A 57,671-nucleotide genomic window follows, 5' to 3' on the forward strand; every position below is an offset into this window, starting at 1 on the left:
CAATAAGTAACATTCAATAGTACAAATAGTTTAGGCTCCATGGGAACTAAACTATTTGTTTTATAAATAAGGACCTAAAGTTCGTAAGTTTAGGATAAGCCGAAACAAATTCATATATTTAGGTCATCATTATATCATAAAACATGCGTTCTATCATTGTTTTATTATATTTTTTTTATATAACCAAACTTTAGTAAATAGATCTTTGCTATTTATATTAGATCGTGTATCTAGCCTTTTTTGACTAGAATTTTCACCACATTCTTAATGGATGACACAGAAAAAGAAAAAGATGAATCATACACTTATAGATCACGATATTGTAAAAAGAAATATCGATAAATTACAACTAAAAAACCTAAGTGAAGCTTCGATTAGAGAGATTGTTCTTTTAGCAAATAACATTCAAAAAGAGAGTGGTATTCCATTTATTAGAATGGAGATGGGAATACCAGGGATACCCGCTCTTGATGAAGGGGTAAAAGCACAAATCGATGCCTTAAAAGAGGGAGTTGCATCACAATATCCTGCTATAGATGGAGTAGAACCATTCAAACAGGAAAGTCAACGTTTCATTAAGAACTTTCTAAATATAGAACTTAGTTCAGAAAATTGTATCCCTACTGTGGGAGCAATGCAGGGTACTTATGCCGCTTTTTTGACTTGCAATCAACTAGACAAAACAAAAGATACTACGCTTTTCATTGATCCGGGTTTTCCAGTTCAAAAACAGCAACATATGGTCATGGGACATAAATATGAATCTTTTGATGTATATGAACACCGAGGAGAAAAACTATACAAAAAACTAGAATCTTACCTTTCTAAAGGAAATATACACTCTATCATATACTCCAATCCCAACAATCCATCTTGGATCTGTATGACAGAGGAAGAACTAAAGATTATCGGAACTTTAGCAAATAAGTACGATGTAGTTGTTTTAGAAGATTTGGCATACTTTGGGATGGATTTTCGCCATGCTTATGGCAGTCCAAAAGAGAAACCATTTCAACCAACAGTAGCAAACTACACTGATAACTATATCCTGTTTATATCAAGTTCTAAAATATTCTCCTATGCTGGTGAACGTATTGGAATGATTGCTATTTCTGATAAATTAGCAGAAAGAAATTATCCTGAACTACAAAACAGATGGAATATTCCATCATTTGGGGCAGCACTTGTATACCGAGCCCTATATTCCTTATCCTCAGGAACTTCACATTCAGCACAAAGAGCAATGGCTGCAATGCTAAAGAGTGCGAATGACAAAAAAATAAACTTTTTAGATAATTTAGATGAGTATCGTCATCGTGCAAGTGTTATGAAAAGTATATTTTTGAATAATGGTTTTGAACTAGTGTACGATAAAGATATTGACCAAGAGATCGGAGATGGTTTCTACTTTACAATATGCTATCCTAAAATGGATGGTGCGACTCTATTAGAGGCGCTTTTACACTTTGGTATCAGTGCCATTACACTTGACAATACTGGTAGCAACCAACAAGGATTACGAGCATGTGTTTCACATGTAAATAGAGACCAATTGGAAACGCTACAACAAAGAATAGAAAAATTTCAATCACAATATCAACAGTGGATGTGAACCTACTGTTACTAATTTAAATAAAACCTGTAAGTTATGGCTAAAATAAAAGGAGCTGTAGTGGTGGATACAGAAGAGTGCAAAGGATGCAACCTTTGTGTGGTAGCTTGTCCGACACAAACACTAAGCCTAAACCGCAACGTCAATGGCAAAGGCTACAATTTCTCCTATATGGAGAACCCAGATAGTTGCATAGGATGTTCTAATTGTTCGTTGGTGTGTCCGGATAGTTGTATTACAGTGTACAGAGTAAAAACTGCTTAAAAAACATCAGATAATGGGAGAATTAAAGTTAATGAAGGGAAATGAAGTTATTGCAGAAGCAGCTATTCGTTGTGGATGTGATGGATACTTCGGTTACCCTATTACTCCTCAATCGGAGGTAATGGAAACCTTAATGAACAATCGTCCATGGGAAACTACAGGTATGGTTGTTCTTCAAGCAGAGAGTGAGACTGCATCTGTAAATATGTTATATGGTGGTGCTGCTACTGGAAAAAAAGTAATGACATCCTCTTCTAGTCCAGGGATTAGTTTGATGACAGAAGGTTTATCGTATTTGGCAGGAGCTGAATTACCATGTCTAATACTAAATGTACAACGTGGTGGACCAGGATTGGGAACAATCCAACCGTCACAAGCTGACTACTTCCAATGTGTAAAAGGAGGTGGACACGGAGATTATAAATTGATCGTTTTGGCTCCTTCTTCAGTGCAAGAGATGCATGATTTTGTAGAGCTGGGTTTCGACCTTGCATTTAAATACCGTAACCCTGCATTGATTCTCTCTGATGGAGCTATTGGGCAGATGATGGAAAAGGTGGAGTTGGCACCTCAAAAACCAAGATGGACAGACCAAGAGATTCAAGAGATCTCTGGTTCATGGGCTACTACAGGGAAGACGAAAGACCGCAAACAAAATGTGGTAACTTCTCTAGAACTGGACTCAGAGCAAATGGAACAAAATAACTTAAAATTCCAAGCAAAATATGCTGAGATCCAAGAGAATGAAGTTCGTTATGAAGAGATAGACTGTGAAGACGCAGACTATATTTTTGTAGCATTTGGCTCTTCTGCACGTATTTGTCAAAAGTCAATGCAGATTGCTAAAGAGAAAGGTTACAAAGTAGGTCTTCTTCGTCCTATCACTCTTTTCCCATTCCCTACCAAGCAAATTGCTGCTTTGGCAGAGAAGGTAAAAGGATTCTTAACTGTTGAGTTGAATGCTGGACAGATGGTTGAAGATGTACGTCTTGCTGTTAATGGTAAAAAACCTGTGGAACACTTTGGAAGAATGGGAGGTATCATTCCTTCTCCAAGTGAAGTAGTCACTGCGCTTGAGCAAAAAGTTATCGGAGGATAAAAAATGGCAGAAATTTCAGATGCACTAAAGAATATAATGAGACCTGAGAACATTGTTTCACAAAAAAGTTCGGTACTAACCAACGAAACAATGCACTATTGTCCAGGTTGTAGTCACGGGGTAATTCATAAAATTATTGCCGAAGTGATTCATGAGATGGATATTCAAGAGGAAACTATCGGGGTGGCTCCAGTGGGTTGTTCTGTGTTTGCCTACAACTATATTGACATCGATTGGCAAGAAGCAGCGCACGGACGTGCACCTGCACTTGGCACAGCAATCAACAGATTAAATCCTGATAAATTTGTATTTACGTATCAAGGAGATGGTGATTTGGCTGCGATAGGTACAGCAGAGACTCTTCATGCTGTAAACCGTGGTGAAAACATGGTTATGGTCTTCGTAAATAACGGAATCTATGGAATGACTGGAGGTCAGATGGCTCCAACCACCATGCAAGGACAGGTGACTGCAACCACTCCTTATGGTAGAAATATCGACCTACACGGATATCCATTGAAAATTACGGAAATGCTTGCGCAACTTCCAGGAGCATGTTATGTAACTCGTCAGAGTGTAGAGACTCCTGCTGCAGTTAGAAAGACAAAAAAAGCGATCCGTAAGGCTTTCGAAAACACCAAGTTGAAAAAAGGAACTTCTTTTGTAGAGGTGGTTTCTACTTGTAACTCAGGATGGAAGATGACACCAGTGGGTGCAAACGATTGGATGCGAGACAACATGTTCCCATTCTATCCTCTAGGAGATCTTAAGGATGGAGAGAAGATGAGTGCAGAGGAACTTCCAAATGTAGGCAAGTAATATATCTCGTTTAAAAACATTTCTAACTCTTGAAATTATGACAGAAGAAATAATCATCGCAGGCTTTGGAGGTCAAGGAGTTTTGTCGATGGGAAAAATTCTTGCTTACTCAGGTGTAATGCAAGATAAAGAAGTAACTTGGATGCCTTCATACGGCCCTGAGATGCGTGGTGGTACAGCAAATGTAACTGTGATTTTAAGTGACGATCGTATTAGCTCTCCTATTCTTCATGAATATGATACAGCAATCATTCTGAACCAACAATCAATGGATAAGTTTGAAAAAACAGTAAAACCAGGTGGTACTCTAATCTTTGATCCAAATGGAATTATGCACCCACCTACTAGAGAAGATATTAATATCTACAAGATAGAGGGAGCGAAAAAAGCTGCTGAGATGGGAAATCCTAAGACGTTCAATATGATTATCCTTGGAGGATACTTAAAGGTTAAACCTGTAGTACTTCCAGAGAATGTAAAGAAAGGTCTTGAAAAATCTCTTCCAGAAAGACACCACAAACTAATCCCTATAAACCTAGAGGCTATCGAACTAGGAAAAGAGAGCCTAGAAACTATACATTCGGTCTAAACAAAACCCAAATAATAGATATATTTAAGGAGAGGATTCACGTTAGAATCTTCTCCTTTTTTAGTTTTTAATGATGCTTATTAAAAGAGTAGGTTATTTATTATGAGACAAAAGTTTGTGAGCAAACCTGTAATTGAATGTGAATTGCAAATTTCGATATCCATTACCTGCTCCATAATCTACACGAAACCACATTCGTTTGCTGTATAAATACTGTACTCCAACTAAGAAAGCCCAATCTCCTACCCGCTCTTTATTGAAAGTATAATAAAGCGTAGAAGGATAATTTTCTGGATCAGGTATTTTATCTTGCAATCCTTCGATAAAACGATCCACTATCACTTGTTGTGGCTTGCTTAGGTTATTATAAAACTCCGCAGCTCCAGTTTTAATTTGATCAACGACCTCATGAACTTCTGGTGTATCAATAAAACCAAGCGCTTTACTCATATCGATACTTCCCTTTGAGTAAGAGTTAAAATTTTGATATTGGCACCCAATATTAAGTCCGATCTTATGTAGTCCTGTAATATTAAAATTTCGTCCCAAACGAAAAGATGCAATATTACCTTTAATAGTACTAGTTAAAGCACTAGAATAGGTATAACTTCTATTAAAGTTCAGTGCCATATAATAATGTTTAAACCCATAAGCCAAGACTCCTCCAAAACCAACAGTATTCGCTGTGGGTTCGGTATGAATTGGAATATCAACAGGGAATGTTACCTGTGTATTTGCGTCAGTCCATGAATGAGCATAGATACCATAAATATTTAAAAAAGGGAATAACCAAGCATCTAAACGAATATTCATCACATTCGTAGTATTACGAGCTTTATCAAACTCTACCCATGAGAAATCTTGGTATGTACCAAACTCCTCAAAAGAGAGCATTAGATCCGTGGTATTTACTTCCGTCTTTTGATGCACATAATTAAACATTAATCCAACAGGAAGGGGTAAATCATTACCCAACTTCACTATTTTCTGAGCACCAATTGGGAGTAAGTAAGGATACTTTTCTGTTGCATCTTTACCAACATAAGATGGAGTATATTGAGCAAATAAGCAGAAAGGAATAAACGAAAGCAATAAATTTAAAAACAAATTTCTATATAACATCCTTATATCCATTAGTTAAACAAACACAATAATATTAACCCAGATGAATATCAATTTGTTTAATTGGTCAAGAAATTTATCACCAACTACATATTTGAGAAGTGCCCAAAAGATTTAAAAAATGAAAATAAAAGGAGGATAGTCTTAAAATTATCAAATCATTTAAAGATTGGCACAAAGATTGAATTAGCTCTCAATATAGAAATTTAAAAACATGATATATACAATGAAACAATTTAAAAAGACATGGATAGTCGCATTGAGTATGGTGCTACTACCCTTCCTGTTCTCTTGTGAAGAGCAGGGCCCAGAATATGTAGAAGATTATGATCTAGTGATGACAACACATGATGCTGATTTTGAATTTTCAACCCCTACTTACTACCAAATTCCTGATACAATTGTACATATCGTACCAGAAGAATCGTTTCAAGACCCTATTTCTCATCAATATGATGAAAGAACAATTGAGATAATCAAAGAAGAGATGAACAGCCTAGGGTATGTGGAAGCAGATGAAAGTAATGGAGCAACACCCGAACTTATGCTAACCGTTTCGGCCATGTCTACGACCTATGTTGGAGTGGTGAATTATAACTGGTATGATTACTGGGGATGGTATGGATGGGGAAGTTACTACCCTTGGTTTGGTCCAGGATACACACCTTGGTATTCATACTACAACAATTACTATGCTTACAAAATGGGAAGTGTCATCATTCAAATGCTAGACATGACCAATGCTGACACAGAAAATAAAAAACTACCAATTGTTTGGGAAGCTAATATCAGTGGACTTCTACAAGGGTCGGATGCTTATATTCAGTCTCGTATAGAAAAAAATATACCTCAAGCATTTGAACAATCTGATTATCTAGGAAAAAAATAAAGTATCATGAGAATAAAATTATATATAACACTTTTAGTGATAGCCTTTACAACAGGGGGACTAAAAGCACAAACAATCTACGCAAATACAATCCCAACCAAAAGGCAAGAGACAAAGTCTTTGAATAGTCTATTTTTGATTAACTATAATATGGGATTTGCAAATGGAGAAATTCAAGATTTCACCCAAACCAATAGTTTTCGTGGAACCTCAATGGAATATAGAGCATTCTTGAGCAATCAAGTATCTATTGGACTCGCAGCAGATTATCAAAACTTTTATGACGCAAAAGGGAAAGAGACCATGAATTACCAAGATGCAGAGTTGACAGGAAATGCTTTTAATTGGGTCTACTCAACTACTGTAATGGCAACAATGCACTACTACCTTAAAAATCCTGCAATCTCTAAGATCACCCCATTCGTGGGTTTAGGCGCTGGAGGGGTATACACCAATTATGAAAAGACATTGGGTGGCGTACGCTTTCAAGGAGATGAATGGCAGTTTGGATTGGCACCAGAGGCAGGGTTTCTTGTTCGATTAAATAATCATCTATTTTTTAATGCGAGTGCAAGATATAACTACACCTTCGAAAGTTCAGATATGAACTCACAAAAATATTGGACTATCAAAACAGGTTTTGCTTTTGCTTTTTAATAGAGAAAGGAAACCACTTATTTATAATTATAGCAAAGGGCATTAGGGCAACTCAATGCCCTTTCTTTTTAGTTTGATTCTAAAGAGAATCAACACTCTTTTTTGACAATAACCTATTATTCAACTAGATCATCAAAACATATTAAGAAAACAGCATAGACAGCAGTCACTAAAGCTACAAAATATTCTATAGGAGTCCTATTTTTTTCCTATATTTGGGCTTTAAAATTTAATGCATACTTTTATATCAATCTAGTTACAATGAACAACAAGGTAGTAGATAAAGCAGCGGATAATATTCGAATCCTCTCAGCTTCTATGGTTGAGAAGGCAAAATCAGGTCATCCAGGTGGTGCGATGGGTGGAGCAGATTTCATCAACATTCTGTATAGTGAATTCATGAAATATGATCCAGATAATAAGCTATACCCACACCGCGATCGTTTCTTCTTGGACCCAGGACATATGTCTCCAATGCTCTATTCAACTCTCGCTTTAGCTGGGAATTATAGTATGGAGGAGCTTGCAAACTTCCGCCAGTGGGGAACAGCAACACCTGGTCACCCAGAGGTAGATTTTGCACGAGGAGTAGAGAACACATCAGGTCCTCTAGGACAGGGGCACACGATGGCTGTTGGAGCTGCTATTGCCGAAAGATTCCTTGTGGCTCGATTTGGAGAGTGGATGTCACACAAAACATACACGTTTATCTCAGATGGAGGTATCCAAGAAGAGATTTCTCAAGGTTCAGGACGTATTGCAGGAACATTAGGTTTAAGTAATCTAATCATGTTCTACGACTCTAACGATATTCAACTTTCTACCACTACTGATGCTGTATCTTCTGAAGATACTGCAATGAAGTATGAGGCATGGGGCTGGAAAACAATTACAATAGACGGGAATGATGCAGATGCGATTCGTGCTGCATTGAAAGAAGCAAACAAAGAGACAGAAAGACCAACTCTTATCATTGGTAAAACAGTGATGGGTAAAGGTGCTTTAGGTACTGAGGGAGAATCTTACGAGCGTAAAGTTTCTACTCACGGACAACCTCTTTCTGCTGCTGGGGCATCTATAGAAGAGACTATCAAAAACTTAGGTGGAAACCCAGAGGAGCCATTCCAAATCTTTGATGACGTAAAAGCACTTTACGCAGAGAGAGCGGAAGCACTTCGTCTATGGATTGCTGAACAGAATAAGATAGAAGAAGCATGGGCTAAAGAGAACTCTGATCTAGCAGTAAAACTTGCGAGTTTTTTTAATGGAGAAACTCCTGAGTTTGATTTCGACAAGATCGAACAAAAAGCCAATATTGCCACTCGTAATGCTTCAGCAACAGTGCTACAACACTTTGCTTCGGATGTAGACAACATGATTGTTGCTTCTGCCGACCTTTCTAATTCAGATAAGACTGACGGATTCCTAAAAGGTGGAAGTTATCCATTCACTAAAGGTGATTTCTCTGGAAGTTTCTTTAATGCAGGGGTATGTGAGCTTACAATGGCATGTATTATGAATGGTATGGCTCTTCATGGTGGAGTAATTCCAGTATGTGGTACTTTCTTTGTATTTAGTGACTACATGAAGCCAGCAATTCGTATGGCTGCACTTATGGAACTTCCTGTGAAGTTTGTCTGGAGCCACGATGCCTTCCGCGTTGGAGAAGATGGTCCTACACACCAACCAGTAGAGCAAGAAGCACAGGTTCGTTTGATGGAGCATTTGAAAAATCATAAGGGAGAAAACTCAATGCTTGTTCTTCGTCCTGCAGATGCACAAGAGACAACTATAGCATGGAAATTAGCATTAGAGAATACTTCTACGCCTACAGGAATGATCTTCTCTCGTCAGAATGTTCAAGATCTTCCTTCTGAAGGTTCTCGTTATGAAGATGCGAAACAAGCAGACAAAGGAGCTTATATTGTGGAAGATGATCAAAATGCAGAGATCATTCTTTTGGCTTCAGGTTCTGAAGTATCTACATTAGTAGAGGGAGCAACGAAACTTCGTAAAGAAGGTATTTCAGTACGTATTGTATCTGTTCCTTCTGAAGGTCTTTTCCGTAGTCAATCGGCAGAGTATCAAGAAGAGGTATTGCCATCAGCACTTCCTAAATTTGGTTTAACAGCAGGTCTTCCATTGACATTACAAGGACTAGTTGGGCATAACGGATGTGTATGGGGATTGAGTTCATTCGGATTCTCTGCACCTTACACTATACTTGACCAAGAGCTTGGATTCAACGGAGAGAATGTTTATAATCAAGTAAAAACATTTCTTGGAAAATAATTCTTTTTAAGAATGAAAATATACAAGGGGATGGTTTTGCCGTCCCCTTTGTTTATATATATATAGACTTTTTGCCAACAAATACCTGCCCTACAAAAACCTTTTATATCTTTACCTTACACATAGACAAAACTTATTTCAAAGATTCAAAATTAACCCTATGAATACTATTGGAAACATATTACGTTTAACAACTTATGGAGAGTCTCATGGAGCAGCTGTTGGAGGGATACTAGATGGATGCCCAGCAGGAGTTCAGATATCACAAGAGGCTATTCAAAAAGATCTAGATCGTCGTAAACCTGGACAATCTCACATTACAACACAACGTAAAGAATCGGATACTGTAGAGATACTCTCGGGTGTTTACGAAGGAGTGTCGACAGGTACACCCATCAGTTTTATTGTACGAAACAAAGACCACCACTCTTCTGATTACAACAATCTTAAAAATATATTTCGTCCTTCTCATGCTGACTACACCTATATTGCTAAATATGGACGTAGAGATCACAGAGGAGGAGGAAGATCCTCAGCAAGAGAAACCGTAGCACGAGTTGCTGGAGGTGCCATTGCAAAAGCAATATTACAACACTACCAGATTGATGTGGCAGCATACGTATCTCAAGTAGGTAAGATCACTTTGAATAAAAGCTATCATGAACTCGATATTTCAAATACCGAAAACAATATCGTTCGTTGTCCTGACGAAGAGAAAGCCAAAGAGATGATCACTGCAATTGAAGAGGCAAAAAAAGATCAAGACTCTCTAGGTGGAGTAATCTCTGCTGTTATCAAAGGAGTACCTGCAGGATTAGGCGAACCCGTTTTTAATAAACTTCATGCAGAACTAGGAGCAGCAATGCTAGGAATCAATGCAGTCAAAGGTTTTGACTATGGTTCCGGTTTTGAAGGTACAAGCCTACCTGGTTCAGCACACAACGATCCATTCATTAATGACAATGGAGAGATTAAAACTACTACAAACCACTCCGGAGGAATACAAGGGGGAATCTCAAACGGTATGGACATTCACTTCCGTGTCGCATTTAAGCCTATAGCCACCTTGGTGAAACAACAAAACACAATTAATAAAGAGAAAGAAGAGGTGCAAATACAACTTAAAGGTCGACATGATCCATGTGTTCTTCCAAGAGCAGTACCCATAGTAGAAGCGATGGCAGCCCTAGTCATAGCAGACCACCTTCTTCTACAAAGAACAAGACAGATATAGTTTCCCTTTTAGATTGATCAAGTAGGATCTCGTCATAGGGATTTGCTTTAATCAGCTGTTATAATAAAAAAAGAGTGTCGCGCGACACTCTTTTTTTATTATAACAATTAGTTCTGAGGCCAAGAAGTTGGCTCTTTACCAAACTCAACATTAGGAGTCTTCGACATAAAGAACTCAAGCTTAGCTCCAGATAAAATATCTTTTGTAGTGATATACAACTTATCGTAAGGTTTTCCATTCAATAGCACATGATCCACATAAATAGACTCATTAGATTGGTTATGTGCAATCACTTCAAAATGTTTTCCATTAGGAAGATTCCACTTCACTCTATCAAATATCGGAGAACCCAAAATATAACGATTAGAACCAGGAGTCACAGGATAGAATCCCATCGAGCTGAAAATATACCAAGCAGACATCTGACCACAATCTTCATTGTTAATCATTCCATCAGGCGTATCCTTATACATCTCATCCATTATTTGGCGTACATACTTCTGTGTTTTATAAGAAGCTCCTACATAATTATATAGATATGCATTGGCATGACCAGGCTCATCTCCATGAGCATATCCACCAATAAAGCCAGAAATATCCACATGTTGATCCCCTTCCATGTTTAATGGTGTATTAAACAGGTGATCTAGATCCTCTTCAAAAGCTTTCGAACCACCTTTCAGATTAATTAAACCTTTCATATCGTGAGGAACAAAATAGTCGTATGCCCAAATATTACCTGAGATATAGTGTGGTTTTAGTTTGGCCCAACTATTTAATTTAAACTCAGGGAACCAAGAGCCATCACTATTTTTAGGCCAAAAGTGGTTTAACTCTTTATTATAATTGTTACGATAGTTCTGTGCTCTTTTGTAGTAAGTGGAAGCAATATCTTCTTTTCCTAGTTCATCTGCAAGTTTTGCAATACACCAATCAGCATAAGCATACTCTAATGTTTTAGAAACATTGGCAGGAATATTTGAAGGGACATACCCCTTCTTGATATACAGATCAATTCCTCCAACACCATCTGAACTACTTATTTTGTCATGGGTTGCAAGATCCACCATTGCCTCCAAAGCTTGTTCCTTATCAATATTAGGAACCCCTTGCTGTATCGCATCAAAGATAAATATAACTGCAGGATTGCCAATCATACATGTATTGTCATAACCTAACAGCTCCCAAAGTGGCATATGGTCTTTCGCATCTCTGTATCTAGATATAAGAGAATTCGCCATATTAGAGACATCTTTTGGACGGATTAAAGATAGAAGTGGAAATGTTGCTCTAAAAGTATCCCAAGTAGAGAAGGTACTATAGTTTACAAAACCATTTGCTTGTAATGTTTTTCCAACAGCAACATACGATCCATCGACATCCATCCATAGATTCGGAGCTATAAAATTATGATAGATTGCAGTATAGAATATTCTTTTCTGATTTAAAGAACAACCTTCTACTTCGATAACACGACTAATATCATGCCACTCCTTAACGGTTTTTGACTTTGCTTCATCAAAAGATAGTTGTCCTCCACCGACAAGTAAGTTATTGGATGCCCCTGCTTGACTAACACCTGACAGTGCGACCTTCACCTCAAGAGGCTTTCGAAGCGTTTCATCGAAAAATACAATCGCTCTAGCATTTGGATCATCAAAATGATCCCCCTCTTTGATCTCTCTCTTTCCATCCGTAAAAATCACTTTCTTTATTGATTCAGAAAACCAAGCTTCAAAATAGACATTACGATCTCCACCCCATCCAGTAGAGTGACATAATCCCTGCATCGTATTCTTATCTACTTTTTTAAGGGATGTCGAAAATACCTTTCCAAAGATTTTATTCGTAGGGTCAATTACAACCCACTTCTTTCCCTTCGTTTTAGGGAAGGTATACTTATGAAATCCGACACGTTGGTTTGCCGTTAATGCAACTTTTACATGCGAATCTAAAAGATCAACCTCATAATATCCAGGAGAAGCACTCTCTTTTTCATGAGAGAAACGAGATCGCCATCCTTTATCTGGATCCGTTTTAGGTCCAGCTGACAAATAATAATCATTAGTTCCTGGCATCAGTAGGATATCTCCAAGATCTGACCATCCAGTTCCACTAAGGTGATTGTGACTAAATCCTTTAATGTTTGTATCAGAATAGTGGTATCCAGCACACCAATCCCATCCTTTTGTATCCGCATCAGGGCTCAGTTGAATCATACCAAAAGGAAACGTAGCACCAGGGAAGGTATGAACATGACCGCCTGTACCAATAAATGGATCCATGTATTTATAGTTGCTCATAGATTCTACCACTTCATCCGAATTGGTAGTTTTGGTTGAATCACAAGAGACGAACATAGATACCATCACAAAAGTCGCAAAAAACGATCTTACTCTACTTATGTTCTTTTGCATTATTATTTGTTTAATATGGTTAATTAATTACATTACTAAAATTGTCGTTAGAAAAATAAAACGATATACAATCTAGAATATTTAAGTCTTATTTTTAACTATCCCCAAAGTTAAAAAGAGATGAACAATAATCCACTATCTTAATCTTAACAATATCTTACACTATACCCAACAATGTATACTTTTTACAGGTTGAATGGGGTAAAATACATTATAGAGGCAAATAAATGAAGCAATGACTCTCCATTTAAAGACAACTTTTTTTACATTTGTATGAAGCCATAAACAACGAGAGTACTTTGTGATTTTTTATGGCCAAACATTTTTATTATAAATCAGATCCTATCATATTTAACTTTTGATGAAGCTAAGAAGATTTTTATTTATTATAATTCTAATTCAAACAACCTTTTTTACTGGGGTTGTTTATGCACAATCACAAAACGACACAAAGGTTGTCATTGGTAAAAAAGTATATATACTTCATCGAGTAGAGAAAAAGGAGACAGTCTACTCAATCCAAAAGAAGTATAACATTGAAGCATCAAAACTATATGGTGCAAACCCAAATTTATCTTCTCAAGGCTTAAAAGCAGAAAGCTATATAAAAATCCCAATAAGCAGACGAGAGCAAAAAAAACAGCGGTCTGTTCTTGACAAACTAAGCCAAGATAATGACTCAATCAGATTCCATAAAGTTCATAAAAAAGAGACTCTCTTCTCTATTGCTAGAAGTTATGGAGTAACAGTAGAAGAGATTGAGAGAGCCAATGGAATCAATCAGGATGCAGTAATTAAAAAAGGAGACCTGCTTCGGATTCCTATTAAAGAAGATACGAAAGAAAACCCTATCAATCCACAAGCAAAAATTTCGACGGTCAATCCTAATTTCAAGCAACACATTGTTACAGATGGAGAAACACTATTCTCTATATCAAGAGAGCACAATATTCCCTTCTCAGAATTAAAGAAATCAAACCCTTCTTTAGGGACTTCCATATCGGTAAATGACACCATTCTAATCCCTTTGGTTATAGGGAAAAGAATAGATCAAGCAACCCAAAAGGTAATTGAAAACAAGTACTTCTATTATCGTATATCGACCAAAGACACATATTGGAAATTAGATCAAAAATATGGAGTTACAAAGAGTGAGATCCTTCAATATAATCCAATACTCAATGATGCTTTAATTCCCGGCATTGTGATTCGTCTACCATATAGAAGAACAACCAACGAGGTGGTACGTATTTTGGATAACGACAACTTCTATCAATACCATGTAGAAGCGCAAGAGACTCTATATACCATTGCAAAAAAACATGGAGTAACTGTAAGAATGCTAAAAGAGATCAACCCTAAACTAAAAGTTCAAGGGTTGATGAAAGGGGATGTGATTATCATTCCTAAGCCACAGATTGCAAGCAGTTTTGAAGCAGGAATTAATGATTCTATACTACAAAGTTCTTACCTTATTGATAAGATAAGCTTTCTATCAACCAAAGAGTTTATTATTAATCCAAACTCAGAAACATTCAATATAGGTGTAATGGTTCCCATTTATTCTGAAGTAAACAAACAATTAAATAACAGAATATTTGAGCCAAATAGCCCTGAGTCACTAAAAGATACGACAAAAGTGACTCCTCACCTCTATTCACGTTCGAAGAACTTCCTGTCTTTCTATGAGGGGATGATGATGGGGATTGATTCTTTAAATAGGAAAGGACTTAATGTTAAGGTATATCTGTTTGATACAGAGAAGAAGACACAAAGTATTGATTCTCTATATGCAACAGGAATATTCAGCAATTTAGATCTTATTGTTGGACCAATCTTTCCAAATACACAACAAGCGGTGATGAAATATATCAAGGACAAAAATGTCCCTGTAATATCACCTCTCTCTTCGAATGATAAAAACACCAAGAAGTATGAGAACTTATATCAAGTAAATCCATCATCGGCGTATAAAGCAAAAATGACTTCTGAATATGTGATTGACACCTACTTAGATCAAAATATAATCGCTTTTAAAACCAATGACGAAGTTCTAACAAAAGAGTTGGTTACACCTGTTAAAGATGCCATGTTTAAAGAACATGTGAATCGCGAAAATGATGTAAACTTCACTGAATTTAAGTTAGATCTTTATGGAATTGAGGGCCTACGCTTTATCCTTAAAAGAGAAAGGCCTAATGTAATTCTCCTGCCATCAAAGAATGAGGCAGTAGTGAGTCAAACACTAGGGCAACTAAATGCATTGGCTCTTGATTTCAATATTACGGTAATTGGATTTAATGAATGGACTAAATATCGAAGTGTAAAAGAAGAAGTTTTCCATAATCTAAACTTAAAATACCTTACACCTTACCACATTAATTATCAGGCAACTCAAACTATTTCATTCATAAAAAATTATAAGAAATATTATTATGCAGAGCCTAATAACTTTGCCTTCCAAGGTTTTGATATCTCAATCTATTTTGGCGAAGCAATGTTAAAGTATGGAAACAATTTCCCTCAAATGATGATAGACAACAATGTAACACTGAATCAGATGAACCCAAATTTCGTAAAAATATCTAAGTTTGGTGGATTTATGAATCACACATTATTTATAATGAACTACAACAAGGAGTTTGAGGTAAAATGTCTTGGAACAACAAATCTTTATAGATCCATTCCGATAAGGAAGAAACAGAATCTGTAATTAATAGCTTTCACTATTAAAATTCCTATCAGATATTGTTTACACGACATCTAGACAATTATATAAATAGAATAGGATACATGAATAGGGTTCAGTACTTGTTATACTGAACCCTTTCTTTTATCTTCAAAGGAAACTAGTTGAAATTATTGCGATTAATTAGATGGCATCAAGGGTCCTATAACTTTTTAAAACAAGAGATAATATAAATAAAAGCGAAAAAGACATTTTGTAAGAAATAACATAATCACAAAGCATATAGATCACATTAACTTCAACTTGCAGTTTGCTATTAGAAAATAAAACGAAGAAGTATCTTAGTATCATTAATGGGGCTGTTCATAAATAATATATTACCGTACATTTCGTAAAACTTTCAATAACACGTATGACAGAATATCTTAATCGAATAATAAGGGAATCATATAATACTGAATATCAAGCCTGAATAGAAACAAATTAAATATGATTATTCAACAATATTTTCGACCGTTAAGTCGTGAACTCAAACATTTTATTGTCAACTTCTCTTATTATGAGTCGAATCTAAAATCGACATCAGACATATGGATGGGGCTAATTCCTAATGCTACAACGAATATTATTATATCATTAGAGGACGAGGTCTCGATAAATGACAAGAACAACAGATCAGAAACATTTATTTCCATTTCTTGTTCTAGTCCAATTGGGATAAAAGATAAAAAACATTTTAAGGCAATTATGGTACAACTTAATCCATTCGCTTTATATTATATATTGGGTATTCCCATGAATAATCTAACAAACTGCCTTATTCCATTAGATTCCATTATTTCATCTCATGAGATCAATCTTTTAATTGAACAAATTAATAATACAAAAGAAGTAAAAGACAAAATACTTGTTTTCGAAGATTTTCTTAAAATTAAATTTGACTTAGGGCGTGTAAATAATCGTCTTCCACACGCATTGAATATAATTAATAAGAACCCTTCAATATCAATGGATTTATTGAGTCACGAACTTTGCATAACAACTCGTGCGGTACGGAAAATGTTCAATCACTATATTGGGATGAGTCCTAAATTTTATTCTAATATTATCCGATTTAATAATTCCGTAATGGATATTATGAACCATCCAGAGACAAACCTTACAGAGATTGGATTACAAAACAATTATTTTGATCAATCACACTTTATAAAAAACTTCTCTTTATTCTCAGGAATGACACCAAATCAATTTCTTAAGAATAGATCAAAAAGTACCGATTTTTACAATTTCACCTTAGACAACTCCCATAGTTTTGTAAAAAAAAGCTAGAGCATGAAAAAAAACATTTTTCTTTTAATCTTATTCTCGGCAACATTATTATGTTATGGTCAAGATGATAAGATATATACCCCGACTAATTGGAATACAAAAGTTTCTTTTAATACATCTTCACTTAAAGGATATGGGATGCATATTGGACTAGAGTATCCTTTTAGGAAAGTGGAGGTAACTAAAATAAAAAAGAGCAGTAAACAAAAACAAATCCTCAAAAACAACTATATAACAGGCAATGTAAGTTTCTATAATCAGAATAATTATCACACCAATCTATATATGACCGTTGGTTATACAAAAAGACGAATTGGTCACAAAGGTTTTTTTCAAGAATTCTCGATCGAAACAGGATACAGTCGAACATTCTTAGCTGGCAAAACATATAGTGTAGATAATACTGGAGTAATCACAGAAGTTTCAAATCCAGGGTATAATTATTTCTTATTAAATATTGGAGGAGGATTAGGATATGACTTTTCAAAGAGAAAACCGTCTATACCTCTTTCAGTATTTGTAGAATTAAATGTGAATTTACTAACTCCTTATAGTAGTAAATCAATGTACAAACCGACACTCGAGATTGGCGTTATCTATAGACTACCTATTCTATCAACCGATACAAGAACAATAAAGAAAACTAAATAACATGAGTCGATTAAATATAATAATAGCTATCATTCTTACCTCATTTGTTTCTTGTGATAAAGATAAGATCACGATAAGTAATAATGTTTCAGAAACATTTTTTGTTGACAATAAAAATGCTTCAATGCGAGTATTGGTTGAAGGAAACACCTCGAGTAAAACTATAATTCTGACTATACATGGAGGACCAGGGGCATTTTCAGCTGCATTTAATACCGATTATATTAGTCATATACTAGAGCCCAAATATGCAATGGCATATTGGGATCAAAGAAATGCAGGCGCTTCTCAAGGAGGGAATAATATATCAGAATTAAAATTTGAGAATGTTGTTGAAGATTTAAAAAAAGTAATTCAAGTATTGCATTATCGATATGGAACGAATACAAAGATATTTATAATGTCACATAGTTATGGAGCTTCCATTGCTTCATCCTTTTTAACAAAATTAGACAACCAGGAGATGATTGACGGATGGATAAACATAGGAGGTTGTAATGATAATAAGAAATTACCACAATTTATTTTAGAACATTTATCCAAAACTTCTAAAGAACAGATTGCAATAGGAAACAAAGTTCCTGAATGGGAAGATATTCAAAAGTTTTGCTCAAACTGTGATGTCTCAGACCCTAATCAAAAAGATTTACTAAATGATCAAGCTAAAAAGGCAGAAAAATTAATGGGTGTCGAAAGTGATTTAGTGAAACTATTTATGAAATATGCAATCAAAGATGAATGGCCAATAATGGGGATTATGGCAAATGTACAAAGCAATGGAAATTATTCTCCATCTGTAAGTTTTACAGATGAAGAGTTAGCAAGAATAAAAACGCCTGCATTATTTATGTACGGAGATTATGACTTTACCTGCCCTTATCTTTTGGGTGAATATACTATTTCTAGACTATCAACTCCTGAAACAGAAAAGGAGATGTGTATTGTCAAAAATGCTGGACATGCTCTTTGGGAGCACCGTGAAGTTCTCTTTTGTGATAAAGTAATTGACTTCGTCGACAAATATAAATCGAAATAACATCATTATTTCACAGGATACTTATTTATAAATCACCGATTGAAATTCTTCATTGGTGATTTTATTTATACATAAGATTGCTTTCTCGAGTAACAATCAATTCAGAATAATAAACATATTCATCTAATAATGTAGTAATAAAGGACCTATAAGCAATAATATACTCGAGCAGATAAAGCCCAAGAACAACAATCTATGACCCCCCATTTAGAAGACACGAAGTATCTAAAAAAATAATCTCAAATGCTTAAGGAATGAAATGGCTTTAGTAAAAATACTATTCATTATCTTGATACTTTAAAATTACAATTCATTAAATAATTGTAATGTAAATAATCCGAATAAAAGTGAGAATACAATACTATATCACTAATTCGAATAGTCAGACGAATTTAATTATTAAAGATTTTAGTGGTTATTGTTAAATGGAGATTCTGAATCGCATTCGTGATGTTAATTCTAGTATAGACAAATTTAAATCTTTAATCCATGTGGAACAAAAGTCAACACCTTCTATTATATTATTCATCTGTAGCAGATAGATAAAGAAAAAGAATTATAACAACTTAAATATTTTAAGCAAATAGCTCGTCTACAATATTGATAAAACAAACGAGTTCTTTACGACTTAAACCTTCAAAGCAAGTCCCTAGTATCGTAATAACGAATGCGGATGACGAAACAACTTTTAGATACATTATTCTTTGGATACACAATATTTCTAAGATCTACAAAATATTTATCCATTGCCAATATCCATCAACCCATTTCAGAGAATCAGAGTATCCTAAACCAAATCCATGCCCTCCAACTTCAAAAACTTTCACCATATGGTCTATATCATTCTCTTTTAAGGAGGTAATATATCGTTTCGAGTTTTCTGGCAAAATACGTCTATCATCCTCAGTATACATCACAAAAGAGCGAGGTGTTTTCGGACCCACAAGATATTCAACTGAAATATTTCTAGCTTGCTCAGCATCAAAACTCTCACCGAGTAAGGCTTTTGTACATCCTACATCCCGACATGTGTCAGAAAGAGAAACTACGGAGTAACAGATACCCAAAGTAGAATAACAAAGACTTCCAAAACCATATGCCCTTCCGACATGATGAGCCACCATAGATGCAAAATGACCTCCTGCGGAGAAACCTATTATATGGAGATTCTTTTGTTCTATTCCACGATACAGAGGATCATAAAATAGCTTAGACTGAAGGGCATAAAATTGACTAAGCATTCTTTGATAGTCTCCATAATATATGGGGTATTGCACAACCACGGACATCGCACCACGATTACAAAGATCTACTGCAATATCCATTCCCTCTTTTATCATTGAGAGTTTAGAATAACCACCCCCAGGAAATATAAATATTACATCGGTTGTTGGATTATTGGGGTGATATATATAGAACTTAGCTTCTTCGATACGACCTCGAAGGATTCCATTCTGATCAAGAGATCTATCTTCTATTAACTCTGACTCACAAACACTCTTTTCTCCTGACTCTTGATATATGACAACATTCATTCTATAAAACTTTTTAACCAATATACTTGTTAAAATGAGCAAAAGCAACAAATATGCATATACTAATCACAGGAGCCACTGGATATATAGGAAAAAGATTAATCCCAATTCTACTTAAACAGGGGCATCACCTCATATGTACCTATAGACGTAAGGAAAAAATACTCGAGGAACATAATACAAAATCCATAGAATGGATACATTATGATTTTCTAGTAGATACCCCGAATAAAATAGAAGGTATTCAATGTGATATAGCTTACTTTTTGATTCATGCCATGTCTAGTAGGAACAAGGACTTTGGAGCCTTAGAGTTACAAATGGCACACAAATTTATTGATCTTGCATCTAAACTTTCAGTACAAAAAATTATATATCTAAGTGGTATCGTAAATAATGAGCAAGAGTTGTCTCCTCACTTTAAGTCCAGATATGCTGTTGAGAAATGTCTTAATCAAGGACCAATTCCAACAATCACACTACGAGCAGGTATTATTGTTGGATCAGGGAGTGCCTCATTTGAAATTATACGAGATCTAGTAGAAAAACTTCCTGTCATGGTAACACCAAGATGGTTGTATACAAAATGTCAACCTATTGCAATAAGAGACGTTCTGTATTATTTAACGAAGATAATAGATGTGTCCTTCGAAAAGTCGACATACTTCGATATTGGTGGACCAGAAATATTTACCTACAAACAAATGCTGCTACAATACGCAGAGGCAAGGAATTTAAACCGATATATCCTTACCTTACCTGTCATGACACCACGACTTTCGTCCTATTGGCTCTATTTTGTCACTTCAACGAGTTATAATCTAGCAGTGAATCTTGTTAAAAGCATGAAGATCGATGTAATCTGTAAAAAAAGAGATATCGAGAATATCGTTCCATTAAAACGTTTAAGTTACAAAGAGGCAATCGAAAGGGCATTATTCCATTTTGAAGAAGATGTTGTAATCTCTAAATGGAGTGATTCACATCTTCAATATAATATTGATAAAACGATACAAGCAGTTAAGAAAGATGAAGTATATGGAGGTTTTATACAACACTTTGTCAAAGAGATACCGGAAAAAGACATCGAATATATTCTGCATAGAATATGGTCTATTGGAGGAGAAAATGGATGGTATTATGGAACTCGATTATGGAAATTACGTGCTTTCTTTGATAAGTTAGTTGGGGGAGTGGGCTATAGAAAAAGAAATAATAAAACGAAGATCCAAGAGGGGGAAGCATTAGACTTTTGGAGGGTTGTAGAAGCTAGTAGATCTTTGAGACGATTAACACTTCTGGCAGAGATGAAACTTCCTGGAGAAGCCATTCTTAGACTTGGAATAACAAAAAGTGAGAACAGGTATTTTTTCGAACAAAATGCAATTTTCTATCCACATGGATTACTAGGAAGAATGTATTGGTGGATACTATACCCTATTCACATAATAATATTTAAAGGGATGGCAAAGAAACTCTGTAAAAACAAAAAAGTATATGAGTAGTATTATTTTCTCATATACTTTTAAGTTTGCCTATCAAACGGACTGAGCCTCGATAATATGCTCTAACTCAACTTCTACGAGAATATTACTTTGGAGTGCCTCTAACCTGACAATCACCTTGTGTTTGCCATTATGTCGTACCATTTCACCAATATATCCAACAAAAGGACCTTCTAACACTTCCACAGTACTCCCTAGCATTATTCGTTCGCTAGTCTGCTCTACCGACACACCAGTCTGTTCTAAAAAACATTTTAATGCATCAATATCACGTGATCTAATTTCAGCATCTTTCCCGTTATGTCGAACAAATGCAACGATATTGTTGCATTTTAATACTTCAAGACGTTCTTTTAAATCAGCTTTCACGAAAATATATCCACAAAGAACAGGGACTTCAACAATTTTCTTTCGATCACTCCACTGTCTCCACTCTTTTCTCAATGGGATATAGTTTTCTATACCCATTGAAGTCAATGCTTCCCCTACTTTCTTCTCAGAACGAGACCTAACATAGACAGCATACCACTTTTTCATTCCCAACATTCTAGATTATTTAATATTTGAGGTTAAAACAATAATCTTATGTAAATGCTGTTCAAATTATTCTTACGAATATGTAATATGTGAGTATTTCGTCTAATTTACATGAAACAATTACCCACAAAACTCCATAAATATCGGTTCAAAATAATGCTTTGCATTTACATGTATTAAAGAACGACTCAACAAATCAAATATTGTAGCCAAACAATTAATAAAAGTTGACATATTCAAATAAAAACGATTATTATCGATATAGCACAAAAATACATTCCCCTACAATCAACTATAAATCAGACTCCCTGCTTTTAATTACAGAAGGAATGACAAAAGTCTTAGGAGGTAAATCTTTTTTATCTATTAATTCTAGCAGGCGCTCAACTGCAATTTGCCCCATCTCCTCTCCTGGTTGTTTAACCGTAGAAAGTTTAGGAGTCAATACTGCACTAAATGGTTCGTCACTAAAACCATGAAGAGAAAAATCTTCAGGTACCGACATTCCTCTCTCTTGTGCCACTTGTAGAAAGCAGAGTGCTGTTGTATCATTAGAACAGTAAACTGCATCTGGCATATCTCCACGATTAAGGATATCTTCGGCTATTTTTCTTCCCGAATACAGGGTTAAATCACACTCGGTATACATCTGTTCATTCCACTCTAATCCACGATCATTTAAAGCCTCTTTAAAACCTTTAAGTCGATTTCTAAATACCAATATAGAAGTTGGACCATTTACAAAATATATTTTTTTATGTCCATTCTGAAGTAGTCTACTTGTAACTTTATATGAGGAAGCACGATCGTTTGTCACCACCCTATTCAAATTGATATCATCGGGGACACGATCAAAGAAAACCAATGGAATATTGTTCTTTATAAAAAGATCAAAATTATGTTCTCCTTTTGTCTCCAAAGAGGTCGAAATAAGCAAACCATCCACTCTTTGATTAAACATGGTAAGGACAGCCTTCTCCTCATCATCAGAAGATTCTCTACTTTGCGTGATCACGACAGAATAACCATGGTTATGTGCATGAAGCTCAATAGATGATATGATTGTAGCTAGAAAATGTCTATCGATACGAGGTACAATAACCCCTATTGTCTCGGTACGCTGTTTTCTTAAGTTAGATGCGACCACATTTAGTCGATATCCATTCTCTGCAGCAAATTGTTTCACTTTCTTACGAGTAGCCTCACTTATTCGTTTATCATTTTTCAATGCTCTCGAAACGGTGGATGCACTCACTTGAAGCGATTGGGCTATATCGTGTATAGTAATATGTCCTTTATGTCTAGCCATTAAATTAACTTTGATTATTGATCAGGTCTTGTATACAAAGTTAAGCCAAACATAAAGAACATGAAAATAAATGTTATACTAAAACAAATATACTAGTCCAATACCAACATTTACAGAAGAATTAAAAGCACTATATTCCTGCTCTCCTACCTGAACAACAGGACTTGCTGGCGTAATTTCATTAGGAACATAATTCTGCGAATAGGAAGATTGAACATTCGATCCAGACCAATCACAATTTATACGAAGCATCACATTATTCTTCAGCGGAACGTTATAAGCAACACCAAGAAGCGATGCAAAGCCTACTGTTTGATCTTTCTCTGAACTTTCAACATAGGTCATACCAGGCTTTCCTGGAACGTTAGGATTCGACATCTCATAGTCTGGAAGAAACCATATTTGTAACCCGATCATTGCATAGACATCAAAATAGGTGTCATAAATATTCCAACGATACTGTGCACCACCAAGTAGTGCTCCCGACAACCAATCATTCATATTGAAAGTAGTTTCAGAATCTTCTAAATCCAATCCCATTGGAGGATAAGACTGTGCAACAGCTCTTTCGTAAACAGATCTATTATCAATAGGATTGCTATTAAAACGAAGTTTCCCAACCCAACTGAACGAGCTATTAACTTCATAGAAGGCAGAGACATCTAAAAAAAATCCAGTCTCAGCATACCCTGATTTATCTTGGCTAATATCAGAAGAATTATAGTTACCTATAGGTATAGAACTTCCCATGGACAAACCAAAATTCCAATCACTCGATTGAGCATACGTTGAAAAAGAAGTAATCCCTAAGGCTAGAAAAAATAGAAATTTCTTTATCATAAATTTTTGATTTAATATATATTTCAAAACAACTATTATAGATAGAACTAATATACAATTATTTTTGTTGTTGAGTATTCTCCTTTCTCAACGACTTTTAACATGTATACTCCTTGTTTAAGAGTTATATGCTTTTCCACCTCTCCCGAGAGAAAAAACGATGCAACCTCTATCCCTAAGACATTAAAAATCTTAATTTGTTTTGTTGTCGCGGATAAAGATTCAATGATCGTACCACTTTCTGTTATTTTCACTCGAAAACTCTGTTCGACATCGGGTTTTTCAAAATCAACATACAGTTTAAAATTCATACTATTCCCAGTTTGTTGAACTGGTATAGAATAAGATGTGTTATTAGCAAGATCTCGGACCTCTCCATTGCCTAAATCTTCAATACAGATTTTGGCATGGTTAATTAAATCTCCTCTACACTTTATATCTAGTTTTACTTGAGATAAAGACTTCGGCATAATATTCAATTCTATCTCTTGTGATTCTAAAGGGCGTTTATCTATAACTAACTGTTTTGCTCCAACCATAGAGTAAACCTGAGGAACCCCTTTTTTATGATATATTAACTTCGTTGCATCTTCCTTTAGTGCATATCTTTGATTACATCCCTTTTGAAAAACAAATAATACATTGTCAGAAGCAGTTCCATCTACAGAAGAGATACGTAGCTCTAACATATTCTCTGGTATTGTACTTCTCTTTTTACGAGGAGTATTATGTTTCAGTGATATATCTGAAGACCAATGAATTGACCCTGCACCAACTTGTTCTACAAAAAAAGCTTCGTTAGGACCAATATCCTCACTTTTGTTGTCATCCACTAAAACGCTCCCATGACTAGAATAGATATTATATCCTGGTTTAGATGCATCAAATCGATACACATACCCCGTGGTAAAATCATTAAGATCAGAAGGTATTTGTGTGTGGTAAGCACAAGGATTACCAATCAATTGCCATTTTGTCTTTTGTAAAGAGGGTACCATATCATATTGTAGTCTAAAATCCATCTTATTTAGAGTACTTGAACTCGATATATGGAGGTCATCTTGGTTCGAAAAAATGATATACCCTTCATTCTCTTTTAAAGAGCACTTGGGATCAACATCTACCCACTCCCCATCACTAAACCTCTTAATATAGACTTCTCCAAAATTTGGTTCAAAAGAACCAATATCTTGACAACTCAATGAGGGGGTGAAGTAGTACCACTGGTTTGATTCTATGACAAGTTCGCGAGAAAAAAAGCACGATGGATCAATTTTATCCAACCCATAAAGCTTCGTCTCTTTATGCAAAGTCAATGAATTACAGTGTAACTTCTCATCTAAAGTAACAGATTTAAATTGGCTAGAGATCTCAAGATTGTGATACTCTTTAATATCGTGCCCCCAGTTTTTAACACTATTAAAATGATTCGGATCGGTTCCATTCCAAACTAAATATGAATTTTCACTGTTCTCAAAACAAAGACCCGCAGTTCCAAGGTGCCCTAAACGACAACGCTTCACGAATGAACCATCCAATATTTTCTTCTCGAATATAAAATATGGATCACTATTACTTACGGTAAATTTTTGGACTGCATCATCCCATTCCATCGGTTTTAAATCACCCATAACTGCATTATTCTTCCACTGGGCTTCCCCGAATCTTAAATAGTCCACAAGATAATTCTCATAATATACCGCAACCAAGCAACTTGACAAACCATAATCGACAGAATGTAAATCTCTTAATAGAGTGTGTTCATTTTCATCTCTGGGAGTAAAATCAATATTGGAACATTCTCTATACAGATTGCCACTTTCATCAAAGAGAAGAACCTTTATTTTATCTCTATCAAGAGAGTATGAGTGGGTATTAAAACACTCAAGCCATAAACCTTTCATACCCCCTGATTGTTTTGCAGGAAAAACAGAAAGAGATATTTCAGGAATAGAACAAAGGTATCCTTCATAGATCTTATTAGACATTTTGTAACCTCTTCTTATAGAAACGACCTCTTCTTCAATTCTTTTATATGGGAGAATAGATACAAACATCTTTCTACTATGAAAAGGTGGTAGAATCTCATAATCTCTAGTAGACGAAGATAGATCGACAGCATAATAGATTCCATTCTTATTTAAAACAGATGGATCAAAAGAGACATCATCCTTTGTACTAACGATCAAATAAACCCCATCGTAATCACTAAAATCCGTTCCCCTATTAGTCCAATGTACCTGGTACGTCCCTCTATTGGTTTTCTTTATCTTATCTACCTCAAATTCCGTTTTAGAAAAAGGAGCAACGACTTCTCTTTCAAATTGAATAATCGTTGGATCAAACGCTTCATCATATTTGAATTCAATCTTATGTTTAAAAAAACCACAGATTTCATGCTTACATTGGAAATATAATGTAGTCTGGACCCCAGCATCCTGTTTTACTACCGTAACCATTTCGCCTATATCAGACCACGAAATATTATCTAAAGAACATCTCATATGGTTATCCAATTTTACACTTATATCCCTTTCTAAATTTGACCCTTCCACCTCTACCTGTAAGACTTCTCCCCAAACTCTAAACTCATCATACTCCTGCTGAGGAGCAATCAACTCAACCCGAAATTCGGGTGTAGCCCTTGAGGTCGTAATTTGTTTAAGGTGAGAATAAGATGTCTTTTTAAAATCATTTTCAAAGACAATATCAACATGATAGATCGTCTTTGGATTTAATCCCTCGACCTCTACATGTAAGTTCTGATGTAAGCTGATTTTCAAACGCTGATCAAAAAAGACATGATGCTCCTCATCTTTTTCATATACAGTCAAATGAAAGAAATCTGTATTCCTATCTTCTGGCATATAATCAACAATCAAAGAGTTAGAAGTAACACTATGTGCAACCGTCTGTTTATCTGATGGCATCGCTGCAACAACGGTCACAAAATATTGACTAGAGGTAGACATACCAGCACCATCATCTTTTGCGACAAGAAAAAACTCATATTTTCCTGGAGCATTAAAAGAACGAGATAACTCCCATTGCCCAAGACTAGAATTAAAAGTCATTTTCATTTTACGGTTATCGTAAGTGAATACAGCTTCGACTTCGGTAACTTTGCCATCCACATCATCAACAGAACAGTACAATTCGAACAGCTCTTTATGTGTAATTTCTTTGGAGTACTCAATTTTTTGAAAATTAGGAGGAGAGTTCTTATTAAAGACAGGAGTCCCACTAGGCTTCGATGGAGGTAAAGGGGGAGTATACTGTGCATAACAGATAGTTCCTGAAAACGGACTACATATCACAAAAAGAGATAAAAACATCTTTAATAATCGAACTCTGCATTTCATTTTTTTATAAATTGCGACTCCTTTTTTAGATTAAAAAGGATCTGATTAAAATATCAACCATTATATTATGTCAATTAACTTCCAAAAATCTCCTATGTACCGATATCTTATTGTACTGTCTTTTACAGTAGCAATAGGATTTCAAGCATGGCGTACGCTCTTTAACAATTTTGCGGTCGATCAAGTTCATTTAAATAGTATCCAAGTTGGAGCAATCCAATCAATAAGAGAAATTCCTGGCTTTCTATCCCTTCTGGTAGTATATCTTCTTTTAATAATCAAAGAACACCGATTGGCATCCCTTTCTGTCTTATTAATGGGGGTAGGAGTTGTATTTACAGGAATCTTCGACTCGTTTATTGGAGTGATTGCCACTACCCTATTGATGTCTACAGGATTTCACTATTACGAAACAACCAATCAGTCTCTTACCCTTCAATATTTTCCTCCTAATGAAGCGGCATTGGTAATTGGGAAGACCAAAAGTTATGCTGCACTAGCCAACATTATTGCAGGAGCGATGATATGGATATTTTCCACAATCCCATTCATGACTTTCGAATACAACTATATGGTATTTGGTGGTTTTGTCATCCTCGTTTCGATCTGGGCTTTTACATTTGACCCAACCCAAAAACTAAAACACAAACAACACAAGAAGATCATCTTTAAAAGAAAATATTGGTTATTCTATGTTCTGAATTTCTTAAGTGGTTCAAGACGTCAGATATTTGTCGTTTTTTCTGTGTTTATGCTTGTTCAGATGTACCACTTCTCAATTAAGTGGGTTACACTACTTTTCATTATAAACAATATCATTGGATACTTTGCGAATCCGGCCATTGCTCGTTTAATCAATAAATATGGAGAGAAGCGAATGCTTCAGATTGAATATATTGCATTGATCTTAATCTTCTCTGGATATGCCATCTTTGAAAACGGATATATTATTGCAGCACTATATGTACTCGATCACCTTTTCTTTCCGTTCTCTATGGGTATTAAAACATGGTTCCAAAAAATAGCCGATCCCAAAGATATTGGTTCTTCTATGGCAGTAGGCTTTACAATCAACCATATCTCGGCCGTTATAATCCCATTTATTGGCGGAATCTTATTTAGTATCAGTTGGCGTATCCCATTTGCTTTTGGAATATTAATCGCAATTACTTCACTCTATTTTACGAAGTATATTAAAGAGGATTCTCTCAAACTAAAGTAACCATGCCATTCTTATAAACCAAGTAGATATGACACTCTAAAAAATAGACATTATGAAAAAGAAAAGCCTTTAAAAGGTAGGTCGACACCAAATGATTGGATCTACATTATTTTTGAGGCTTTTCTTTTATTTCTGAACCACTCTGTAATAGTTTCATACATAGCGTTTGGATCTAAACACACCCATCGTTTCTCCTCGTAATCGATGAACCATATAACGACAAAAACCATCATTTTAAAGACTATAAAGCATCTAAAAACAAACTTCATTGTATGAAAAGTGCCTCCAAAGAACCTAAGATAGACCGTTATTTAGATACTCTATAGAGACCCTTCAGTTACCCTTTGGTTACTATTTGAGTAACCAAAGGGTAACTGAAGGGTAACCAAAGGGTAAAGGAACTACCTTTCAAACATTGTTTAAAAGGGCAGTCTACTAGTCAAGATATAGTTCTAAAACATGTTTGGAATAGGATATCTTTCATAGAGAATCCCAACGGACAAACTCTATTCGAGTACCTAATTATATATATTTTCGAAGCAATAAGAAGACAAAAGAAGCATGGGAGTAATGGATCAAATGATAGGATTTTTATCATTAAGAGGACATTTGGTTCACAAATATCCTCTTATACTTATTGAAAGCAGTTTGTTTTGAGAAATATATTCTCTTTAAACTTCTAATAGAAGACTAGAGAATTTGCTCTGGCTCAATAGATCTTCGATTAAATAACTTGGCTGTTTTAGCACAAAATGATGACAGAGATCGTACGTCCCCACAGTAGGTCAAAATCAAACGCTTTTTTGCTCTAGTAATTCCTACATAGAGAAGTCGTGCGGCCTCTTTCTCCCCCTCATTATTTACTTCATAGAAGGTGGGATATTTTTGACTTGAGACATTGGGAATGATCACATTATCAAACTCTAAACCCTTTGCCTTATGAATCGTAGATATCAGAACATCTTCCTTTCCAAAATATAGATCTACCTCTTTACAGCTTCGATAAAATGGAATTAAATCATAGAGAGCCTCCTTGAGGTTTTTATACGATTTGTCTTTGGTTATATATGCTATATGGTTAAACCATTTCTCAAGATCAATATCTGAATCGATATACATTCCATCTCCGATTACCCCTTCAATATATTCCAATATATCCATCTCTCTCTCCATCCATATCTTACTTGCCTGATAGATATTCATCACCTCTTCTGTTATCTTTTGGACGATACGGATGTTCTCACTTTGGGCGAACCATTGATCTAAGTTTTGAGACAGAATCTCTACCCTTGGCTCTGTATGACGAATAAAGCTACAAGTAGCATGAACATCGTCCAAAGCATCATGACTATTAACCCCTTCTAAATCGAAACGTTCTATCAGATACTCTAGTCGGTAAGATTTCTCTGTAGGGTATATCTTACGAGCCATTGAAAGGGTATCAAAGCAATCATTCTGAAAATGAGGAATGTCGATCGTTCTTCTTTCGATATTGGTATTTAGTGCTTCCATATCGAATGCAATATTGTGTGCGACTAATATATCTCCTTCCTCAACAAATTCACAAAATGCCTCGAAAACGTGCTGAGGACTCTCCCCTTTCTGGTCTAATACTTGTCGGGATATTTGATGAATCTCTTGGGTCGATTCTAGCGACTTATCGGTGTCGATATATCTGTTAAACTCGCCGATGACCTCTCCATTTTTCATTCGGACAGCAGCAAGTTGTATAATATCAGCTTCGGAAGCGTCCTTCCCTGTCGTTTCGGTATCAAAGACCACTAGAGTATCGTTCTTAAGACTGATGTTATATCGAATCACATCGATCACACTTCTATCTTTTCCGATCTCATCAGGACTCATTCCACACTCTTGAAGGTCTTTAATGAATCGTCGAGACTGTTTCAAAGTCATTCCAGAAATAAATCGAGAAATCACCCTACTCCAAGATACATAGTCAATGGGGTCAATTAATATCGACATCAATGCCATGGCATCCTTAATATCTCTGCGAGAGAAAAAGTCTTTTCCTGAAATCATAAAGTAAGGAAGGGCTTTCTCTTTAAAATAACTCTCGATCTCACTAGCTTCATTGTTTGTTCTCACAAGAATTGCTGTTCGACGATCTTCTTGTTGGATTAACCAAGGAATAATTTTATTTACAATAAACTGTTGCTCAAAATTCGCATATTGACTATTGATATGTCTTATACAAGTGGCCATTGCAGGGAGCTCTTCCGTTGTGATAAAAGACTTTTGTGGCAGTACGTGAGCCGATGGGAAATTATGATCTTGATACGTATTAAACACCTTTTGAAGGTAATCAGGAGATCTAAAATTAGTTTGAAGTGTATGAATAGATGCAGAATCCTCTTTTTTCACTTTCTCTAACTCTGACAAGAAATTGTGGTGTTTGGCACCAATAAAAGAGAATATCGATTGAGATGGATCTCCAAAAAACAGTTTGGTGCTTCCTTGAGAAATATTTTCAATGATAGCATGCTGAAGAGGAGTTAGATCTTGCACCTCGTCAACCTCAACCCACGAGTAATGTGCCATTTGGTAGACCTTATCTTTCTGGTCAAGATAATGGTAGGTAAGATTTAGGATATCATCAAAATCTAATAGGTGATAGTTCTTTTTGAGTTGCTCATATCTACTGCACACCTGAGATACTTTGTGCATATTCTCCTCATTTAGCACCTTTACGATATTGTCGGAACTTCTTAATGATTCGTCTATATTCAGATTGGATTGATTGAACCAAGTATTGATTCGTATCATGTCTCCCGCTTTTACATCTTTGGTACTATAGCCACGTTTATAGACAATTCTTAAATTCAAATCGTCCATAATCTCCTGAAAGAGGTTGATTTGATCGTCCCCATCAATAATCTGCCTATGTCGTCCAACCAGCTGATTTTTAAAGAGAAAATTACTACAATAATGGTGAATATTTCCCACCATTATCTTCATATTAGGATGATATTGATTAATTCGTTCTCGCATTACGATGGCCGCACGAATCGTAAAAGTAAGGCAGATGATCTCCTGCTCATCGACCCCCTCTTTCAATAAGTTGGTAATCCACTGTGAAAGTAGTTCTGTTTTTCCAGAACCTGGTGGTGCTATAATGTAGTGTGTTCCTTTTCTTATCTCTACCACTCGCTGCTGCTCTGCGGTCAGTTTTATATGATTTTCCATTGTCTTGACACTTTCTTTTTCGTGTCATAAAGTTATGAAAAAAGGAAGCTTCTGATACAATTCTATGCATTAAAAGAGGATCTTATGTAATGCAAGCAGATAGATCTTGCTAAAATTCGAAAAAAAATCCTCCTTCTCTCTTTGTAAGATAAACAGAGAAGGAGGAACTTATTATTGATTTATATTTTAATCTTCTTTGTTTCGTAATTGCCATCTTCTAAGAGAGCCTTTACAATATATATTCCATTTTGAAGTGAAGGAAGTTTTGTTTCAAAAGTATCTTTTCTATTAAAAAAGAGCTTTTGTCCCTTGCAGTTAAAAAGAGACAACTCTCTCATCTGTTTCTTACTATAAATCATATGATCGCTACCCTCTTGAATAAAGGTTAAAGAGTTAGATTGAACCAAAGGAACGACACTATTTACAATATCCTCTTCCACTTGTACCGCACTACCCGAAGTATCGACTTTATAACATACTGGTTTGCCAGCATGATGACCAGTATTTAGTTTTAGTGTAATGAAGGTTTCATCAAAATGTTGACTCCAAAGAGTTCCATTTAAAGTTAAAGTCAAACTATCTAAATCATTTGAAACAATTGGATCGTTTACTGTAATATACAGTTGTCCATCAACGGATTCTAAAAGCAGTACCGCAGGATGATCAGAAGTAATCGTAAATTGGTCATATTCAAGTCGACTGTTTGCTGTATGAAATACCACCCCCATCGCCTCACTTAAATTACTTTTAGCTGCTTGAATCTCTTTACTATTTTGTAGAATGGTAATTGGATTATTTGCAAATGCCTGTTGTGCACTGTTTTCTCCTTGATAAACGACATAAGCATAGGTACCATCAACCACCTCTTTACCATGATTGATATAGAGATGGAAGACATTGGCTTCCTCCTGCATATCTGTTCTATTTCTATTATGATAATTCAGTTCTTTCCAATTAGTCTTACGTTTTTCCGCTTTAAGGATGATGTCCCCTGTAGTCCATTGTGGAAGTACTGCATAAGCAAATTTATCAGACTGAGCTGCACCAATAAGCTTGCCACCATCTTTACTAAAAGTATGAGTCGTCTCGCTTGACGCCTGCTTTATATTGTGGATATCTTCCCACCAAACAATATCATTATCCCATGCTGTTTGTTCGATAGTAGTCCATATATCCCCCTTTTGTGTTGTGTCTATATTTTGAATATTACTACCTAAAGCCAACATGTAGTCATGAAACATAAAATATGATTTGAACGCTCTGACTCCATAAAGAAACGGATTCGGATCTTTTGGGTCATGATTTATTCCTTCCTCTCTCATTTTAGCATCCATCACCTCCATTTGGTATCCTACCACTGCATTTTCTGCTCCATGAGTAGCTCCAGCTGAAAAGTTCAGAGCACTAGTATAACCACTCCAGTTGGTTCTAGCCACAATAGGGTCTACATTTTGACGAACGGTAGTTCCTGGTATCGAAGTAATATTCCAAGCTCCTACCGAGCGCATCTGTTCTCCACCATCCTTTAAAAATATTGTAGAACCTAGATCAGTATAAAAGTTATATTTGTCTCCTTCCGTAATTCCGGACTCTGTTCCATCCGTACGATAAGATGCTGTATTAATAAAAAGGTAACTATGATCATTCTTTTTAATCAAATCATCATTGTTATAGAACCAACGAGTTCCATTGTATACCTCCTTATTCGCTCCTTCCATCGCAAGATGTTTCTTTTGTGCTTCTTGATGAAACTGTTCTAATTCATGTAACTCCTCTTGTCCAAAATTTTGACCCCATTTAGATAATATCTTATTGATCACCTTATCTGATTTAATAATCGATGGGCTCGTTTGGTTGTAGTTCATTCCAGTACGACCTAGCCCTGTAGGGATAAAACCATGATAATAATACCAAGAGCTACCTCTGATATAACCAAGAATAGCATTCTTATTTTCTGCCGTTAGCCTCTGTTTCCAGACTGTAGGCTCAAAATATTCCAAGAGGCTTAAAGCGGCAAGGGTCCCATCGATAGGATATCCCCATACAATGCTCTGTCTTCCATGACCCCATCCCGCACCATCAGCAGTGATTCCTTCTGTCCAAAAATCAGTATCTATTGTATTTTGAGCCACGGATGATAATGATCGTTGCGCAACAGTACTAAGTACATCCATCATAGGTGTTGAACTCATCGCCGCAGCAGTGGGTAGCAAAGATCGATATGCTAAAGCATTACCACCAACCCACCATACGTGGTTTCTAAACCTTTCAATACTTACCACATGGTTATCTGTATCATCATTACGGAAAGGCTGGCTCCATGATTGATAGCTTAAATCTTTAAGGGTTTTGTTTACTTTAGCTAGAGTAGTATCTGTATTTGTTCCATTTTCCACCTCTTCCATGTCATCAAAAAAGATGAAATAGGTATTCACTGCGGAAGTTGGAATAATAAAACAACTTAGGTGAAAGCGGGAAGCAGTGATTGAACCTCTCAATAGTTCAATATTTCCATAGCGAACTATTGCTTGATAAAGTTTGGGTTTCACATCACGTATCTGTGTTTCGGATATCCTTTTTCTTTGGATTGCATCTGCAATCCTCCAAACACGAAGCATGGCATCGCTAGTGAGTGCCCCTACCTCTTTTTGAGCTGTACTATATTTATTAAGATATTTCTTATGATCCATAATATCCGTTTCAGCACTTTGAAGATCACTAAAGCTACCATCTGCCTGAATAGTACTAAGACAAGTCTCTAATGGTTTTGCTTTTTTCAGCTCATGATCTCGATAAGTATGGTTCTTAAAATAACTCCTAAAATAGGTTATCCCATCCTCCTTCGACTGTGCATTACACAAAGAGATGGAGAATAAAAACAGTAGCACGACAAGTCCTCTAATGATTTGCTTCATTTAATTTTATGTTTTATAGATATAATATCAACAATATCGAAATAAGTACACCTTCACATAGGAGGTAATTGTACAGAAAAAAGGAATTATAGTTTAATTTCCATTTTGGAACAAACTTATAAAGGCTTTTAAGGGACAGAACATGTTGTACAATATCTAAAATGATGCATCCATATTCTATACTTTAAGCGATTATTTCTTATGGATACACCTTAAAACAATACGGTCTAATGGGCAACACTGTGAGGTTCGTAGATCGGATTCAATTCTTATATGCAAAGATATGTGTTGTAAAACAATATGCTAAAACGACTTTTTTTGATGTTTATCAGCTTGGAAGTAATTAGATTATCGTATTTTCAAAAAGCTAAATAAATCAAAACGGATGAATTATGAAGAGTTACTATATCAACCACCAAAATCAGAAAGATGGTGCACATGAAGTGCATACAGCAGATTGTCCTTTCCTTCCTGGTAGTATCGATCGAAGATATATTGGAGCTTATAAGAGTGTAGATATGGCTTTAGATAGTGCTCGTGTCGAATATATGGATGTAAATTGTTGTAGTTACTGTTGCAAGAGTGAAGCAGATGCTGCGATTGCCTAAATCTTAGTTATTATTGTTCAACCGAACACTGTTAAAATTCAGAAAGTATGAAAGGAGGGTAGAAAGCCTATCAATATGAAACTATTGATAGGCTTTTTTAATATCTACAGATTGGTTATTTCTGTTTTTAAGTCATTAAGTTTTTTTCGCTGATTCCACCCTTTATAGCCTTCATCATTTTTCTGTTTCACTCCTTGAGTGCTTCTTCCATTATCGATACATTCGATCAGTTGTCCATAAAGATCTTTCACCACTTGAGCATGTTCTCTATAGACATTCGTTGTCTCTTGAGGGTCCGTTGCAATATTATATAATTGTACATCTGGAAGATTCATCTCTTTGGCTTTCTTCGGTCTAGGTGCAGACCATCCACCAGAACCTGCACATAACTCTAGTTTCCAATCGCCTTTTCGAATGGCAAAGCTTCCGTTGATAGAGTGATGTATTGTGTAGTCTCTTTGGTAATGATCCGAGTCATCCCCCATAAGAATTGGCATCATGCTATAACTATCTTCGCCCTCATTGTCTTGCATTTTAAGTTGAAGAATATCTGCCACCGTTGCCATAAAGTCTGTGGTACAACTAATTTGATCTACTTTAGTATTTGGCTTAATCATCGCAGGCCAACGAACAATAAATGGTATATGATGCCCCCCTTCAAAGATATCTGCTTTATGACCTCTGTAGTTCGCACTTGGATCATGCCCTTTTGCTTTCAGCACATCATAACGAGCCATTGGAGAACATCCATTATCAGAGGTAAAGATTATCATTGTATTATCATCAATTCCTTGCTTTTTTAACTCTGCAACCAAATCACCCACATAGTGGTCGATCATCATAACAAAATCACCATAAGGATTTAAACCACTCTTTCCTTGCCACTCTTTGGTTGGCACAATAGGAGTGTGTGGAGATGGGATAGGTAGATACAAAAAGAAAGACTCTTTCTTTGATGCTCTCTCTGCAATATATTTTTTTGCTCTATTAAAGAAGTTTGGTGTAGCCTCTTCGATCTTGAAGTCAGGAGCAATCCAACCTTTACGATAAAATCCATACCCTTTAGTCCCGTCGATCTTCTCCTTAGGTATCGCTGTCGCTTTACCATTTTCAACGTAAACATATGGAGGTATATCTAACGAGGCAGCATGTCCATATGCATAATCAAATCCTAGATCATTTGGATTGTTTGTTATTGGCTTTGTGAAGTCAATTTCATTATTTGAATTCATTCCCCAGTCCCATCCTAAATGCCATTTCCCGATATAAGCCGTATGATAACCTCTACGTTTAAATAGATCGGCAACGGTAGTTCTAGAAGAATCAATTAGTGCCTTACTCTCCCCCCAAGTAACACCATTCTTTAAGTTTGAACGCCAATTATAACGTCCTGTAATAATTCCATATCGTGTAGGAGTACATACAGCCGAAGAGGAGTGCATGTCAGTAAAGAGGGCCCCTTCTTGTGCGATCTTGTTTAAGTTTGGGGTTTTTATTTTCGATGCTGTATTGCAAGCTTCAATATCACCAAAGCCCATATCATCAGCCAAGATATAGATAACATTAGGTCTTTTAACCTCTTTTTCTTTTTGAGTAGAACATCCTGCAAACAATGCAGATATAGCAACCCACTGAGCCCAGATTTTCATAATTGGATTTTTGTGTGTTTAAATTAGTTTAGTATTGTATTAATCCTTAAAGATAGAATAAATTAGAGGAACAAATGAAATGAGATACTAAAAGGTATGTTTCAATCGACGTTAATCAGGAACCATAACCGTCCTCTTTTGCAATGTGTTTGAATTGGTTAAAAAGGTAAATATTTCAATCGATGATACCTTGGGCCAAAGAGCACTATCGTCAGCATGAATAAAAAGATGGTGTAAGCTTTGCATCTCCTCCCCTTTCTCTTTCCAATATACTTTTGCTTGGAAAGGCTTTTTTTGGATAAGTTTTAAGACAACCTCTTTATGAGCGACTAACATAACACGAAATGTATTATTCCTTTCCAAATAGGTCTCTAGTCCATAAGCATACTTCTTCTCAATACGATTTAATGCTTCGACCTTCTCTCCTTCTTCATAGAGTCTCCAATAAATATTGACCGGTTTTAGAGGATCAAGCCATCCATTCGAATCATAATTCGCTTGATAGATGACAGTATTTTTATTCTTGCTTCTCTGGATATAAAATAACATATTTTTCTCCTTTGTAGGAGTTGGATATGAAAATCCATACAAAATGAAACAAAGAATCGATAACATAATATATTTCATAATAGCCGTTGTTTTTTGTACCATTGAAGTACATTCACTAATCCATCTGATAAGGAGTATTTAGGATGATAATCCACCTCATGGTATAACATTTCTGTATCACAGCCCCAATTATTCGCGATCAACTCTTTCTGTTTATCTCGATTAAGATCAGAAGCTCTTCCTGTCAGTTTTATTTTAAATTCGATCATTTCAACCAATCCACGTAGAACAAGAGACGGGATCTTTATCTTGATCGTTTTAACTCCCAATACCTGCTTTACAATGAGCATAAAATCGTGAAGAGTATAATTAAATGAGTCCGATAAATGATAAACCTTTTGATTGTTTGCGTCAACTGTTAACATTATAATTACTACTACAAGATCCTCCACATGAATAAAAGACAGTTGTTGTTTGGGAGAGGTCATATAAGGCTCGAATCCCCAACGAATAGCTTTAAAGATCTGTAAGAAACTTTTATCACGTGGCCCATATACAGCAGTAGGTCTAATAATGGTAGTAGATATCTCTGTTTGCCCTAAAAGAAACTTCTCAGCAGCTCTTTTGCTTCTACCATATGCAGTAATAGGTTCCGGATCTTGATCCTTCGAAATAGGCTTATTGGTCACTGGATCTCCTGGGCCTACTGCTGCAAGACTACTAATAAAAACAAACTTTGTAGGTCGTTGATGCAGTATTAAAAAACTTTTGTAGAGATTCCGAGTACCGAAATCATTTACCTCATCAAAATATTGTTGCTTTGATGCGATGGTTACTCCTGCAGCATGAATTACGTAATCTATATTTTCACCTTTCTTCGATAGTTCATTCCACCTATCAGACATCTGCATCGTGTTTGATAAATCTAATGTAATAAACGTTACTTTTTCGTTATCGAGATGGCCAGTACTACTTGTACTCCGAATTCCAGCATACACCTCATGCCCATATTCTAAACATTTTTCAACCAAAGCACTACCAACAAAACCTGTAGCTCCTGTAATGAGTATTGTAGCCATAACATTCACTTTTAGTAAGCCCTTCATAAAGGATATGAGGGCTTAAATATTTTGATTATATTTTTTTGATATAACAACGTCTTCTTTTATGCTGTTCTCCATTGAAGAACTTCCACATTTGATGAATATTCGTATTGTCTTCTAATTCAATATTGGTCTCTGCTTTGGTTATTCCTAAGTCCATAGCTCCTTTAGTAATATCGTACATGATAATAGAATTTACTCCTTTCCCTTGATAATCTCTATCCACCGCAATCAGACAAAGGTCTACACAATCACTCTTCTTCATTGCACGGTACAGATGATAAATCCCTGTAGGCAATAGTTTTCCTTTCGCCTTTTGCAGCGCATCAGTTAGCGAAGGCATTGCAACTCCAGCAGCAACCATTCTATCTTTTTCGTCAACTACAATACTAATCATATCAAGGTGTACATAACTAAGATAGCACTCCGTATAATACTTTCTCTGCTCCTCATTCAATGACACATAACCATAAAGATCGCTGTAACCATTATTGATCAATGAGAAGAATTCATCAGCACGTTCTTTTAACTTCTTATGTGATTTATATTTAACACTTTTAAGTTTATGTATCTTCTTACAACGGTCTGAAAGCGACTTAATACGTGCAAGAATGTCTGCATCTGGATAGATTAGAAACTCAATCCAATCTGTACTTTTAGAAAACTTTAGCGCATTAATATGCTTCTCATAATAATCGAAGTTATAGTTTGTAGACATGGTACCGGCCCTATCATGCCCTTCAATAAGCAACCCTTGTCTATCCATATCAGTGAACCCCATAGGGCCATGAAGGGTATCCACTCCCTCTTGCTTAAGCCATCTACAAGCTTGTTTCATCAATAGTTCAGACACCTGTATATCATCTACAAAATCGAATAGACCGAAACGACCAATCTTTCTATTGGTCTTTTCTTGTTCTCGTGTATTTATAATAGCAGCAATTCGCCCTACAGGTTTTTGATCTTCCCATGCCATCCAGTACCTTACACGACAAAACTTTAGAGCCGGATTTCCTTTTCTAAGACTTTTATCTTCATCTATATGAAGAGGGAAAGCCACCTGTTTATTTTCTCTATATAAATCTGTATAGAATCTAATAAATTTCTTTATATCCCCTTTGGTTGTGATCTCTCTAATTTCTATAGACATAATTATTTGTTTAATTATATTTTATTTTAGCCAGATGAGCAGTTATCTAGACAAGTAACATCTGCCATATAGGTCATCATGGTTGTCTATCTTCCATCCACCCTGTAGCCATAGCACACAGAAATTCTTTATGTATCTATCTTTTATATTTATCAATCCATGCTTTCATAACTGTAATATCTGATTGATAAACATGCTCTTTAGAAAGCAGATTATGTTGTTCTTTTGGATCTAAATCTAAGTCATAGATTGCAATCATTTTCTCTCCATCATAACGATATAGCATATTATCGAAGATAAATTGATAAGATTCGTTGATAATATTTACAGAAAATTTCTTCTCATGAGGATCAAATAGATTATGTCCTGGAACCTCTCTCCTAATTGGGATATTAAGATATCCCATGACGGTAGGAAATATATCTATTTGCTGGGCACGCTCCTGACTAACTCCCTTTAATTTTGCACCAGGATCAAAGAAAAGAAGGGGAATGTGATACGCCTTTTCAGAAGTCGCATAATTTTTATTCCACGCTTTTATGGAATGGTCTGCTGTAATTACAAAAAGAGTATTGTTGTACCATGACATCTTACTTGCTGTCTCAAAAAACATACGTAATGCATGATCTGAATAGGAAATAGTTGGCTCGATACCATCCTTCCCTTCAGGATAAATCCCCTTATACTCTTTAGGAAGTACATAAGGGTTATGTGAAGAGAGAGTAAACACAGTAGAAAAAAAAGGTTTCGGTCCATCATCTAACTCTTTGGCCATATAATTCAAATAGGGTTCATCCCAAATTCCCCAAGTTCCATCGAAGTCTGATGGAGATGGATATTCATCCAAACCTCTGTAGTTTTGTACCCCACAGAAATTACAAAAATCACGAAATCCCATCGTTGCATTATGGGAACCATGAAAGAAATAGGTTTGGTAGCCTAATGAATCCAAACAACTTGGAAGAGATACAATTTTCTCCCTCTTTGGCTGTAATATATATGGGGTTTGCATCGCAGGAATAGCGGCAAAGATAGCAGGAAGTGCATCCATACTTTTACGTCCATTAGCAGAGGCTTTGGTATAATAATAGCTATCAAGCATCAGAGAATCTAAAAAAGGCATATATCCAGGACTTGTGGGATTCAGACGATTAGAAGCCTCTGCAGTAAAACTCTCTAATATAATTATCACTACATTCTTCTTTTTCACCTCATCTTCTATTCCTTTCGTCCTATTTCGACCATTTTCTCTTTCACAATCTCCTATTCTAATATAGTGTTGGGAATAACTCTCAATCAGACTATAAGCCGAATTCAATGAAATAGATGCAGCAATAGGGTCTTCGGTAAGCTCCACGGCATCTATAGTCTCTAATTGTGGGGCAAAGATATTTAAGTGACTTTTTATTCCGATTCCCCATAATAGTAGAAAACATAGAAGATATACCCATTTGTTCTTCTTCATTTCTATCTGCTTCGATTGATTATATCTAGAATAAGCGTAACGAAAAATAGAAATTAATGCAAATAGTAGAACGCCTAATAGTAAAAAACCATACCAATATGTTATAAGAAATTCAACTCCTAATGTGTCCATATTTGCCTGTGTCCCTAGATAATCAAAGATTGAATAGGTCATTCTTTTTAAGGTAAAAGGAAAATAAAACACATCCACAAGGTTCGCTATGATGATCAGTGTATTAGCCCCAACAAATAAACTTGTTAAAAGATATTTAAACCACCTCTTTGATAAAATATGATCAGATAAAAGCAGAAACATCGCTAAAGGTGTATTTACAAGAAATATTGTAGCTATATCATACCGCCCTCCTAATAAAAAGCAATAAATCAGCTGATTTAAAGGAATATTTTGGAACAGCGAAAAGCTATATATGAAAAATAGGATTCGACAAAGTAAAAGGATAGCAGTCATCGCTATCATTAAAAATAAAACTCTCTTTATACGCTTAATCATTCTTTACTTTAATTTAATTGTACTTAGTTTGGCTCTTTCACTATAGAAGTAGTGCATCATTATGTTATTTATTCTCCATTTCACCTTTTCATTGAGCCGGAATCTAATAAATAAAGGAAGTTGAGATAGAGGGAGATTATTTGCCATAGCTTTATCCGAAAGGTCTGTGACATGTTATTCTTTTCAACAACTTCCACAAACACAGTGGTAAATATGTTAAAGATATAGCTAGTATGTTTGATAATATTAATATTTTTAAATCAATGGATTAGCTAATAAAAAAAATATAGCTGATACTTAGAACCGTGTTTTCGAACTGTAATTTGTTATTTCAGCCCCAATATAGGGATTGTTCATGATTAAATTACCGTTATTAACTTAATTTTAATACAACAATAATTAATTTATTTTCACAATACAAATACAAAGTTCTTCGAAACCACAATAGAGTAATATATTTTTAATTGTTAAACACAGCAAGTATATGCCTCTAGAGAAATAAGCAAAAAACGGAGAAAGATTTATATGAAGTAGCAATAGACTCATCATTATGATCTCAATAAAAAGGTTGAGGCTTAGACCATTTATAATGGAAAGACGTAGTCTTAAAAAGAAAGAAGATTATGGATTACAGCAACTCTACAAAATAAACGAATAATCGATTACTATATTGTGGGATATATCATAAAGTCAATAAAAAAGACAATGAATTACTTTTCAGCCATTTCATAGGAGATAGTTTTCTGTTATTTAAATTATAAGAAACATCATTAGTTTAAAGGGGAAGATTCATAGAGCATTGAAAGACAATTGAACTTAGATATGTTGGGACATTACGTTTTCCTATTTTTTTGCAGATAGCATGACCTTCAAGGAAAGAAAAGGACTAAAAACACAGACAAAAAGAAGGCATCCAAATGAATATGGATGCCTAAATATTTTATTTCAATTGAAAAACATCAAAACGGGTGATCTTCATATGATTATTCACAGTTCTAAATCCAAAATAACCATGTTTCAAAGGAGTTGGATCGTACATCTCATAGACTAAGATACCATCCTTCTTATATCGTACCCAATGACCACGAACCTCAACCCTTACAGTACTTTTTTTATTTGGAACAATATGATATGGTTTCGTTCTATAATCATACTCTAAAGGCATTGGTCTATCGAAGTTACCGGTATATTTACGAAACCTTGATCTTGAATTATCATGCCCACCAAAACCGACATAATATAATTCTAACTCATTATAATCATAAAACTTACCAACCCTTTTAGGAGTCGGGTTGAAAAAATCTTTCTGTCTTGAATCTTGTGCCATCCAGAAACAGTTCAGATCACTTACTCTATCATGTTTCCCTCCATTAGAGATCACCACGACATCATACTCTACGGCAATATCTCCATGCAGCTCTTTTTTAAACCAAATAGTACATCCTTTCTCATCCTCTATCTCCATTTCTCCATCTTTCACAGTAACATAGTTTCCCTTATACTGTTCAATTTGCCAATGTTTGTCACTCTTTAGCATATTGGTATATAGTAGATCTTGAGTCGCTTGAGAGATCTGTTTTAAGTAAGGATAGAAACGAGAAGATTGCTTCCCTGCCCAATCTCCCATCTCAATAGGAACCTCTAAAACAAACTCTCCCTTATTAGCAGAAGGACGAGCAAACAAATTCGTTTTCATCTCTCTATTTACAGTAACAAAGACTTGACTCTGTGACTGCAATGGATCTGCAGCAACAATCTCAACTCCATTCTCTTTTTCTTGACAAATAAGAATTACTGGTTTATCAACAGAAAGAATCAATCCTGAAGGAAGAGTCAATGACCCTGCATGATAGAATACAGCCTGGGTCTGATTACGATGACTACTATACACTGCCTGTACCACATCTGTGTTTGCTACCACTTTTAATGAGGTCTCAGTAAGTTGGGCCTGCATATCCAATGGAACAATTGTCGGAAAGATGGTATAACAATATTTCCCTTGATCGGTATTGTCAATTGAAAGAGAGAAAATCGCACACCTTTCAACATCTCCTTCCTTATACACTTTATCCAACAGACTCCAATCACCACTCTTCTGTGTAGCTTCTAAAGAGACAAAAACGGGAGAATTATCTTGAGGCTCGATTAGATATCCTACACCATCCTGAATAAACCAACTATTCTCTTTCACCTCAAAAACTTTAGAAATAGACTCTCCTCTCTTTATCTTTCCTTCCACGCCATTAACTCGATAAAGAATATCGCTTCTCCATATAGCCTGATTAATGTTTGTGGAAACATTATAATCAGAGAAGCTCTTCTTTCTAATACTATTTCCTGTAAAAAGGATCTGGTCTTTTTCATAGAAATAGGCCTTATTCGCAAGTATATTCGAGAAAGCATTCTCTCTATCTTGCTGAAAAGCAGCAATGGCCTGATAACCATGAACCAAACCTCCAGCAAATTTATTGACACTCTTATTATTTCTTCCCCAATCAACCAGCGGGATATCTTTTTGAGACTTAACCTCGGCTGTTGTTCCTGGAAGATTTTGATAATTCAAAGCCACCTTCACTTTGTTATACTCATCACCACTCTTTACTACAAAGAACGAACCATCTCCAAAATGATAATTCTTCATTCCATTACCATTCCCACTCTCAGGGCCTGTTGTTCTGGCTGATCGCATCTTTAATGAAGTAAAGTATCGATCTTCGCGATATACCATTAAACTACTATCATAAAAATAGTTTGCTCTATAAGGATAGCGATCATTCTTAATCTGCTCCACTAATGCAGACAACTCTTGATTGCGATTTAGATTATCTCCCCCTATAGATTGAAGTCTTTTAATATATTGAATTAGGTGACGAGGTTGATTAGAACTTCCCTTTTTAGTAGTATGTCTTCCCAAAACATGATAATCCGAGAAATTACGATAGTAATGACTAGACAAACCATCTAAAATTGCATTTTGTATCGTACAAAGAGCCTTAGGGGTCAACTCCCATTTAGTCCCTTGGGTTCGTTTCCCATAATTTAAGACATCATGCAACCAACTTGTACCATAACCAATCCAGTAATCTTGACCTGAACCTCCATTATGTTGCCACCATGAATTATCTGATTGCAGTCCCAGCCCTTGATTATGATAGCTTGAGGTAAAATGAACTTGTTCGTATACATGTCTCATTGCAACAGTATCACGACTTAAAGCCACATAACCCAACATGCCATCTAGTCGATAACCAACATTGGCTCCTTGGTACGTATCCACATTGATACGACTACCAAAAGAACCTTCTGCAATCGTAGCCATATTTTGAACAAGAGAGGCATACTTTTCACCATCAATATCCTCCAATAATAGTCCTAATACAGAAGCCATACGAGGCTCTTCGAAAGCTCTTTTTGTCCAATTCGTTGAAATAATATGATTCTGACACCAGTAATCAACAGCAGAAATGATACGTCTTTTTTCTTTTGAAGAGACATCACTTGAATGAGAATACCAATATTGAACCATTGGTAAAAGATATCGACGAAGTGTACTAGCATCACTTTTACGATCCTCAAGGCTACCATCCTTTGCAATTAGTTTTACCGTAGAGTTAAAATCAATCTCTACTTTTGGATAAATACGTGCATCTTGAAGCACCTTATCATGAAGTGTTTTAAGGGAACTTTCCTGAGCATTTGCAGGGGAAACAAAAGCAAAAGAAGCAAATATTATCACTCCTATTGACAATTGTCTAATGACTTTTTGAATATGCACCATATCTAGACTTAGTTTATTGTTTCAGTTTTATCAATTAAATTCACTGTTATAGTTTACACTATCTTGAAACAACACATCATCGGTATTTCAAAATAACATAAATACAATAATACAAATTTGATCTTGGCTACTAAAATAATAAACTACGGTTCGAACTAGTTTTGAACGATCCAATACGATAACCGAATATTTTTATCCTATTTGATGTGACTCAATATTTGTTTTTGGTTCTTCTCCCTTCATCAATCTAATAATATTCTTCCGATGACGAATGACTACAACCATACATAAGGCAGAAGTAAATATTATTTGTTTCGGATCCTGTACTACAATCAAAGAACTCAATATCCAACTTATACTCATCGACATAGAACTCATCGAAACAAAGTGCGAAAATTTCTTAACTAAAAAATAGACTCCAATTCCAATCGCTACAGATATAGGTAGTATACATACCAATGCACCAATAGAGGTATTAACCCCTTTGCCTCCTTTAAATAGGAGAAATATAGAGAAACAGTGACCTACTACTGTAGCAAAAGCAACACGATAAACCAAAACATGATGAATATCGAAACGATACAAAATAAGCGCAACAGGCACAAGTCCTTTTAACATATCAAGAATCTGAATCCATAAAGCAAATGATTTGCTAGTAAATCGACCTACATTTGTTGAACCGATATTTCCACTTCCTTTAGTTCGTATATCAAACCCATAGACTAATTTAGTAATCCATAATCCAAAAGGGACCGAACCTATTAGATAAGCAAGGAAGACGATTAACCATTCACTATTCATAGCAATAAGATTTTAGGTATACTGTTAAATTAACAAGAACACTATTTAAATATATTGAATCGACGAGGGAAAAATTTCGGGACCTCTCCCTTATAATGGTCAAACCCGGATCTACTTTTCATGTGACGATCCAACATCGGAACACCAGAAACGCGCAACAATAAGAATGAAACAATAATAGGACCTACAAATGCGCCAAAAGAGAAAGTCGAAAAAGCCATCAATCCAAATCCCCACCAAACCACAAATTCACCAAAATAGTTTGGATGACGCGACACTCCCCACAACCCTTGTGTACACAAGCCCCTACTCTTTTTCTTAAACTGATATAGTTGATAATCTGCGATCGTTTCAAAAACAAAACCGACAACCCAAACAATCAAACCAAGAAAGAAGAAAAAGCAGGTAAAAAAAGAGAGCTCCTTTATACTGAAATAGAATATTCTGAGCGTCTTAGATATCAAAAAAACCAATATAGCTTGAAGAAAAAAAGTCTGAAAAAGGCTAATCCACCAATAACGATTTTTGCCATATTTCTCACGAAATCCCTGATACCGCTTATCTTCTTGTGGTTTCATCCTTAAAAAGAGGTAACCAGCCAATCGCAATCCCCATAAAACAACCAAGAAGGTAAAGATAAAATCCATCGCCCCACTGATTGGCAACATGAGATATGCACGTATGGCAACATAAACAAAAGCAGTCCCCCACAGTACATCCACAAAGTCAACTCTTTTTAGAACAAGACTCAAAAGCCAAAATAGAAATGCGCCAATAAGCAACTCATAAAAGATGGGTAGTTCAAAATACCTAAAGATAGCAGACTCAAAATCCATAATAGATCATTTTTTAGTGATTTAGTAGACTAAAAACGATGGATAGTTGGTGGTATATTTAATATTGATTTTGTGTATTATGATAGCACTTTATTCATACTCAACAACAATTCCTACAGCTCCCAATCCAGCATATATTCCTATAACAGGTGTAACAGAAACACTAGGTAAAAGTTCATATTCTGTTTTTTGCTGAACCATCTCTTCCAATCGATGCGAATCATAATTTGCGCCAACATGAACAACCTGACAACGTTTAATAGAGCGCTTCTTTAATTTTGAGACCAATCGTCTCAACGAATGGTCAAAACTAAAAGCGACACCACCAATCATAGCCTTACCCTCTTTATTCATAGATATTAAAGGGTATACGCTAAACAGTTTGGCCACTTTCTGAAAAGATTGAGGAACCCGTCCACTGTTGATCATCGCATTCAAAGATCTAACAGAAACCCATATTTCGGTCTTTCTTTTAACCACTTCGAATTCCTCTCGAAGAGACATTAATGTAGATTCATTTTCAATACTTTTAGCGATAGTATCGACCATCATACCATAAGCCGAAGAAAGAGTTCCACTATCCCACACGTCTATTTTTGGGTGTTCTTTTCCATTCACCTCTTTGGCTGCACGGATCGCGTTGTCATAAGTACCACTAAAGTTCTTACTTATATGTATCGAAATAACATGATCATACCGCTTTAGAAGTTTCAAATATACCCCTTCAAAAACTCCTTGACTAATTTGAGAACTTCTACAAGAAACCTCCTTTAAACCCATATCTTCATAAAGATGTCTTCCATCCATAGTAACACCATCTAAATGTTGATTATTATCGACGACCATAGGCATAGGGATTTTATAGACATGAGATGAAATATCTGTCAAATTCATATCGCAAGAAGAATCAACCACTAGAGCAATTCCCCCACTCTTTTTTTGGGTTAATAAATACTGTTGATTCAAGTCATCTACTTTTACCTTTGATATTTGCCCAATCGTCGATAGATAACGAGAGACCTCTGACGGCGAATCAGTGTGAATATGAATATGAAGACAAGAGTCGCTAGGGATACACACAAGAGAATCACCATAACACTCCAAGATATCCTTTATCTCTTCATTTTTTAACTCATTCCCTTCTAAATTCACCTCATAACAATAACGGAATAGTGGAGGAGAAGGCACCAGCTCCTCTTCTGCTAACATCTCTTTTGATGGAGAATAATGTTTAATTCGCCCTCTACGAAATGATTTAAGACATCCCTCTAAAAAACACACCATTCCCAAAGCCCCTGCATCTACCACATTGATCCGTGAAAGAACATCTAACTGATTCTTTGTATTTTCCAACGCATCCCTTAGTATCAATATTGAATTCCCTAAGGCATTCTTTATAGAAATATTTTGATTTTCAATCTTCTCGAAATACTCCGCCCATACTCGCATGATAGTAAGTATCGTTCCTTCTCGAGGTTGACTCATTGATTGATGTACGTAGAGATAAGCAGATCCTAGCAATTGGGCAAAAGACTTTAATGTGACTCCATCAAAAGAGGGAATATACTTCTGAAAACCGCGCAAATAAAGCGCAACAATAGAACCAGAACTCCCTTTCGCCTCAGATATTGCTACTTGCGATATCGACCGAACAGTCTTATAAAGATCTACAGTCCAATCAGAATACTCCAATATTGCTTTTGATGTTTGATATAAATTAGTTCCAGTATCTGCATCTTGTACTGGAAACACATTAATTCGATTAATCTCTTCCTCATAAACAGATAATTGTTTGGCACCATTCTTAAAGGCATTATAGAGGTCATAACCAGTTATTATTTGTGATTGTAAAGGTTCTTTCATAATCAAAGATTGTTGATAAACATCACATCTTAAAGAGATAAGGTGTAACTAAAGATACATTATTTTTATCATATTTCAATGATTATACATAACGAATACAATAACCCAATCCATATTTATAAAATTCATATCACCCTAATAAAATGTATTATTTTAATCTTCTTGATAGAATAATCCTCAAACCACATAAACTCCAAACATTTTATAACATAAAATTAGTTACACCATATATTATACTGTCATCACACAGAGACTGGCCCTTAATAATGTTATAATTATCGATACCAATCCTGTGTTTTTCTAATGAACTTATATCTACATCCCCCTACAAGAAAACTCAAAAAAGACAGTTCTAAGTCACACTTATAAGATATCGTAATATTCTCTTTTTACTAAAAATAAGATTGATCACTGTTTTTTCGATGAATATTTTTATATGGCACATCCCATAGAAAAAACATTATCAATGAACTAGAGCACTCTCTTCGTAAAATATTCACTAAAAAAAACGCCCATCCCCTAAAAAAGGAGATGAGAGCAAAATACAAATCAAACACTATAAAAACATCTATTGAATAAACTCATTCGTTTCTAGTAATTAAATAATAAAAGTATCATGAACAGCATGGGTACCATATATCTCTATTACATTCCTTTCAATCCACTACTCTCGACTACCAATCGATCTACCAAAGCACGAAGTGGTTCGTTTGATATAATCTTAAAATTCTGAGCCTCTATTTTTCCCAGATTACGATTAAAACCATCTTGAACAACAAACACTCCCTCTGGATAGGATTCTCCTAAATAAGCAGAAGTGATATCCAATCCATCAGTCTCCTCAATACTATCAATACCATCACCACTCTTTACACGAAAACTTCCTATATATCTATTTTCAGGAAGACGAAATACGGCATAACTATAGTTCCCTTGACTCGAAGCAATAAGAAACTTCTTATTATCATCACGCTTCCAAATCGTAATTCCCTCAATATCCATCACAATATTTTGATTTTCTTCTACACTACTCTCCTTCAACAATTTTGGACTATCACCTCGATACGGATTAATTTGAAACTGATAAATCCCCACCTCCTCTTCTCCAATATAACAGAGTCCAGTGTCGTCATCACATACCATTCCTTCTACTTGAGCAGTCATATTCAATTTACGAACAACAGTTCCGCCCACTTTATTCTTTGAATCAATCTCCACTCTCCACTGCATCACCTCTCCCGCCTTAGTGTTTACAAAGACATACAAGTCACCTCCCTCATACCCCATTGTCAAACCATAAACCTCCTCTTTCATCGTCGAATTAAAAGGCATTTGCTCTGCAAGAGAGACCTTTCCTAAGGGAGAAATCCAGAAAAAGATGATTGAATTAGTAGATCGATTTGATGCCGCAGCAAGTGACCAATTGGACCTACTGCCGTCATAAATAGTTCGGATATCCACATTATTCAACCTTCCTACATCAAAAAAACATCTCTTTTCTCCCTCTAAATTATATACAGCCAATCCAGCTTTCTTGTCAGTTCCAAGAATAAGGCTTTGGTCAGGAGAGGAAGGTGCAACCCAAATAGCAATATCATCGGCTGCATCGGCATGTTTATTTTGGGATACAGGTTGCGTCTCTGCTGAAGCAACAAGGTAATCATCAATCTGATCATCAGGAAGTACTCCTTCGCTCTTCCTTCCACACGATATCCATAGAAGGGACACCATTAATATTATTACAGGTATTAATTTCATCGTTACTCAATCTTTAAAACATTAAACGTATTCCCACAGTTCCTCTCACTCCATAATACTCTTCTTGCATTACATAATCTTTTTTCCCTTGATAATATCGCAAAGGTTGATTCAGAATATTATTTACCTGACCAAAAATATTCACGGTCTTATTTAACTTAACAGATGCATTCACATCCAAATATTGTACCTGATCATACCATTTATCATAAAAAGAGGTCGCCCCAAATTCATCGATAAATTCACTGCTATAATTATACGAACTTCTCAAAGTCAACCATCTATTTTCAAAAGCCAAAGAGAGATTTAAACTATGTTTAGGAGTTCCTGGCAAAGACAATTTTTCATTCTCTCTACCCTTGACTTGAAAATCCTGAATATCCGAAATGGTATAGGTGTAATTTACGAAAAATGAAAAATGTTTACCTAAAGCTCCAAGTAGACTCAATGGTTGTTGCATGGAGACTTCAATCCCTTTGATGGTTGCACTACCACCATTGATATCTTGACTAAAAACATCCCACTGCTGTCCATCATATAGATAATCTCGCAATTGATTCGAAACAATAAAGTCATCGATATCCTTATAAAATACTCCTATCGAAAAAGCACCATTCTCTTTTCCATAATATTCCAACATCATATCAAAATTCGATGAAAGAGTAGGTTTTAAAGTAGGATTTCCTATAGATATCTTATTGTCTTCTATATTTACATTCCGATAAGGAACCAATGAGTAGTATTTGGGGCGCGATAAAGTATTGGTCCAAGAGGCTTTATATTGTAGGGCATCAGATATTTTATATTTTAAAATTACACTAGGGAGTAGATTCCAATACCATTGATTACTCTTGTCTGTGGGAGTCAAAGAGGCTTCTCCATCACTATCCACATAATACTGAAACCCATCATAACTAATATCAGTAGCCTCCAAACGTACTCCACCAATCACCTTCAATTTATTTCCTAATTTCTGATCGTAACGAATATAGCTACTATAAACATTCTCTTTGGCAGTAAAGTTAACCGCTTCCTCTTCAAGCACCTCTGTCGACTCATAACTCGACCCATTCTGCAAATCCAAAGAGGATAGATAATCAATGTCCACAAAGTTCCCTATCGAATATTTCTCTCCTGGTTGAAAACCATCACGAGTTTGATAGCTCTGATTTGCATAAACATTACTCATAAACATCGATTCATCTAATGGCTCATAATCATAAAAACGATTATCTCTCACCTTCGATTTTAAACGTAGTCGTCCACCTATTTTCACCTTACTCCTGTATACTCCATCTAAAATTGGCAATTCAAGATCCACTTTTGCATTCTTATCTTCATCATAAGTCCATTGATTCTCTTCTGTCAACTCTTTCAGTTTCCATAAAGGACCAATTTTATTATACACCATAGATTGAGAAGAGACCAAAGGCTTCTTTGGATCAGAAAAATCACCATCGACCACAACCTCTTTTGACCGTACACTAAGGTAACGTTCATTAGGACGCGACTCCGAAGCTTTTGCATAGGATAGTCTCCAATCTAATGTAACACGACCCCAATGGTGCTCTCCAGATAACCCATAATTCATATTAATCTGATCTTCCAATCGAGCCATCTTATTGGTTCCACCCTTAGTTTGACGTCTCATCTCAGCCACATAGCTCCCATCATCTTGCAACGTGACATCTTTATAGCGAAGGCGATAACGGTTCTCCCAATCCTTTCTCTGATTATAGATTCCTGTTGCTTTAATAGTATGATTAGGATTCAGTTTTAGGTCAACCGTAGACGAATAACTCACCCTCTCTCTCTGAATATAATATTGACGAATCTGGAAATCCGATGTATACATTCCTTGATCCGAGTTCTCCCATTCCGCCTCAATATTATCAGAACCCAACTCATTATTCTGATAAGATACAGAGAGAACCACTCCAAGCTTCGATTTAAAGAAACGATTACCCCACAATAAAAAGCCATTATATGAAGGTTTCTGTGCCACAACATTCCACCCAGTTGAAAAAGTAGTACTTAAAGTCTGTCTATTAGGAGCACTTTTTGTAACTAAATTAATAGTACCACCGATGGCATCTGCATCCATATCAGGAGTGATCACCTTACTTACCTCTATAGACTCCACCATATCCGATGGAATTAAGTCTAACTGATTTGCTCGTGTCTCTGCCTCTGCAGAGGGCATTCTATCGCCATTAATAGTTACAGAGTTGTATTGAGGAGAAGTACCTCTGATATTTCCAAAACGAGCCTCCCCTTGGTCATATTGAATAGAGACTCCAGGAATACGTTTTAAAGACTCTCCTACATTTGAATCTGGAAATTTTGCAATTTGTGTAGCAGAGATAACCTGTTGGATATGATCACTACTCTTCTGTTGTGCTAATGCACGAAGCTCTCCATTATAAAAACCATTCACATTTACCACATCAAGAACCTCATTCATCGAGAGCGTAACATTTTTTTTCACCATAACCTCCTTTTGAGAAGCAAAAGAGAAAGAGATAGATTCATATCCTAGATAACGATAAACTACAATGTGAGTACCATCCCTTTTTACATTCAATCGATAATGGCCATCAAGATCAGTGATCACACCATTTTTATCTTTTTCATCATAGACAACCGCTCCCGGTAGTGGATTGCCCTTTTCATCTAAAACAACCCCATAAATAGTAGACCAATCTTTATTCTCAGGATCAGCACAGAGTGTCATAAAAGGAAATAGGAAAGTAAATAAAGTCGCAACAATTAATTTAGTCATATCTTCTTCAATTATAGATAGTAATTCTTTTAATACCCACAAAATCAAACTATTATATTACGAAACGACTACATTCATATTGCAACACTATTTCACTATAATCAAATAATACATTAATAATATTTAATTAAGGATAATAAAACAATGAAATTGTTTCTGCTCTTTCGAAGCTTTAATTCCCGTTTTAACCAATATAGCGACACGATGAGTAAAATAAAGAAGAAGTAATTTCAAAATCGCATCATCACGTTAAAAGGAAACTTTAACAAACATTATCTTTAATATTTCAGCAGAGATCACGCTACTTTAAAAAGAGGAATAAAATATAGGGGCTAGCCTTATTAAAGCCAACCCCCTATATTAAAAAAACATTGTATACGGTATTCATCAAGATGAAAGTCATCCACATAAAACGAATAAAATTCATCTTAATAACATTACCACCCAGGATTCTGCTCCAATCGCTCATTAAGATTTAATTGCTCTATAGAAATTGGAAGAAGGTAGTCCCTTAAGGAGTTAAACTGATACCCTTCAGGTATAAGTTTTTGAAGAGGATCCAAATATCCATTCGCATCCAAAGTTACATCATGTCCAACCACCAAATCAGGGTACTGATCAGCAAAAAACTTAATCCCCTTGGGTCTTTGGTTTTTGATCAGATTGGTTGCATTCCATCTCATAAGATCATTAAATCGAAATCCTTCAAAACATAACTCCACTCTGCGCTCACGTCTTATTTCATTAATCAAACCACTCACATCGGGAAAATTCCATTTCGAATCAGTCTCAGGTGTAAGCTTCATATGAGCTATTCCAACTCGATCCCTTAGTTTATTGATACTCTTATCTAAATCTGCCTGTGTCAATTCTCCCAATTCAGCTTTTGCTTCAGCAAAATTTAATAAAGCCTCCGCATAACGAAAATAGATAGTTGGAGAATCATCTGAACCTAAAACACGATACTTAAGATCCGGCACTCCTCCTTTATTGGTTCTAAAACCTGTAACACTATAATCATATTTATTGGCAGACAACAACTCTGGTTTTACAAAGAATCTATTGTTTTCAGGGTTCGCTTCATCTCGATCAATAATTTCACCTGGTGTTACGAACGTTTGAAGCATACGAGGGTCTCTTCCCGTAAAGTAGTCTGCATAAGCTGCCTCTTTTCTATAAAGAGAAGATTTTGAGTAAGGAGTACCATCTTTCATCAAATAGTCACTAATTAAAGACAAAGTAGCTCCTTTACTTGTAAATTCACCACCATCTCCACAGGTCTGTGCATTATTAATAATATGACGATGCCATAATCCCAAAGCAATGTCATATTTCTTTTGAAGAATAATCTCTGTATTATTAGATAAATTAAAACTTCTAAACATTGACTGATAATCCAAATTTGGATCATTGTCTTTACAATAAACAGAATAAACATTCGAAGCAATCAACTCATTACCAGCATCCACAGCAGCTCTAAAAAAGATCGACTCATCATTATCCACTCCAAAAGCAGTTCCTTTATGGTATCGTTCCCAGGTACCTTCATATAACCCTACTCTCGTTTTAAAAAGCAGTGCAGCCTCTTTACTAATTCTTGTTTTATCCTCAATATCACCAGAAGATAGAAGTTTAATAGCATTATTAAGATCTGTGAGTATAAATTGAACAATCTCAACTCTAGATGTTCTTGCAGCATAAAGCTCACCTGAATCTGAGTTAAGAACTGAAATAATCAATGGAACATCTCCATACTTCTGCACCAATCTGAAATAGAAAAAAGCGCGAAAGAAATATGCTTCCCCAACATATTGTTTATATGAATCAAAATCAGATTTGCATTTATTATAATTGGCAAAAAAGAAATTTAATGCTCTTATCTGTCGATACTCTCCCCAAGTAGCACCAGTAGTAGGAACAGATAACTCTCCATTGAGTCGTGGAATTGACATCTTCATACGAATCAAATCATCTGTACCTATATCTGTTTCACTCATACCTGATCCAAACTGATAACCATCACTAAAATGAGTATAAAACTGATTTACATAGGTCTTTAGGTCCTTAGTCGAACTCCAATATTGCGAATTTGATACTGTATCCTTTGGCAAAAGGTCTAAAAAGTCATTACTGCAACCTTGAAACATCCAAAGTGAAAGAAATATATATATTAATCTTCTCATAATTCTATTTTTATAATGTCATATTTAAACCAAAAGAGAAAGATTTTTGTAACGGATACACCTTTCCATTTCCTAGATAACCACCCAACTGTTCAGGATCATATAAATTTGTAAGATTCGTAAAAGTCCATAAGTTCTCCCCAGACACATAAACTCGTAACTTAGAAAGGCCAACTCTTTCAATTAAAGCAGAGGAGAATGTATATCCTACTTGAATATTTTTAATTCTCAAATAAGAAGCATCTTGAACATACTTTGTTTGGGTATGAAAATTCTTGGAACGACCATTTCCATTCGAGTATGGTCGAGGATAATATGCGTCTCTATTATTAGGAGTCCAATAGTCGAGTTGTTCTACTAAATAATTATTTTGCACTTTATTTCTTCCAAATCCCCAAAAACGTGTAGCAGAGGAAGATGGCATAAAATCACGTTTTCCTACTCCTTGCATAAATATCGATGCATCAAAACCAGCATAACTTGCATTCAAAGAAAGTCCATATTGATAACGAGGAGTGGTATTTCCGATGATTGACAGATCCCCATGATCATCTAAACTATTGTCTCCTCTATCAACCTTCTTATCTCCATTGGTATCAGCATATTTGATATCTCCAGCTTGCCAATGGTTACCACTAAGTGCAGATTGATCAACCCATTGGTTTACATCTTCATCTTGTTGAAAAAAACCAACAGACTCATACCCCCAAATGTTTCCAATATACTCGCCTGCTATTGGTCTATTCAGCACTCGTTTTTCATTAGGGTATTTTACCCATTTGGTTTTGCTATCTCCTAAAGTAAAGGTCGCACCATATTTAAACGAGCCAATACGATCATTCCAACTCAACATCAACTCATATCCCTTATACTCTTTCTCTCCTGCATTCACTAACTCTGTTCGTGAAGTACCTAGAACACTTGGAACAATTTTCTTTGGAACCAAAACATCCGTTTTATTTGTCTTAAACCAATCGAATGTTACTTGAAGACGTTGATTTAAAAAAGCTAGATCCACTCCCAAATCTAAAGTAGTATTGGTTGCCCATGTAATGCTAGAATTTGGTATCGTTGGCATCCCTGCATACAACATCTGTGAATCACCATGGATATAGTTTCCATATAAAGGACTGGGCATCAAAGATAAATACTGGTATAAGCTTGCAAAACTTTGATCTCCTAAAGAGCCCAAAGAGCCTCTTAATTTCATCGAATTAATATAAGGCTTTATATTTGACCAAAATGGTTCATGATGAATCTTATACCCCACAGACCCTGATGGGAAAAAACCATATTGAGTATCAGCATTCATAAATTTAGACGACCCATCGTAACGTCCATTAAGTTCTAAAAGATACTTCTCTTTGTAGTTATAGTTTAGTCGATAAAAATATCCTCTATTAGCCCACTCAGAAATTGCATCATCCGTAATCTTATCTCCTAGAGAGGTACTTATCGATGGCACTTTGTCAGATATCAACTCAACACCTGAGGAAGTTAAAGAACCT

At 35.6% G+C, this 57,671-nt stretch carries 39 protein-coding genes (2 of these 39 only partly in view); 17 read left to right on the forward strand and 22 right to left on the reverse strand.

Annotated features, from left to right (window positions below; translation table 11 throughout):
* From K4L44_08900 to K4L44_08925, 6 genes are all read left to right on the forward strand, one after another.
* Positions 1–10 carry the end of a flavodoxin gene (locus tag K4L44_08900; GenBank protein QZE12707.1) on the forward strand. It extends 515 nt beyond the left edge of the window, so 10 of the gene's 525 nt are visible here — the last part of the coding sequence; its start codon lies off the left edge, out of view; its stop codon occupies positions 8–10.
* Positions 11–292: 282 nt separating this feature from the next.
* Positions 293–1,612, forward strand: coding sequence for a pyridoxal phosphate-dependent aminotransferase (locus K4L44_08905; protein QZE12708.1), 1,320 nt, complete (start codon positions 293–295; stop codon positions 1,610–1,612).
* A gap of 36 nt (positions 1,613–1,648) precedes the next feature.
* The gene (locus K4L44_08910) at positions 1,649–1,876 is read left to right on the forward strand and encodes a 4Fe-4S binding protein (GenBank protein ID QZE12709.1); all 228 of its coding nucleotides are present in this window, start codon (positions 1,649–1,651) and stop codon (positions 1,874–1,876) included.
* 31 nt (positions 1,877–1,907) lie between these two features.
* Complete coding sequence (locus tag K4L44_08915) at positions 1,908–2,975, forward strand: 3-methyl-2-oxobutanoate dehydrogenase subunit VorB (GenBank protein QZE15988.1); 1,068 nt, start codon at positions 1,908–1,910, stop codon at positions 2,973–2,975.
* Between the two features lie 3 nt (positions 2,976–2,978).
* Complete coding sequence (locus tag K4L44_08920; protein ID QZE12710.1) at positions 2,979–3,794, forward strand: 2-oxoglutarate oxidoreductase; 816 nt, start codon at positions 2,979–2,981, stop codon at positions 3,792–3,794.
* Positions 3,795–3,831: 37 nt separating this feature from the next.
* Positions 3,832–4,383, forward strand: coding sequence for a 2-oxoacid:acceptor oxidoreductase family protein (locus K4L44_08925; protein QZE12711.1), 552 nt, complete (start codon positions 3,832–3,834; stop codon positions 4,381–4,383).
* Between the two features lie 93 nt (positions 4,384–4,476).
* On the opposite strand, the gene K4L44_08930 is transcribed toward K4L44_08925, so the two are convergent.
* A complete protein-coding gene (locus K4L44_08930) occupies positions 4,477–5,505 on the reverse strand; it encodes a hypothetical protein (GenBank protein QZE12712.1) in 1,029 nt (342 codons plus the stop codon).
* Between the two features lie 226 nt (positions 5,506–5,731).
* Between K4L44_08930 and K4L44_08935 the strand changes: the two genes are divergently transcribed.
* The 4 genes from K4L44_08935 (at position 5,732) to aroC (ending at position 10,577) form a co-directional block, all read left to right on the forward strand.
* Entirely contained in the window at positions 5,732–6,394 is a 663-nt protein-coding gene (locus tag K4L44_08935) for a DUF4136 domain-containing protein (GenBank protein ID QZE12713.1), read from the forward strand.
* Between the two features lie 6 nt (positions 6,395–6,400).
* On the forward strand, positions 6,401–7,051 hold the full coding sequence (locus K4L44_08940; protein QZE12714.1) for a hypothetical protein: 651 nt from the start codon (positions 6,401–6,403) through the stop codon (positions 7,049–7,051).
* Between the two features lie 261 nt (positions 7,052–7,312).
* Positions 7,313–9,343: a transketolase gene (locus tag K4L44_08945; GenBank protein ID QZE12715.1), complete on the forward strand. Its 2,031-nt coding sequence runs from the start codon at positions 7,313–7,315 to the stop codon at positions 9,341–9,343.
* A gap of 160 nt (positions 9,344–9,503) precedes the next feature.
* Complete coding sequence (aroC, locus tag K4L44_08950; GenBank protein ID QZE12716.1) at positions 9,504–10,577, forward strand: chorismate synthase; 1,074 nt, start codon at positions 9,504–9,506, stop codon at positions 10,575–10,577.
* A gap of 107 nt (positions 10,578–10,684) precedes the next feature.
* Here aroC and K4L44_08955 read toward each other — a convergent pair whose 3' ends face one another.
* Entirely contained in the window at positions 10,685–12,994 is a 2,310-nt protein-coding gene (locus tag K4L44_08955; protein QZE12717.1) for a GH92 family glycosyl hydrolase, read from the reverse strand.
* 361 nt (positions 12,995–13,355) lie between these two features.
* Between K4L44_08955 and K4L44_08960 the strand changes: the two genes are divergently transcribed.
* The 4 genes from K4L44_08960 (at position 13,356) to K4L44_08975 (ending at position 18,699) form a co-directional block, all read left to right on the forward strand.
* Positions 13,356–15,707 (forward strand): LysM peptidoglycan-binding domain-containing protein, encoded by a 2,352-nt coding sequence (locus K4L44_08960; protein ID QZE12718.1) that lies wholly within the window; start codon positions 13,356–13,358, stop codon positions 15,705–15,707.
* 465 nt (positions 15,708–16,172) lie between these two features.
* A complete protein-coding gene (locus K4L44_08965) occupies positions 16,173–17,012 on the forward strand; it encodes a helix-turn-helix domain-containing protein (GenBank protein QZE12719.1) in 840 nt (279 codons plus the stop codon).
* 3 nt (positions 17,013–17,015) lie between these two features.
* Entirely contained in the window at positions 17,016–17,663 is a 648-nt protein-coding gene (locus K4L44_08970) for a hypothetical protein (GenBank protein ID QZE12720.1), read from the forward strand.
* A gap of 1 nt (position 17,664) precedes the next feature.
* Positions 17,665–18,699 (forward strand): alpha/beta hydrolase, encoded by a 1,035-nt coding sequence (locus tag K4L44_08975; GenBank protein ID QZE12721.1) that lies wholly within the window; start codon positions 17,665–17,667, stop codon positions 18,697–18,699.
* A gap of 728 nt (positions 18,700–19,427) precedes the next feature.
* Here K4L44_08975 and K4L44_08980 read toward each other — a convergent pair.
* Positions 19,428–20,234, reverse strand: a complete 807-nt coding sequence (locus tag K4L44_08980; protein ID QZE12722.1) for a prolyl oligopeptidase family serine peptidase — start codon at positions 20,232–20,234, stop codon at positions 19,428–19,430.
* Positions 20,235–20,287: 53 nt separating this feature from the next.
* On the opposite strand from K4L44_08980, the gene K4L44_08985 reads away from it, so the two are divergent.
* A complete protein-coding gene (locus K4L44_08985) occupies positions 20,288–21,739 on the forward strand; it encodes an SDR family oxidoreductase (protein ID QZE12723.1) in 1,452 nt (483 codons plus the stop codon).
* Between the two features lie 33 nt (positions 21,740–21,772).
* Here the strand turns inward: K4L44_08985 and K4L44_08990 are convergent, their stop codons facing one another.
* From K4L44_08990 to K4L44_09005, 4 genes are all read right to left on the reverse strand, one after another.
* Entirely contained in the window at positions 21,773–22,276 is a 504-nt protein-coding gene (locus K4L44_08990; GenBank protein QZE12724.1) for a UpxY family transcription antiterminator, read from the reverse strand.
* Between the two features lie 292 nt (positions 22,277–22,568).
* Positions 22,569–23,585: a LacI family transcriptional regulator gene (locus K4L44_08995; GenBank protein ID QZE12725.1), complete on the reverse strand. Its 1,017-nt coding sequence runs from the start codon at positions 23,583–23,585 to the stop codon at positions 22,569–22,571.
* Positions 23,586–23,663: 78 nt separating this feature from the next.
* Entirely contained in the window at positions 23,664–24,425 is a 762-nt protein-coding gene (locus K4L44_09000) for an outer membrane beta-barrel protein (protein QZE12726.1), read from the reverse strand.
* 47 nt (positions 24,426–24,472) lie between these two features.
* On the reverse strand, positions 24,473–27,787 hold the full coding sequence (locus tag K4L44_09005) for a T9SS type A sorting domain-containing protein (GenBank protein ID QZE12727.1): 3,315 nt from the start codon (positions 27,785–27,787) through the stop codon (positions 24,473–24,475).
* A gap of 67 nt (positions 27,788–27,854) precedes the next feature.
* Here K4L44_09005 and K4L44_09010 point away from each other — a divergent pair, with 67 nt between their 5' ends.
* Entirely contained in the window at positions 27,855–29,009 is a 1,155-nt protein-coding gene (locus K4L44_09010; GenBank protein ID QZE12728.1) for an MFS transporter, read from the forward strand.
* Between the two features lie 690 nt (positions 29,010–29,699).
* On the opposite strand, the gene K4L44_09015 is transcribed toward K4L44_09010, so the two are convergent.
* Positions 29,700–32,213 carry a UvrD-helicase domain-containing protein gene (locus tag K4L44_09015; GenBank protein QZE12729.1) on the reverse strand — a complete coding sequence of 838 codons (2,514 nt, stop codon included), beginning with the start codon at positions 32,211–32,213 and terminating at the stop codon, positions 29,700–29,702.
* 179 nt (positions 32,214–32,392) lie between these two features.
* Positions 32,393–35,128 (reverse strand): hypothetical protein, encoded by a 2,736-nt coding sequence (locus tag K4L44_09020; protein QZE12730.1) that lies wholly within the window; start codon positions 35,126–35,128, stop codon positions 32,393–32,395.
* Positions 35,129–35,520: 392 nt separating this feature from the next.
* Here K4L44_09020 and K4L44_09025 point away from each other — a divergent pair, with 392 nt between their 5' ends.
* Positions 35,521–35,736: a hypothetical protein gene (locus tag K4L44_09025; protein ID QZE12731.1), complete on the forward strand. Its 216-nt coding sequence runs from the start codon at positions 35,521–35,523 to the stop codon at positions 35,734–35,736.
* Positions 35,737–35,840: 104 nt separating this feature from the next.
* Here the strand turns inward: K4L44_09025 and K4L44_09030 are convergent, their stop codons facing one another.
* The 13 genes from K4L44_09030 to K4L44_09090 form a co-directional block, all read right to left on the reverse strand.
* A complete protein-coding gene (locus K4L44_09030) occupies positions 35,841–37,385 on the reverse strand; it encodes an arylsulfatase (GenBank protein ID QZE12732.1) in 1,545 nt (514 codons plus the stop codon).
* 111 nt (positions 37,386–37,496) lie between these two features.
* Positions 37,497–38,012: a DUF4833 domain-containing protein gene (locus K4L44_09035; GenBank protein QZE12733.1), complete on the reverse strand. Its 516-nt coding sequence runs from the start codon at positions 38,010–38,012 to the stop codon at positions 37,497–37,499.
* A complete protein-coding gene (locus K4L44_09040; protein ID QZE12734.1) occupies positions 38,009–39,013 on the reverse strand; it encodes an NAD(P)-dependent oxidoreductase in 1,005 nt (334 codons plus the stop codon). The genes K4L44_09035 and K4L44_09040 overlap by 4 nt, the downstream gene beginning before the upstream one ends.
* 55 nt (positions 39,014–39,068) lie before the next feature.
* Positions 39,069–40,187 carry an N-acetyltransferase gene (locus K4L44_09045; GenBank protein QZE12735.1) on the reverse strand — a complete coding sequence of 373 codons (1,119 nt, stop codon included), beginning with the start codon at positions 40,185–40,187 and terminating at the stop codon, positions 39,069–39,071.
* Between the two features lie 136 nt (positions 40,188–40,323).
* The gene (locus tag K4L44_09050) at positions 40,324–41,967 is read right to left on the reverse strand and encodes an LTA synthase family protein (protein ID QZE12736.1); all 1,644 of its coding nucleotides are present in this window, start codon (positions 41,965–41,967) and stop codon (positions 40,324–40,326) included.
* A 1,135-nt stretch (positions 41,968–43,102) separates the two neighbouring features.
* Positions 43,103–45,940, reverse strand: coding sequence for a hypothetical protein (locus K4L44_09055; GenBank protein QZE12737.1), 2,838 nt, complete (start codon positions 45,938–45,940; stop codon positions 43,103–43,105).
* 192 nt (positions 45,941–46,132) lie between these two features.
* Positions 46,133–46,741 (reverse strand): glycerol-3-phosphate 1-O-acyltransferase PlsY, encoded by a 609-nt coding sequence (gene plsY, locus K4L44_09060; GenBank protein QZE12738.1) that lies wholly within the window; start codon positions 46,739–46,741, stop codon positions 46,133–46,135.
* Positions 46,742–46,782: 41 nt separating this feature from the next.
* Positions 46,783–47,577, reverse strand: a complete 795-nt coding sequence (locus K4L44_09065; protein QZE12739.1) for a DUF1295 domain-containing protein — start codon at positions 47,575–47,577, stop codon at positions 46,783–46,785.
* A gap of 90 nt (positions 47,578–47,667) precedes the next feature.
* Positions 47,668–49,440 carry a DegV family EDD domain-containing protein gene (locus K4L44_09070; protein ID QZE12740.1) on the reverse strand — a complete coding sequence of 591 codons (1,773 nt, stop codon included), beginning with the start codon at positions 49,438–49,440 and terminating at the stop codon, positions 47,668–47,670.
* A 645-nt stretch (positions 49,441–50,085) separates the two neighbouring features.
* A complete protein-coding gene (locus tag K4L44_09075; GenBank protein ID QZE12741.1) occupies positions 50,086–51,198 on the reverse strand; it encodes a phytase in 1,113 nt (370 codons plus the stop codon).
* Between the two features lie 13 nt (positions 51,199–51,211).
* A complete protein-coding gene (locus K4L44_09080; GenBank protein QZE12742.1) occupies positions 51,212–53,980 on the reverse strand; it encodes a TonB-dependent receptor in 2,769 nt (922 codons plus the stop codon).
* Positions 53,981–54,417: 437 nt separating this feature from the next.
* Positions 54,418–56,163, reverse strand: a complete 1,746-nt coding sequence (locus tag K4L44_09085; GenBank protein ID QZE12743.1) for a RagB/SusD family nutrient uptake outer membrane protein — start codon at positions 56,161–56,163, stop codon at positions 54,418–54,420.
* Positions 56,164–56,173: 10 nt separating this feature from the next.
* On the reverse strand, positions 56,174–57,671 hold the 3' end of the coding sequence (locus K4L44_09090) for a TonB-dependent receptor (protein ID QZE12744.1). The gene runs 1,667 nt beyond the window's last position; only the last 1,498 of its 3,165 coding nucleotides appear in the window; its start codon lies beyond the right edge, outside the window — the gene reads right to left on this strand; it ends in the stop codon at positions 56,174–56,176.

It is taken from the genome of Prolixibacteraceae bacterium, assembly GCA_019720755.1.
In the GTDB taxonomy this organism is placed as follows: Bacteria; Bacteroidota; Bacteroidia; order Bacteroidales; family Prolixibacteraceae; genus Halosquirtibacter; species Halosquirtibacter laminarini.

Bases quoted from the DNA above. Each gene is read 5' to 3' on its own strand.
- K4L44_09085 (QZE12743.1), bottom strand. From the start codon at position 56,163: ATGAGAAGATTAATATATATATTTCTTTCACTTTGGATGTTTCAAGGT.
- K4L44_08940 (QZE12714.1), top strand. From the start codon at position 6,401: ATGAGAATAAAATTATATATAACACTTTTAGTGATAGCCTTTACAACA.
- K4L44_08975 (QZE12721.1), top strand. From the start codon at position 17,665: ATGAGTCGATTAAATATAATAATAGCTATCATTCTTACCTCATTTGTT.
- K4L44_08965 (QZE12719.1), top strand. From the start codon at position 16,173: ATGATTATTCAACAATATTTTCGACCGTTAAGTCGTGAACTCAAACAT.
- K4L44_09035 (QZE12733.1), bottom strand. From the start codon at position 38,012: ATGAAATATATTATGTTATCGATTCTTTGTTTCATTTTGTATGGATTT.
- K4L44_09055 (QZE12737.1), bottom strand. From the start codon at position 45,940: ATGGTGCATATTCAAAAAGTCATTAGACAATTGTCAATAGGAGTGATA.
- aroC (QZE12716.1), top strand. From the start codon at position 9,504: ATGAATACTATTGGAAACATATTACGTTTAACAACTTATGGAGAGTCT.
- K4L44_09065 (QZE12739.1), bottom strand. From the start codon at position 47,577: ATGGATTTTGAGTCTGCTATCTTTAGGTATTTTGAACTACCCATCTTT.
- K4L44_08990 (QZE12724.1), bottom strand. From the start codon at position 22,276: ATGAAAAAGTGGTATGCTGTCTATGTTAGGTCTCGTTCTGAGAAGAAA.
- K4L44_09045 (QZE12735.1), bottom strand. From the start codon at position 40,187: ATGTCTATAGAAATTAGAGAGATCACAACCAAAGGGGATATAAAGAAA.
- plsY (QZE12738.1), bottom strand. From the start codon at position 46,741: ATGAATAGTGAATGGTTAATCGTCTTCCTTGCTTATCTAATAGGTTCG.
- K4L44_08960 (QZE12718.1), top strand. From the start codon at position 13,356: ATGAAGCTAAGAAGATTTTTATTTATTATAATTCTAATTCAAACAACC.
- K4L44_09015 (QZE12729.1), bottom strand. From the start codon at position 32,213: ATGGAAAATCATATAAAACTGACCGCAGAGCAGCAGCGAGTGGTAGAG.
- K4L44_09020 (QZE12730.1), bottom strand. From the start codon at position 35,128: ATGAAGCAAATCATTAGAGGACTTGTCGTGCTACTGTTTTTATTCTCC.
- K4L44_09040 (QZE12734.1), bottom strand. From the start codon at position 39,013: ATGGCTACAATACTCATTACAGGAGCTACAGGTTTTGTTGGTAGTGCT.
- K4L44_09050 (QZE12736.1), bottom strand. From the start codon at position 41,967: ATGTTTCTGCTTTTATCTGATCATATTTTATCAAAGAGGTGGTTTAAA.
- K4L44_08905 (QZE12708.1), top strand. From the start codon at position 293: ATGAATCATACACTTATAGATCACGATATTGTAAAAAGAAATATCGAT.
- K4L44_08945 (QZE12715.1), top strand. From the start codon at position 7,313: ATGAACAACAAGGTAGTAGATAAAGCAGCGGATAATATTCGAATCCTC.
- K4L44_08935 (QZE12713.1), top strand. From the start codon at position 5,732: ATGAAACAATTTAAAAAGACATGGATAGTCGCATTGAGTATGGTGCTA.
- K4L44_08910 (QZE12709.1), top strand. From the start codon at position 1,649: ATGGCTAAAATAAAAGGAGCTGTAGTGGTGGATACAGAAGAGTGCAAA.
- K4L44_08925 (QZE12711.1), top strand. From the start codon at position 3,832: ATGACAGAAGAAATAATCATCGCAGGCTTTGGAGGTCAAGGAGTTTTG.
- K4L44_09080 (QZE12742.1), bottom strand. From the start codon at position 53,980: ATGACTAAATTAATTGTTGCGACTTTATTTACTTTCCTATTTCCTTTT.
- K4L44_08995 (QZE12725.1), bottom strand. From the start codon at position 23,585: ATGGCTAGACATAAAGGACATATTACTATACACGATATAGCCCAATCG.
- K4L44_09005 (QZE12727.1), bottom strand. From the start codon at position 27,787: ATGAAATGCAGAGTTCGATTATTAAAGATGTTTTTATCTCTTTTTGTG.
- K4L44_09070 (QZE12740.1), bottom strand. From the start codon at position 49,440: ATGAAAGAACCTTTACAATCACAAATAATAACTGGTTATGACCTCTAT.
- K4L44_08920 (QZE12710.1), top strand. From the start codon at position 2,979: ATGGCAGAAATTTCAGATGCACTAAAGAATATAATGAGACCTGAGAAC.
- K4L44_09030 (QZE12732.1), bottom strand. From the start codon at position 37,385: ATGAAAATCTGGGCTCAGTGGGTTGCTATATCTGCATTGTTTGCAGGA.
- K4L44_09075 (QZE12741.1), bottom strand. From the start codon at position 51,198: ATGAAATTAATACCTGTAATAATATTAATGGTGTCCCTTCTATGGATA.
- K4L44_09025 (QZE12731.1), top strand. From the start codon at position 35,521: ATGAAGAGTTACTATATCAACCACCAAAATCAGAAAGATGGTGCACAT.
- K4L44_08915 (QZE15988.1), top strand. From the start codon at position 1,908: ATGAAGGGAAATGAAGTTATTGCAGAAGCAGCTATTCGTTGTGGATGT.
- K4L44_08980 (QZE12722.1), bottom strand. From the start codon at position 20,234: ATGAATGTTGTCATATATCAAGAGTCAGGAGAAAAGAGTGTTTGTGAG.
- K4L44_08970 (QZE12720.1), top strand. From the start codon at position 17,016: ATGAAAAAAAACATTTTTCTTTTAATCTTATTCTCGGCAACATTATTA.
- K4L44_08985 (QZE12723.1), top strand. From the start codon at position 20,288: ATGCATATACTAATCACAGGAGCCACTGGATATATAGGAAAAAGATTA.
- K4L44_09000 (QZE12726.1), bottom strand. From the start codon at position 24,425: ATGATAAAGAAATTTCTATTTTTTCTAGCCTTAGGGATTACTTCTTTT.
- K4L44_08955 (QZE12717.1), bottom strand. From the start codon at position 12,994: ATGCAAAAGAACATAAGTAGAGTAAGATCGTTTTTTGCGACTTTTGTG.
- K4L44_08930 (QZE12712.1), bottom strand. From the start codon at position 5,505: ATGTTATATAGAAATTTGTTTTTAAATTTATTGCTTTCGTTTATTCCT.
- K4L44_09010 (QZE12728.1), top strand. From the start codon at position 27,855: ATGTCAATTAACTTCCAAAAATCTCCTATGTACCGATATCTTATTGTA.